General features: G+C 61.4%; 8 protein-coding genes and 1 pseudogene (2 of these 9 cut by a window edge). 8 read left to right on the forward strand and 1 reads right to left on the reverse strand.

The window, feature by feature from the left end; genetic code table 11:
• The 4 genes from RYC17_RS00260 to RYC17_RS00275 form a co-directional block, all read left to right on the forward strand.
• Nucleotides 1-5,421, forward strand: partial view of an amino acid adenylation domain-containing protein gene (locus RYC17_RS00260; protein WP_410478443.1) — the final stretch only. Its footprint begins 10,944 nt before the window's first position; the window shows 5,421 of its 16,365 coding nt (coding positions 10,945-16,365); its start codon lies beyond the left edge, outside the window; its stop codon occupies nucleotides 5,419-5,421.
• A gap of 416 nt (nucleotides 5,422-5,837) precedes the next feature.
• Complete coding sequence (sypC, locus tag RYC17_RS00265; RefSeq protein WP_316902087.1) at nucleotides 5,838-46,436, forward strand: syringopeptin non-ribosomal peptide synthetase SypC; 40,599 nt, start codon at nucleotides 5,838-5,840, stop codon at nucleotides 46,434-46,436.
• Nucleotides 46,437-46,499: 63 nt separating this feature from the next.
• Complete coding sequence (gene macA / locus RYC17_RS00270; RefSeq protein ID WP_058402957.1) at nucleotides 46,500-47,657, forward strand: macrolide transporter subunit MacA; 1,158 nt, start codon at nucleotides 46,500-46,502, stop codon at nucleotides 47,655-47,657.
• 2 nt (nucleotides 47,658-47,659) lie between these two features.
• Nucleotides 47,660-49,621: a MacB family efflux pump subunit gene (locus tag RYC17_RS00275; RefSeq protein WP_122280454.1), complete on the forward strand. Its 1,962-nt coding sequence runs from the start codon at nucleotides 47,660-47,662 to the stop codon at nucleotides 49,619-49,621.
• 151 nt (nucleotides 49,622-49,772) lie between these two features.
• Here RYC17_RS00275 and RYC17_RS00280 read toward each other — a convergent pair whose 3' ends face one another.
• Nucleotides 49,773-51,107 carry a diaminobutyrate--2-oxoglutarate transaminase family protein gene (locus RYC17_RS00280; RefSeq protein ID WP_122259896.1) on the reverse strand — a complete coding sequence of 445 codons (1,335 nt, stop codon included), beginning with the start codon at nucleotides 51,105-51,107 and terminating at the stop codon, nucleotides 49,773-49,775.
• 276 nt (nucleotides 51,108-51,383) lie between these two features.
• Between RYC17_RS00280 and RYC17_RS00285 the strand changes: the two genes are divergently transcribed.
• The 4 genes and pseudogenes from RYC17_RS00285 to RYC17_RS26820 form a co-directional block, all read left to right on the forward strand.
• Entirely contained in the window at nucleotides 51,384-52,814 is a 1,431-nt protein-coding gene (locus RYC17_RS00285; RefSeq protein ID WP_316902090.1) for an efflux transporter outer membrane subunit, read from the forward strand.
• On the forward strand, nucleotides 52,811-53,926 hold the full coding sequence (locus RYC17_RS00290) for an efflux RND transporter periplasmic adaptor subunit (RefSeq protein ID WP_316902092.1): 1,116 nt from the start codon (nucleotides 52,811-52,813) through the stop codon (nucleotides 53,924-53,926). Before RYC17_RS00285 ends, RYC17_RS00290 begins: the two co-directional genes overlap by 4 nt.
• Nucleotides 53,923-56,955 (forward strand): efflux RND transporter permease subunit, encoded by a 3,033-nt coding sequence (locus RYC17_RS00295; protein ID WP_316902094.1) that lies wholly within the window; start codon nucleotides 53,923-53,925, stop codon nucleotides 56,953-56,955. Before RYC17_RS00290 ends, RYC17_RS00295 begins: the two co-directional genes overlap by 4 nt.
• 391 nt (nucleotides 56,956-57,346) lie before the next feature.
• Nucleotides 57,347-57,671, forward strand: a pseudogene (locus RYC17_RS26820) (MCP four helix bundle domain-containing protein) (its annotated part continues 446 nt past the right edge of the window); the annotation flags it as partial.

Below are 57,671 nucleotides of genomic sequence, written 5' to 3' on the forward strand. Positions count from 1 at the left end.
GTGCCGAGTTCGCTGCCGCTGTTCAGCACCTTGCTCAACTACCGCCACAGCAACAACAGTGCGGCCTCGGCCGACACATTGTCAGCCTGGCAGGGCATTCAGACCCTGAGCATGGAAGAACGCACCAACTATCCGTTGTGCCTGAACGTCGATGACCTGGGCGATGACTTCATGCTCACCATTCAGGCCGTCCAGCAAATCAATGCCCAGCGCATCGGCGAGTACATGCAGGTTGCACTGCGCAGCCTGGTGGAAGCACTGGAACACACCCCGCAAGCAGCGCTGAACAGCCTGCCGATGCTGCCGGACGATGAACGCGAGCTGTTGCTGACGGGTTTCAATGACACTGCCCATCCTTATCCTCGCGACGTGTTGATTCACCAACTGTTCGAACAACAGGCCGCCCAGCGTCCGGGTACTTGCGCCGTACGCGGCGACAGCGGACCGCTGCTCACTTACGCCGAACTCAACCAACAGGCCAACCAGCTCGCCCATCGCCTGATCGAACTGGGTGTGGAACCGGATACGCGGGTTGCGGTCAGCCTGCGTCGAGGACCGGAAATGGTCGTGGCGCTCTTGGGTATTCTCAAGGCCGGTGGCGCCTATGTGCCGATCGATCCGGACCTGCCGAGCGCGCGTCAGGCATACATGCTCGAAGACAGCTCGCCAAGGGCGGTGCTGACCATTCTGGACCTGAGCGAAAACCTGCCGGCCATGACGCTGCCTGTACTGATTCTGGATGACCACCAGGACAGCGCTCAGCTTGCCTCAAAGCCGATCAACAACCCGGATACCGAAGCTCTGGGTCTTCAGCCGAGTCATCTGGCCTATGTGCTGTACACCTCCGGTTCCACCGGCACGCCCAAAGGCGTAATGAATGAACACCTGGGTGTGGTCAACCGCCTGCTCTGGGCCCGTGACGCCTATCAAGTGAACAGTCAGGATCGGGTACTGCAAAAGACCCCGTTCGGCTTCGACGTGTCGGTCTGGGAGTTTTTCCTGCCGCTGCTCGCCGGTGCCGAACTGGTCATGGCCCGTCCCGGAGGCCATCAGGACCCCGACTATCTGGCGCAGGTCATGAGTGACGCGGGCATTACCCTGCTGCACTTTGTGCCTTCAATGCTCGATGTATTTCTGGAACACCGCTCAACCCGCGACTTCCCGCAATTGCGTCGAGTGCTGTGCAGCGGCGAGGCTTTGCCTCGTGCGTTGCAGCGCCGCTTTGAGCAACACCTCAAGGGCGTCGAACTGCATAACCTGTATGGCCCGACCGAAGCGGCCATCGACGTTACCGCCTGGGAATGCCGCCCGACGGATCCGGGCGACAGCGTGCCTATTGGCCGTCCGATTGCCAACATTCAGATGCACGTGCTGGATGCCCTGGGCCAGCTGCAACCACTGGGCGTGGCCGGTGAACTGCACATTGGCGGCATCGGCGTAGCGCGGGGTTATTTGAACCAGCCAGAACTGAGTGCCGAGCGTTTCGTCGCTGACCCGTTTTCCAGCGACCCGCAGGCCCGCCTGTACAAAACCGGCGACGTGGGTCGCTGGCTGGCCAATGGCGCGCTGGAATACCTGGGTCGTAATGACTTCCAGGTGAAGATTCGCGGCTTGCGTATCGAGATCGGCGAAATCGAGGCCGCTCTGGCCAAACACCCGGCGGTCCATGAAGCGGTAGTTACCGCCCGCGAGGACATACCCGGTGACAAACGTCTGGTGGCCTACTACACACGGTCTGCGGGGCACACTGCTGTCGATATCGAAACCCTGCGCGGTCACCTGCAGCAACAGTTGCCTGAATACATGGTTCCGGCCATTTACGTACTGCTCGATACCATGCCACTGACGCCGAACGGCAAGCTGGATCGCAAGGCGCTACCCGCACCGGACGGTGATGCGCTGATCAGCCGTGGCTACGAGGCGCCCGAAAGCGATACCGAGATGGCCATTGCGCATATCTGGCAAGACCTGCTGCAACTGGAGCAGGTCGGCAGGCATGACCACTTCTTCGAACTGGGCGGCCACTCTCTGCTGGCCGTCAAACTGATCGAGCGCATGCGCCAGATCGATCTGATTGCCGATGTACGCGTGCTGTTCAGCCAGCCGACCCTGTCTGCCCTGGCGGCGGCGGTGGGCGGCAAGGGGGCCGTCGAGGTGCCCGCCAATCTTATTCCCACCGACTGCGAGCGCATCACTCCAGACATGCTGCCGCTGGCATCGCTGAGCCAGGACGACATCGACCGCGTGGCGTCCAGCGTGCCCGGCGGCATGGCCAACGTGCAGGACATCTATGCCCTGGCGCCGCTGCAGGAGGGGATTTTGTATCACCACCTTGCAGCGGTCGAGGGTGACCCGTACCTGCAATACGCACTATTTTCCTTCGACAATAACCAGCGTCTGCACAGTTTCGCCCAGGCACTGCAAGCTGTAATCGCGCGGCACGATATCCTCCGCACCGCCGTGCTTTGGGAGCGTCTCGAGGCTCCGGTGCAAGTGGTCTGGCGTGAAGCGCCTCTGATGCTTGATGAGCTGGTAATAGACCCGGCCGATGGCGAGGTCACCGAACAGTTGCTCAAGCGTCTCGACCCGCGTCACACGCGCCTGGACATCCGTCAGGCGCCGATGCTGCGCATCGGTTATGCCCACGACGCGGTAAATAATCGCTGGCTGGGCATGCTGTTGTTCCACCACCTGGTTGACGACGCCACGTCGCTGCGCATTCTCACCAGCGAAATCGAGGCGCACATGCTCGGCCAGCAAGCCTCGCTGCCGCCGTCCGTGCCTTATCGCAATTACGTGGCCCAGGCCAGACTCGGTGTAAGCCGCGAGGAACATGAGGCGTTTTTCCGTGACATGCTCGGTGACATCGACGAGCCCACGCTGCCATTCGGCGTGCAGGACGTGCAGGGCAACGGGCGCGGTATCGAGGAAGCATGCCAGCGGGTCGATATCGACCTGAGTCAGCGCTTGCGGGCGCAGGCTCGTCAACTCGGGGTCAGCTCCGCCAGCCTGTATCACCTGGCCTGGGCCCGTGTACTGGGCGCGGTGTCAGGCAAAGACGATGTGGTGTTCGGCACCGTGTTGCTCGGTCGTTTGCAGGGCGGTGTCGGCTCCGACCGGGCGTTGGGAATGTTCATCAACACCTTGCCGCTGCGCGTCACGCTGGGGGAGCAGGGCGTGCGCAGCGGCCTGAAAACCACTCACGCACGGCTCAGTGGCTTGGTCGCCCATGAGCACGCCTCACTGGTACTGGCCCAGCGCTGCAGCGGGGTGCCCGCGTCAACGCCACTGTTCAGTGCCTTGCTTAACTACCGGCATGTCGACGCAGAGGTCAATCAGCAGGCTTTCGACGCCTGGCAGGGCATTGAACATCTGCACAGTGAAGAACGCACCAACTATCCGTTGACCCTTTCGGTCAACGATGAAGGGGTGGGCTTCAGCCTCACGGTCCAAACCATCGCCAGTATCGATGCGCAACGGGTCTGCGCGTATATGCAGACGGCGCTGGAGAGCATGGTCAGCACACTGGAGCAGTCCAGCGAGATGCCTCTGGCAGGTTTGTCGGTTGTGCCGGCAGCAGAGCGTGAGCAACTGGTGTTCGGGCTCAACGCTACCGAGCTGGATTACCCGCAGCAGCAGACCATTCATGGCCTGTTCGAAGCGCAGGTCGAGCGCTCGCCGCAGGCTTTGGCGGTGGTGCATGGCGAACTGCGCCTGACGTATGGCGAGCTCAACGACCAGGCCAACCGCCTGGCCCATGCCTTGCGTAAACAGGGCGTTCAGCCGGATTCCCGCGTGGGGATCTGCGTAGAACGCGGGGCGGAAATGATCGTCGGCTTGCTGGCGATCCTCAAGGCGGGCGGTGGCTATGTGCCGCTGGACCCGGCTTATCCGGCCGAACGAATTACTTACATATTGCAGGACAGTGAGCCAGCGGCGGTGTTGGTCAAGGCAGCCACTCGGCATTTGCTGGCAGGCGTTTCGGTGCAGACCATCGACCTTGATGATCAGAGCGCCTGGCAACACGAATCCATACAGAACCCGGAAGTCGAGGGCCTGACCTCGGCACATCTGGCGTACCTGATCTACACCTCGGGTTCGACCGGTATGCCGAAAGGCGTGATGATCGAACACCGCAACACCGTTAACTTCCTGACCTGGGCGCACACGGCTTTCGACGGATCTGCACTGGAAAAAACGCTGTTCTCCACCTCGCTGAACTTCGACCTAGCAGTCTACGAGTGCTTTGCGCCGCTGACATCGGGTGGCAGCATCAACGTGGTGAAAAACGTTCTTGAACTGCAACACGGCGAACACGATATCGGCCTGATCAACACCGTGCCGTCAGCGCTGAAAGCGCTGCTGGAAATCAACGGGTTGCCAGGATCGGTTCACACCGTCAACGTCGCTGGCGAAGCGCTCAAGCGCAGTCTGGTCGAATCACTGTTCGAGACAACCGGCGTGCAGCGCCTTTGCAACCTGTACGGGCCGTCCGAAACCACCACTTACTCAAGCTGGGTGGCGATGGACCGCGAAGACGGCTTCGCTCCGCATATCGGCAGGCCGGTGGGCAACACCCGGTTCTATCTGCTGGACGAGCAGCAACAGCTCGTTCCGCGAGGTATGCCGGGTGAAATCTACATCGGCGGGGCAGGTGTGGCCCGTGGTTATCTGAACCGCGATGATCTGACCGCAGAACGTTTCCTGAAAGACCCGTTCAGCCAGCAGCCCGCGGCACGCATGTACCGCACGGGTGACCTTGGCCGTTATCTGCCCGATGGCAATATCGAATACCTGGGTCGTAACGATGATCAGGTGAAAATCCGTGGTTTCCGTATCGAACTGGGCGAGATCGAAACGTGTCTGGCCAAGCACCCAGGGGTACAGGAAACGGTGGTTGTCGCCCGTGAGGACGTACCAGGCGAAACCCGTCTGGTGGCGTATTTCACAGCGTCCGACCCTGCACGGCTACCGGAAAGCAGCGATCTGCGCACGTACCTGCAAGGGTTGCTGCCGGACTACATGCTCCCGGCAGCTTATATGCCGCTTGACGCGTGGCCGCTGACGCCGAACGGCAAGCTCGACCGCAAGGCCCTGCCGGCACCGGACAGCAGCGCACTTGTCTCGCGCGCTTACGAAGCCCCGGTGGGTGACGTCGAGATCAAATTGGCAGCGCTTTGGGCGGACCTGCTTAATGTCGAAAAGGTCGGACGTCATGACCATTTCTTCGAACTGGGCGGGCATTCTTTGTTGGCGGTGAGCCTGATCGAGCGCATGCGTCAGGCGGACCTCGAAGCTGACGTTAGAGTGCTGTTCGGTCATCCGACGCTTATTCAGGTGGCGGCCTCAGTGGGCAAGGTCAAGCGGCTGGAGGTGCCGGAGACGAAAATTCCGACGTTCAAGCGCAAACGCCGTATCTGAAGCCACGGCAACCACCCGACCGGTTTGCAAACGGTCGAGTGGTTGCCGTCCACCCTGAAGCCCTTCGCAACGCTTTCCCAACGCTTTCCCAACATCCCCCCTGCTTGTTCAGCCAAGCGCTCGCACATCGCTGCGTTGACGTCACCCTCAAGTCTTGTCCCAGCTTCCCACGACAGACAGTCGCCTGTGGATGCTCTAATTTTTGCGGCGTGTGGGAAGCACGGCGAATGGGAAGTTTCGTGTGTGTCATAGGATCGCAGCCCTTTATTGCTGCGGCTCCAATCATACCTGCGCCCGGATCCCGTTCTGTCTTCGAGTTTCGAAGCCCCTCCGTATTTATCGTGCGAAACACTGTTTGCGACACCGTGCCCCGGAGTCGTCAACCCTCTCCGAAATGAAAAACAGCAGGTTATTCGATGCACTTCAGCGAATTGATGGCAGTTCTTTCCACGCACCCGATCCGTCTTCAACAGGAAGAAGATGATCTGGTGATTCTCGGAGACGACGAGGGGCTGGACAGTGCCACTCTTGAAAGCCTGAGCGTGCACAAGGCAGAACTGCTGACGCTGGTAGCTCGAATGGGCGGTGACTGGCTCAGTCCGGCGTTTCGCATTACCACGGACATGCTGCCGCTGGCCAATCTGAGCCAAGAGGCGATTGACAGAATCGTCGATGCGATACCGGGCGGGGCTGGCAATGTGCAGGACATCTATCCGCTGGCGCCTCTGCAGGAAGGGATTCTCTATCATCACCTGACGGCCGGGCAGGGCGACCCGTATGTATTGCGGGCGTTGTTCGGGGCCGAGAGCCGCGAACGTCTCGACGACTTCGCCCAGGCACTGCAGGCGGTGATCGAACGCCATGACATCCTGCGCACGGCGATGGTTTGGGAAGGCCTAGACGAACCGGTGCAAGTGGTGTTGCGCGATGCGGCGCTGGCCGTGGATGAACTGACGCTGGACGTGGCTGACGGCGACATCGAAACCCAGTTGCACGAACGCTATGATTCCCGGCATTTCCGCCTCGATTTACGCCAGGCCCCGTTGATGCGCATGGTCTGTGCTGAAGATCCCGCCAACGCTCGCTGGGTCGCTATCCTGCTGTTCCACCACATTGCCATTGACCACGCCGCGCTTGAGCTGGTGAAACACGAGATGCAGGCCTTTCTGCTCGGCGAAGGCCATGCCTTGCCCGAAGCAGTGCCGTATCGCAACTACGTGGCACAGGTTCGGCTGGGTGTCGGGGCTGATGCTCATGAAGGTTTTTTCCGCGAGATGCTGGCCGACATCGACGAGCCGACGCTGCCGTTCGGCGTGCTCGAAACGCTGGGCAGCGAGCAACTGATCGAAGATGTGCACCTGCCCGTCGATGACGCATTGAGCGTGCGTCTGCGCACACAGGCCCGGCAGCTTGGGGTCAGTGCCGCGAGCCTGCATCACCTCGCCTGGGCGCGGGTGGTGGGTGCACTGTCGGGCAAATCGGATGTGGTTTTCGGCACAGTGCTGATGGGCCGGATGCAGGGCGGCGACGGTGCCGATCGGGCACTGGGCATGTTCATCAACACCTTGCCGTTGCGGGTCAAGCTGGAAGGGCACGCGGTGCGTGAAGGGGTCAGAACCACCCACGCTCGACTGACTGCCTTGCTCGGTCATGAACATGCGTCGCTGGCCCAGGCCCAGCGTTGCAGCGGCGTGGCCGCACCGGCGCCGTTGTTCAATTCGCTGCTCAATTACCGTCACAGTGCCAGCGAATCGGTGGCTTCGACCGAAGCGCTCCAGGCCTGGAATGGCTTGCAGAGCCTGGGCAGCGAGGAGCAGAGCACTTACCCGATCACTCTGTCGGTGGACGACCTGGGCCAGGGCTTCAGCCTGACGGTTCAGGCCCTGGCGCAGATCGGTGCACAGCGCATCGGCGAGTACATGTTGACGGCACTCGGCGCGCTGGTAGAGGCGCTGGAGCAGCAGCCGCAAACCCCATTGCAGCGTCTGCAAGTCCTCTCTTCAGCCGAACGCCAGCAAGTGCTGCATGACTTCAATGACACGGCACGCGACTACCCACGCAACAGCAGCCTGCAGGAACTTTTCGAACAGCAAGTGGCGGCGCAGCCTGATGCACTTGCTGCTGTACAGAATGACCAGTGCCTGACCTACCGGGAATTGAACGGTCGCGCCAACGCGTTGGCTCGTCACCTGGTCGACCTCGGCGTGCAACCGGGCGAGCGGGTGGCATTGCTGCTGGAGCGTTCCCTCGATCTGCTGGCCGGTCAGTTGGCCATTATCAAATGCGGGGCGGCATACGTGCCGCTGGACATCAACGCTCCCGCCGAGCGTCAGGCATTCATGCTGCAAGACTGCGGGGCGCGGCAAGTGTTGACGCTGGCTCGCCACGACCTGCCTGAAGGCATCCAGCGGATTGACCTTGACCTGCTGCAACTGCCAAGCGATGCGCACAACCCGGCATCATCAGCCTCCGCCGAATCGGTGGCCTACATCATGTACACCTCCGGTTCCACCGGTATGCCCAAAGGCGTATTGGTGCCGCACCGTGCTGTCAGCCGTCTGGTGATCAACAACGGTTACGCTGACTTCAATGCACAGGATCGTGTAGCGTTCGCCTCAAACCCGGCGTTCGACGCCAGCACCCTGGATGTCTGGGCGCCACTGCTCAATGGCGGCTGCGTGGTTGTGGTGGAGCAGTCGGTGTTGCTGTCTCTGGACGAGCTCCGCGCGCTGCTGTTGTCCCAGTCGGTCAGCGTGCTGTGGATGACCGCGGGCCTGTTCCATCAGTATGCCGACGGCCTGATGGAGGCCTTCGCGAAATTGCGCTACCTGATCGTCGGTGGTGATGTGCTGGACCCGGCGGTGATCGCCCGGGTATTGAAACAAGGCGCTCCGCGACACTTGCTCAACGGCTACGGCCCGACCGAAGCGACGACCTTTTCCACGACCCATGAGATCACCTCGGTCGGCAACGGCGGTATTCCTGTCGGTCGCCCGATTGGCAACAGCCAGGTTTATGTGCTCGATACCCTGCGCCAACCGGTGGCCGTGGGCGTGGGCGGGGAGCTGTATATCGGCGGGCAGGGCGTGGCCAAGGGTTACCTGAACCGTCCTGAGCTGAACGCCACACAGTTTGTCGACAATCCTTTCAGCGACGACGCTGGAGCCCTGTTGTACCGCACGGGTGACCTCGGCCGCTGGAACGCAGACGGGGTTATCGAGTATCTGGGCCGTAACGATGACCAGGTGAAAATCCGTGGTTTCCGTATCGAACTGGGTGAAATCGAAGCATGTCTGGTCGAATGCTCTGGCGTCAGGGAGGCCGTGGTGTTGGCCCGCCAGGACGAACCTGGGCAAAAGCGCCTGGTTGCATACGTGGTCGGCGAAGACAACAGCGCCTTGTCAGCGGTCGAACTGCGCCGCGAACTGGCGGCGTCGCTGGCCGAATACATGGTGCCAGGCGCCTTTATGGTGCTGGACTCGTTCCCGCTGACCGCCAACGGCAAGCTGGATCGCCGCGCCTTGCCGGCACCGGACGCTGACGCCTACGCCAGCCGTGAATTCGAGGCACCCGAGGGTGAAGTGGAAATCACCCTGGCGCGCTTGTGGTCCGAATTGCTCAACGTTGAGCGCGTCGGCCGCCACGATCACTTCTTTGAGCTCGGCGGGCATTCGCTACTGGCCGTCAGCCTGATCGAACGCATGCGTCAGGCGGGCCTGAGCGCCGATGTACGCGTGCTGTTCAGCCAGCCCACGCTGGCCGCACTGGCCGCAGCCGTCGGCGCAGGCCACGACATCAAGGTACCCGCCAACCTGATAGACAAAGGCTGCGAGCGCATCACCCCGGAGCTGTTGCCACTGGCGAATCTGACCCAGGTGCAGATCGACCAGGTGGTCGCTACCGTACCCGGCGGCGTGGCAAATGTTCAGGATATCTACGCGCTGGCACCTTTGCAGGAAGGCATTCTCTATCACCACATGGCAGCCGAGCAGGGCGACCCCTATGTGCTGCAGAGCCAGTTTGCCTTTGACGACCGCGAGTGCCTGGACGCCTTCGTTCAAGCCTTGCAGATGGTTATCGACCGGCATGACATTCTGCGTACCGGGGTGGTCTGGGACGGTCTGGACTCACCCGTGCAGGTGGTCTGGCGTGAAGCGAAATTACACCTTGAGGGGCTTGAACTTGACCCGGCGGATGGAGAGATCGGCGCGCAACTGCATAGCCGCTTCGATCCGCGTCACTACTGCCTCGATATGACTCAAGCGCCACTGATGCGCCTGGTCCATGCCGAGGACCCGCTCAACCAGCGAATTATCGCGATGCTGCTGTTCCATCATATGGCCCTGGACCATATGGCCATGGAAGTGGTGCAGCATGAAATGCAGGCCTGGCTGTTGGGCGAGGCAGAATCCTTGTCGGCGCCGGTGCCCTATCGCAATTACCTGGCTCAGGCGCGTCTGGGTGTCAGCCAGGCGGATCATGAAGTGTTTTTCCGCGACATGCTGGGCGATATCGACGAACCGACGCTGCCTTTCGGCCTGCAGGATGTGCAGGGCGATGGCCGTGATATCGAAGAAGCCGCTCTTGTAGTGGACAGCCAGTTGAACCTGCGACTGCGTGCTCAGGCCCGACAACAGGGTGTGAGTGCAGCGAGTCTGGTGCATTTGGCGTGGGCTCAGGTGCTGGGCAAGGTTTCCGATCGTCGCGATGTGGTGTTCGGTACCGTACTGCTGGGCCGTATGCAGGCCGGCGAGGGCGCTGACAGGGCGCTGGGAATGTTCATCAATACCTTGCCACTGCGGGTCGCCGTAGGCGGGCAAGGGGTACGCGCCGGGGTCAAGGCAACACACGCGCAACTTACCGCGTTGCTCGCTCACGAACATGCCTCACTGGCGTTGGCCCAGCGTTGCAGCGGTGTAGCCGCACCAACGCCACTGTTCAGCGCACTGCTCAATTACCGCCACAGCGCGGTGGGCAGCGCTGCAGAACAAACTGCCCAGGCCTGGCAGGGTATTCAAGCCCTGAACAGTGAAGAACGCACCAACTATCCATTGACCTTGAACGTCGATGACGTGGGTGACGGCTTTAAACTGACCGCGCTGGCGGCGAGCACGGTCGGTGCGCAGCGAGTGTGTGGCTACATGCACACGGCGCTGGAACAACTGGTGGACGCGCTTGAGTTAATGCCACAAGCGTCGTTGCAAAGTCTGTCGATTCTGCCAGCTGTCGAGCGTGATCACTTGCTGGTGGATTTCAATGACACCGCGCTGAATTACCCGCAGCAGCAGACTATTCACGGGCTGTTTGAAGCACAGGTCGAGCGCACCCCGCAGGCGCTGGCAGTGGTTCATGGCGAACAGTGCCTGACCTATCGCGAGCTTAACGAGCAGGCCAACCGCCTGGCCCATGCCTTGCGCAAGCAGGGCGTTAAGCCGGATTCGCGGGTCGGGATTTGTGTAGAACGCGGCGTGGAGATGGTCGTCGGCTTGCTGGCGATTCTAAAGGCGGGCGGCGGTTATGTGCCGCTTGACCCGGCGTATCCGGTAGAACGAATTGCCTACATGTTGCAGGACAGCGCACCTGCTGCCGTGCTCGCGCAGTCGGCAACTGAAGCGCTGCTGGCCGACGTTGCAGTACCTGTCATCAATCTTGAACTGAGCGATTGGCAGGACCAATCCGTCCAGAATCCGCAGGTGCCGGGGCTGACTTCGGCGCATCTTGCGTACCTGATCTACACCTCGGGCTCCACCGGTCTGCCGAAAGGCGTGATGATCGAACACCGCAACACCGTTAACTTCCTGAGTTGGGCGCACACGGCTTTTGACGGGGCAGCACTGGAAAAAACGCTGTTCTCCACTTCGCTGAACTTCGACCTCGCGGTCTACGAGTGCTTTGCGCCGTTGACGTCGGGCGGCAGCATCGAAGTCGTCAGGAACGTGCTGGAACTGCAACACGGCGACCACGATATCGGCCTGATCAACACCGTACCGTCGGCGCTTAAAGCACTGTTGGACGTTGACGGGCTGCCGACGTCGGTCCATACGGTAAACGTCGCCGGTGAAGCGCTGAAACGCAGCCTGGTAGAAAACCTGTTCGAGAAAACTGGCGTGCAGCGCCTGTGCAACCTCTACGGCCCATCTGAAACCACTACCTACTCAAGCTGGGTGGCGATGGACCGCGAAGATGGCTTCGCAGCGCACATCGGCAAGCCAGTCGGCAATACACAGTTTTACCTGCTGGACGAACAGCAACAGCCTGTGCCACTGGGCGTTGCCGGTGAAATCTACATCGGCGGTGCCGGCGTGGCGCGGGGTTATCTGAACCGTGACGACCTGACTGCCGAACGTTTCCTCAAAGACCCGTTCAGCCAAAACCCGGCGGCACGCATGTACCGCACCGGCGACCTGGGTCGCTACCTGCCAGACGGCAATATCGAGTATCTGGGCCGTAACGACGATCAGGTGAAAATCCGCGGCTTCCGTATCGAGCTGGGCGAGATCGATGCGCGTCTGGCCAAACACCCGGCCGTCCATGAAGCCGTGGTCACTGCCCGCGAAGATACTCCCGGCGACAAGCGTCTGGTGGCTTACTACACGCTGGCGGCCGGGCAGACCTCGGTGGCCATCGACAGCTTGCGCAGCCATTTGCAGGAAAAGCTGCCTGAGTACATGGTGCCGGCCATTTATGTGCGGCTTGAGGCCATGCCGCTGACCCCGAACGGCAAACTCGACCGCAAGGCTTTGCCAGCACCGGACGCCGATGCACTGATCAGCCGTGGCTACGAAGCTCCACAAGGTGAAACCGAAACGCAGATCGCGGCTATCTGGCAAGAGCTGCTGGGCGTTGCCCGGATTGGTCGTCACGACAACTTTTTCGAACTCGGCGGTCACTCGCTGCTGGCAGTCAGCCTGATCGGACGCATGCGCCAGTTGGGTCTGAGCACCGATATACGCGTGCTGTTCAGTCAGCCGACGTTATCTGCACTGGCTGCCGCAGTCGGCGGTAGCACGGACATCGTGGTGCCAGCCAATCTGATCACCGAGGATTGCCAACGCATTACGCCTGAACTACTGCCACTGGCCAACCTGACCCAGGCACAGATCGACCAGGTGGTTGCCAGCGTGCCGGGCGGCGTGGCGAATGTGCAGGACATCTACCCGTTGGCGCCGTTGCAGGAAGGCATTCTCTATCACCACATCGCCGCCGAGCAGGGCGATCCGTATGTGCTGCAAGCGCATTTCGCCTTTGATGACCGCGCGTGTCTGGATGCTTTCGTGCAGGCCTTGCAGGCGGTTATCGATCGTCACGACATTCTGCGCACCGGTGTCGTCTGGAAAGGCCAGGACTCACCCGTCCAGGTGGTCTGGCGCCACGCGCAATTGCCTCTTGAGGCGTTGCAACTCGACCCCGCAGCCGGTGATTTCGGCGCGCAACTGCACAGCCGCTTCGACCCGCGTCACCACCGCCTGGATGTCACTCAGGCACCGCTGATGCGCCTGGCCTACGCCGAAGACCCGCTGAACCAGCGGATCTGCGCGATGCTGCTGTTCCACCACATGGTCCTCGATAACATGGCGATGGCCGTGGTACAGCATGAAATGCAGGCCTGGCTGTTGGGCGAAGCTCAAAACCTGTCGACACCGGTGCCATACCGCAATTATGTGGCCCAGGCACGCCTGGGCGTCAGTCAGGCCGAGCACGAAGCGTTTTTCCGCGACATGCTCGGGGATGTGGACGAGCCGACGCTGCCATTCGGCCTGCTGGATGTGCAGGGCGATGGCCTTGATATCGAGGAAGCCAACCTGGCGCTGGCCCCTCGGTTGAACCTGAGACTGCGCGCTCAGGCCCGACAACAGGGCGTGAGCGCCGCCAGTCTGCTGCACCTGGCCTGGGCTCAGGTGTTGAGCACGGTTTCCAACAGGCAGGACGTAGTGTTCGGCACCGTGCTGATGGGCCGGATGCAGGCCGGGGAAGGCGCCGAGCGGGCCTTGGGGATGTTCATCAACACCTTGCCGCTGCGGGTTTCAGTAGGCGGAAAGAGCGTGCGTGACGGGGTCAAGGCCACCCATGAGCGTCTGACTGCCTTGCTGGGTCACGAACATGCTTCGCTGGCGCTGGCTCAGCGTTGCAGCGGCATTGCCGCACCGACGCCACTGTTCAGTTCGCTGCTCAACTATCGCCATAGTGCGCCTGGCAGCGTATCCGAGCGGGCTACCCAGGCCTGGCAGGGTATTCATACGCTGAACAGCGAAGAACGCACCAACTATCCATTGACCTTGAACGTCGATGACTCCGGTGAAGGCTTCAACCTGAACGTGCTGGTCAGCAGTACCGTGGGTGCCAAACGGGTCTGCGCTTACATGCAGACTGTGCTGGAGCATCTGGTGGATGTGCTGGAACAGTCACCGTCCTCGGCGCTCGGCAGCCTGCCGGTCCTGCCTGCTGCTGAACGTGAGCAGTTGCTGGTGGCGTTCAACGACACAGCGCTGGATTACCCGCAGCAACAGACCATTCATGGGCTGTTCGAAGCACAAGTCGAGCGCACGCCAGATGATGTGGCCGTAGTGCATGGCGAACAACATCTGACCTATCGCGAGCTTAACGAGCAGGCCAACCGCCTGGCGCATGCCTTGCGCAAGCAGGGCGTGCAGCCGGATTCGCGGGTCGGGATCTGTGTGGAACGCGGTGCGGAGATGGTCGTCGGTTTGCTGGCGATCCTCAAGGCGGGCGGCGGTTATGTGCCGCTCGACCCGGCGTATCCAGCGGAACGTATTGCTTACATGTTGCAGGACAGCGTGCCTGCCGCTGTGTTGGCGCAGTCGGCAACTGAAGCGCTGCTGACCGACGTTTCGGTGCCTGTTATCAATCTTGATCTGAACGATTGGCAGGACGAATCCGTCCAGAATCCGCAGGTGCCGGGGCTGACTTCAGCGCATCTGGCGTACCTGATCTACACCTCGGGTTCGACCGGGCTGCCAAAAGGCGTAATGATCGAACACCGCAACACCGTGAACTTCCTGAGCTGGGCACACACGGCTTTTGACGGGGCAGCACTGGAAAAAACGCTGTTCTCCACTTCGCTGAACTTCGACCTCGCGGTCTACGAGTGCTTCGCGCCGCTGACCTCGGGCGGCAGCATCGAAGTCGTCAGGAACGTGCTGGAACTGCAACACGGCGAGCACGATATCGGCCTGATCAACACCGTGCCGTCGGCGCTGACAGCACTGCTGGAAGTTAACGGCCTGCCGGAATCTGTGCACACCGTGAACGTGGCGGGTGAAGCACTGAAACGCAGCCTGGTTGAATCGCTGTTCGAGCAAACCGGCGTCCAGCGTCTGTGCAACCTCTACGGCCCCTCGGAAACCACCACCTACTCAAGCTGGGTGGCGATGGATCGCGAAGACGGCTTCGCTGCGCACATCGGCAAACCAGTGGGCAATACGCAGTTCTACCTGCTGAATGAACAGCAACAGCCCGTTCCACTGGGCGTTGCCGGTGAAATCTACATCGGCGGTGATGGCGTGGCGCGCGGTTACCTGAACCGTGACGACCTGACTGCCGAACGTTTCCTCAAAGACCCGTTCAGTCAACAGCCTGCGGCACGCATGTACCGCACCGGCGACCTCGGTCGCTACCTGCCAGACGGTAATATCGAATACCTCGGCCGTAACGACGATCAGGTGAAGATCCGTGGTTTCCGTATCGAACTGGGCGAGATCGATGCGCGTCTGGCCAAGCACCCGGCGGTCCACGAGGCTGTGGTCACTGCCCGCGAAGACATTCCCGGCGACAAGCGTCTGGTGGCTTATTACACCCTGAGCGCAGGGCAGGCTTCGGTGGACATCGATAGCCTGCGCGGCTGGCTGCAGGAGCAACTGCCGGCCCACATGATCCCGGCGGCCTATGTGCTGCTCGACGCAATGCCGCTGACCCCGAACGGTAAACTCGACCGCAAGGCCCTGCCAGCACCGGACGGTGATGCACTGATCCGTGGCGGCTACGAGGAGCCACAAGGCACAGCAGAAATCACTCTGGCGAAAATCTGGAGCGACTTGCTCAAGATCGAGCGTGTCGGTCGCCACGACCACTTCTTTGAACTGGGCGGTCATTCGCTGCTGGCAGTGAGTCTGATTGAACGTATGCGCCAGGCAGGCCTGAGCGCCAACGTGCGTACGCTGTTCAGCCAGCCGACCCTTGCGGCACTGGCGGCAGCGGCAGGCGCGGTCGACGATCTGGTTATTCCAGCCAACCGCATTCCTGCGGACTGCCAGAGAATCACTCCGGACATGCTGCCGTTGATCGACCTGAGTCAGGAGCAGATCGACCAGGTGACGGCCTGCGTGCCCGGCGGCGCAGCGAACGTGCAGGACATCTATCCGTTGGCGCCGTTGCAGGAAGGCATTCTCTACCACCACATCAGCGCCGAACGGGGCGACCCCTATGTGTTGCAGGCGCAGTTTGCCTTTGACAGCCGCGCACACGTTGACACCTTCGCCAAAGCGCTGCAAATGGTCATCGACCGCCATGACATTCTGCGCACGTCCATGCACTGGGAAAGCCTTGATGAACCGTTGCAGGTGGTCTGGCGCCAGGTCGAGCTAGGCGTCGAAGAAGTACAACTCAACCCCAGGCTGGGTGATGTAACCCGTCAGTTGCAGGAGCGCCTTGACCCACGCCAGATACGCCTGGACATCCGTCAGGCACCCTTGATGCGCATGGTGTGTGCTTTGGACACCGTTAACCAGCGCTGGGTGGCGATCTTGATGTTTCACCACATGATCCTCGACCACACCGCGCTGGATCAGGTGCAGCATGAAATGCGGGTCTGCCTGCTCGGTCAGGCCGAGCAACTTGGCGACTCCATTCCCTACCGCAATTATGTCGCTCAGGCCCGACAAAGCCTGAACGAGCAGGATCACGAGCAGTTCTTCCAGGACATGCTCGGCGACATCGACGAGCCGACGCTGCCGTTCGGCCTGCACGATGTGCAAGGCGACGGCAGCGCGCTCGATCATGCCCGTCTGCAGCTGGACGGCGCGTTGGACCAACGCTTGAGAGTTCAGGCGCGGCAACTTGGGGTCAGTGCGGCGAGCCTGATCCACCTGGCGTTCGCGCAGATGCTGGGCCGCGTCAGCGGACGTGAACACGTGGTGTTCGGCACCATCCTGATGGGCCGGATGCAGAGCGGTCGAGGTGCCGAACGAGCGCTTGGCATGTTCATCAATACCTTGCCGCTACGGATAGACCTGGGCGACCAGGGCGTGCGTGAAGGGGTCAAGGCCACGCACCGGCGCTTGACCGGCTTACTCGGGCACGAGCATGCGTCGCTGGCGCTGGCCCAGCGCTGCAGCGGCGTGGTCGCACCGACGCCGCTGTTCAGCGCCTTGCTCAATTATCGGCATAGCAACGTTGCCGTAACCGATGAGGCACTGACGGCGTGGAGTGGCATGCAGTCGTTGGGGATGGCCGATGAAGAACGCACCAACTACCCATTGACCGTCAACGTCGACGATACAGGTGAAGGTTTTCTGTTCACCTCGCTGGTCACGGCGAGCATCGGCGCGCAGCGTGTGTGTGACTATTTGCAACTGGCCGTAGAGGGGCTGATCGATGCGCTGGAACAGGCACCGCAAACCCCGCTGCATGCTATTTCAATATTGCCGCTCAGCGAGCGTAAGCAGTTGCTCGAACAGTGGAACGAGCCCGGCAACACCTATGCACACGAAACACCGATCCACCAGCAATTCGAAGCCCGCGCTACAGAACGACCAGACGCCGTGGCGCTGGTATTCGAAGAGCAGACCCTGAGCTACGGCGAACTCAACGCCCGTGCCAACCAGGTTGCCCATCGCTTGCTCGCGCTGGGTGTGCGCCCGGACGATCGCGTAGCGATCTGCGTCGAGCGTGGCCCGGCGATGATTATCGGCTTGCTGGGCATCCTCAAATCCGGTGCCGGTTATGTGCCGCTGGACCCGGCTTACCCGCTGGAGCGCCTGGCCTATACCCTCGGCGACAGCACGCCGGTCGCACTGTTGAGCCAGCAGACCGTGCAGCAAGCCTTGCCAGTGACGGAACTGCCAATCATCAGTCTTGACGATGCCGACTTGCAGGACGAATCCGTGTGCAACCCGCAGGTAGCGGTCAAGTCCAGCGACCTTGCCTATGTGATCTATACCTCCGGCTCCACCGGTCTGCCCAAGGGTGTAATGGTCGAGCACCGCAACGTTGCACGACTGTTTTCGGCCACGGAAGAGTGGTTCGGCTTCAACGAAAAGGATGTCTGGGCACTGTTCCATTCGTTCGCCTTCGACTTCTCGGTGTGGGAAATCTGGGGCGCATTGCTGCACGGCGGACGTCTGTTGATCGTGCCGCAACTGGTCAGCCGCTCGCCGGAAGACTTCTACAACCTACTGTGCAGTGCCGGGGTAACGGTGCTCAACCAGACGCCGAGCGCGTTCCGGCAACTGATTGCTGCCCAGGGCGAGAACGAGCAGGCGCATTCGCTGCGCCAGATAATTTTCGGCGGCGAAGCACTGGAAACGGCGATGCTCAAGCCGTGGTATGCCCGCAACGTGAATGCCGAGACACAACTGGTGAACATGTACGGCATCACCGAAACCACAGTGCATGTGACCTATCACCCGTTGCAGGCCGACGATGCACAGCGTATCGGCTCCAGCCCGATCGGCCGGCGCATTCCCGATTTGCAACTGTATGTCCTCGACACCCATGGCGAGCCGGTACCGGTCGGCGTGGTTGGCGAGCTGTATGTCGGCGGCGCCGGTGTGGCGCGTGGCTACCTGAACCGTGAAGCACTGACGGCCGAGCGTTTCATCGACAACCCGTTCAGTACGGCGCCGGGTGCGCGCCTGTACCGCACCGGTGACCTGGGGCGCTGGCTGGCCGATGGCAGCCTGGAATACCTGGGCCGGAATGACGAACAGGTGAAGATTCGCGGCTTCCGCATCGAGTTGGGCGAGATCGAAGCACAGCTCGCCGCGTGTGAGGGTGTACAGGATGCGCTGTTGCTGGTCCGCGAGGACGAACCGGGCGACAAGCGTCTGGTGGCCTATGTCATCGGTACCGCAGGCGTCGAACTGGACGCTACCCGATTGCGCGAGCAATTGCGCCTGTCGCTGGCCGAGTACATGTTGCCAAGCGCCTTTGTCAGCCTGGAAAGTTTCCCGCTGACGGCCAACGGCAAGCTCGACCGCAAGGCTTTGCCAGCACCCGACCGCTCGGCGGTGGCCAGTCGCGGCTATGAAGCACCTGAAAACGATACCGAGATGGCCATTGCGCGTATCTGGCAAGACCTGCTGCAACTGGAGCAGGTTGGTCGTCATGACAATTTCTTTGAGCTGGGCGGCCACTCTCTGCTGGCCGTGAAACTGATCGAGCGCATGCGCCAGATCGATCTGGTTGCCGATGTGCGCGTGCTGTTCAGCCAGCCGACCCTGTCTGCCCTGGCGGCGGCGGTGGGCGGGAAGGGTGCCGTAGAAGCCCCCGTTAACCTTATTCCCGCCGGCTGTGAGCGCATCACCCCGGACATGCTGCCGCTGGTGTCGCTGAGCCAGGACGATATCGACCGCGTGGTGGCAAGCGTGCCCGGCGGCCTGGCCAACGTGCAGGACATCTATGCCCTGGCACCGTTGCAGGAGGGGATTTTGTATCACCACCTTGCCGCAGTCGAAGGTGACCCGTACCTGCAATATGCACTGTTTGCCTTTGACAGCCTCGAGCGGCTGCACAGTTTCGCTCAGGCCCTGCAAGGCGTGATCGCGCGACACGATATCCTGCGCACCGCCGTGCTTTGGGAGCGTCTCGACGCACCCGTGCAGGTGGTCTGGCGTGAGGCAACTCTGGGCCTGGATGAGCAGGTGCTGGACCCTGCCGATGGCGACATCATCGAACAACTGCTCAAGCGCCTGGACCCTCGTCACACGCGTCTGGACATCCGTCAGGCGCCGATGCTGCGTATCGGCTATGCACAGGACGCGGCGAATAATCGCTGGCTGGGCATGCTGCTGTTCCATCACCTGGTGGACGATGCCACGTCGCTGCGCATTCTCACCAGCGAAATCGAGTCGTACATGCTCGGGCAGCAAGCCTCGCTGCCACCGTCCGTGCCTTATCGCAACTACGTGGCCCAGGCCATGCTCGGTGTCAGCCGTGAAGAGCACGAGGCGTTTTTCCACGACATGCTCGGTGACGTCGATGAACCGACGCTGCCATTCGGCCTGCAGGACGTGCAGGGCGACGGAAGCGGTATCGAGGAAGTACGCCAGGTGGTCGACATCGACCTGAGCCGCCGCCTGCGCGTGCAGGCCCGACAGCTCGGGGTCAGCTCCGCCAGCCTTTATCACCTGGCCTGGGCCCGTGTACTGGGCGCTGCATCCGGCAAGGACGATGTGGTGTTCGGCACCGTATTGCTCGGTCGTCTGCAGGGCGGTGCCGGGTCTGACCGGGCGCTGGGGATGTTCATCAACACCTTGCCGTTGCGTGTCACGCTGGGCGAGCAGGGCGTGCGCAGCGGTCTGAAAGCCACCCATGCACGACTCAGCGGGCTGCTGGCCCATGAGCACGCCTCGCTGGTACTGGCCCAACGTTGCAGTGGTGTACCCGCTTCGACGCCATTGTTCAGCTCGCTGCTCAACTTCCGCCATACCGGTGATCTCGACGCAAGTGACCAGGCGCTGGTCGCCTGGGAAGGCATTCAGGCGCTGCATGGCGAAGAACGCACCAACTACCCGCTGACCTTGTGCGTGGATGATCTGGGCGAAGGTTTCGCCCTGACCGTCATGACCGAAGGGCATATCGGTGCCAAACGTGTGTGTACCTACATGCACTGTGTGCTGGAAAATCTGGTGCAAGCACTGGAACAGACCCCGGACGCTGCGCTGGGATCGCTGAATATCCTGCCCGCGATCGAGCGCCAGCAACTGCTGGAAAGCTGGAACACTCCGCATGCCCTGCAGGCCGACGACACCCTGATTCACCGTACCTTCGAAGCCTGGGTGGTGGCGCAGCCGAATGCCGTGGCCTTGCATTACGAAGACCGCACCCTGACCTATGCCGAGCTGAACACTCGCGCCAATCAGGTGGCCCATTATCTGCTGGGCCTGGGCGTGCAGCCAGATGACCGGGTAGCGATCTGTGTCGAGCGCAGCCTGGAAATGATCGTCGGTCTGCTCGGGGTGCTCAAGGCCGGTGCGGGTTACGTGCCGATTGACCCGGCCTATCCGGCCGAGCGTATCGCCTACCAGGTGCAGGACAGCGCACCGATGGCGGTGCTGGCCGATGCTACAGGGCTGGCGCTGCTGGGCACGTTCGATGGCCCACGCGTGGATTTGCACAGTCCGGCGTTGCAGGCCCAACCGGGTCACAATCCACAGCTGACCGGGCTCAGCCCGCGCCACCTGGCGTACGTCATCTACACCTCCGGTTCGACCGGCCTGCCCAAGGGCGTAATGGTCGAGCATCGCAACGTGGCCCGTTTGTTCTCGGCCACACAGAGCTGGTTTGGTTTCAACGAGCAGGATGTCTGGGCGTTATTCCATTCATTCGCCTTCGACTTCTCGGTCTGGGAAATCTGGGGTGCGCTGTTGCACGGCGGGCGTTTGTTGATCGTGCCGCAGCTGGTCAGCCGCTCCCCGCAAGACTGCTACGCGCTGTTGTGCAGCGCCGAAGTGACGGTGCTCAACCAGACTCCGAGCGCATTCCGCCAGTTGCTCAACGCCCAGGGCGAGAGCGATCAGCGACATTCCTTGCGCCAGGTGATTTTTGGTGGCGAAGCGCTGGACACCGGGATGCTCAAGCCTTGGTACGCCAGGGTGATCAACGCCGGTACGCAATTGGTGAACATGTATGGCATCACCGAAACCACGGTGCATGTGACCTACCACCCCTTGGTGGCGGCAGATGCGCAGCGTGCGGGCGTGAGTCCTATCGGTGTGCGCATTCCCGATTTGCAGTTGTATGTGCTCGACGCGCGCCGCGAGCCGGTGCCAGTGGGTGTTGTCGGCGAGTTGTATGTCGGCGGCGCCGGTGTCGCGCGGGGTTACTTGAACCGTGAAGCGCTGACTGCCGAGCGTTTCCTGGCGAACCCGTTCAGCAAGGATCCTCAGGCGCGCCTGTACCGAACCGGCGACCTGGGTCGCTGGATGGCTGACGGCAGTCTCGATTACCTGGGCCGCAACGACGACCAGGTCAAGATCCGTGGCTTCCGTATCGAGCTGGGAGAAATTCAGGCGGTGCTGGCTGCCTGCGATACGGTCCGCGAAGCGCTGGTGCTGGTCCGCGAGGATCAACCGGGTGACAAGCGCCTGGTGGCCTATGTGATCGCCGAGCCGGGCCACGAGATCGTCGCGGCTGACTTGCGTGCGCGGTTGCTGCTGTCTCTGGCCGACTACATGGTGCCCAGTGCTTTTGTGGCACTGGACAGCTTCCCCCTGACCGCCAACGGCAAGCTCGACCAAAAGGCATTGCCTGCTCCGGATGCGCAGGCACTGGCAATGCGCGAATACGCGCCGCCAGAGGGCGATGTCGAGATCGCCATCGCGCAGATCTGGCAGTCCCTGCTGCAAGTGCCGCAGGTTGGCCGCCACGATCATTTCTTCGAGCTGGGCGGGCATTCGCTGCTGGCCGTCAAACTGATCGAGCGCATGCGCCAGATCGACCTGTCGGCTGACGTGCGCGTGCTGTTCAGCCAGCCAACCCTTGCCGCACTCGCCGCAGCGGTGGGCGGGCACACCGACGTGCAAGTGCCGGATAACCTGATCGTGCCGGACTGCGAGCGTATTACCCCGGACATGCTGCCGCTGGCTGACCTCGATCAGGCAGGGATTGATCGGGTCGTCGCCAGCGTGCCGGGCGGCCTGGCCAACATTCAGGACATCTATGCCCTGGCCCCCTTGCAGGAAGGCATTCTCTATCACCATCTGGCCGCGGATGAAGGTGACCCCTACATCTTGCAGATGCTCTTCACGTTCGATGATCGCGAGTGCCTGGCCGGTTTCGCCGCGGCCTTGCAGAGTGTGGTCGAACGTCACGACATCCTGCGTACCAGCGTAGTCTGGGAAGGGCTTGAGCAGCCGGTACAGGTGGTTTGGCGCAACGCGAAACTGAGTCTGGAAGAGGTGGCCATCGATCCCCTCGACGGTGACGTGCTGACACGACTGCGCGAGCGTTTTGACCCACGACACTATCGCCTGGACATCGGCCAGGCGCCGCTGATGCGCATCGCCTATGCCGAGGACACCACCCACCAGCGTCTGGTCGGCATGTTGCTGTTCCACCATCTGGCGCTGGATCACACTTCGCTGGAAGTGGTAGTGGAGGAAATGCAGGCCAGCCTGCAGGGTCAGATCGAGCAATTGCCGGCCCCGGTGCCTTATCGCAACCATGTGGCACAGGCGCGTCTGGGTATCAGCCAGGCTGAACACGAAGAGTTTTTCCGCGACATGCTCGGCGACATCGACGAACCAACACTGGCTTACGGCATACAGGACGTGCAGGGCGATGGCAGTGGCATCGAGGAAGTGAATCAGTTACTCGACAGCCAGCTGAGCAGCCGTATACGCAGCATTGCGCGGCAGTTGGGGGTCAGCGCTGCAAGCCTGGCCCACCTGGCATGGGCTCAGGTGGCAGGTCGGGTCTCGGGGCGCGAAGAAGTCGTGTTCGGCACCGTACTGATGGGCAGGATGCAGGGCGGCAACGGTGCCGACCGGGCTCTGGGCATGTTCATCAACACCTTGCCGTTGCGCATCAGCGTCGGCAGCCAGAGCGCTCTGGCGGCGGTCAAGGTCACTCACCAACGCCTCTCGGCACTGCTGGGGCATGAGCATGCTTCGCTGTCGCTGGCCCAGCGCTGCAGCGGCGTGCCGAGTTCGCTGCCGCTGTTCAGCACCTTGCTCAACTACCGCCACAGCAACAACGGTGCGGCCTCGGCCGACACATTGTCAGCCTGGCAGGGTATTCAGACCCTGAGCATGGAGGAACGCACCAATTATCCGTTGTGCCTGAACGTCGATGACCTGGGCGATGACTTCATGCTCACTATTCAGGCCGTCCAGCAAATCAATGCCCAGCGCATCGGCGAGTACATGCAGGTTGCACTGCGCAGCCTGGTGGAAGCACTGGAACACACCCCGCAAGCTGCGCTGAACAGCCTGCCGCTGCTGCCGGACGATGAGCGCGAGCTGTTGCTGGCGGGCTTCAATGACACTGCCCATCCTTATCCTCGCGATGTGCTGATTCACCAACTGATCGAGCAACAGGTCAACCAGCGTCCGGATGCCTGCGCCGTGCGCGGTGACAGCGGACCGCTGCTCACTTACGCCGAACTCAACCAACAGGCCAACCAGCTCGCCCATCGCCTGATCGAACTGGGCGTGGAACCGGATACGCGGGTTGCGGTCAGCCTGCGTCGAGGACCGGAAATGGTCGTGGCGCTCTTGGGTATTCTCAAGGCCGGTGGCGCCTATGTGCCGATCGATCCGGACCTGCCGAGTGCTCGCCAGGCCTATATGCTCAGCGACAGCGCCCCTCGTGCGGTGCTGACCAGCAACGATCTGCTTGCAGATCTGCCAGCCCTAAGCGTTCCGGTGCTGGCGCTCGATAACCGCGATGACCTCGCGCAACTGGCTAAGCAGCCGAGCGGCAACACGGATGCCAAGGCCCTGGGCCTGCAACCGAATCATCTGGCCTACGTGCTGTACACTTCCGGTTCCACCGGTACGCCCAAAGGCGTGATGAACGAGCACCTGGGCGTGGTCAACCGCCTGCTCTGGGCGCGCGACGCCTATCACGTGGACAGCAACGATCGGGTACTGCAAAAGACCCCGTTCGGCTTCGACGTGTCGGTCTGGGAGTTTTTCCTGCCGCTGCTGGCCGGTGCCGAACTGGTCATGGCGCGTCCCGGTGGCCATCAGGACCCCGACTATCTGGCGCAGGTCATGAGTGACGCGGGCATTACCCTGCTGCACTTTGTGCCTTCAATGCTCGATGTATTTCTGGAGCACCGCTCAACCCGCGACTTCCCGCAACTGCGCCGCGTGCTGTGCAGCGGCGAGGCCTTGCCTCGTGCGTTGCAGCGCCGCTTTGAGCAACAGCTCAAGGGCGTTGAACTGCATAACCTGTATGGCCCGACCGAAGCGGCCATCGACGTTACTGCCTGGGAATGCCGTCCGACAGATCCGGGCGACAGCGTGCCCATCGGCCGTCCGATTGCCAACATTCAGATGCATGTACTGGATGCCCTGGGCAAGCTGCAACCGCTGGGCGTGGCCGGTGAGCTGCACATTGGCGGCATCGGCGTGGCACGGGGTTACCTGAACCAGCCGCAGCTGAGTGCAGAGCGTTTCATCGCCGACCCGTTTTCCAAGGACCCGCAGGCACGCCTGTACAAAACCGGCGACGTGGGTCGCTGGCTGGCCAATGGCGCGCTGGAATACCTGGGCCGTAATGACTTCCAGGTGAAGATCCGCGGCTTGCGTATCGAAATCGGCGAAATAGAAGCCGCTCTGGCCAAACACCCGGCGGTCCATGAAGCGGTGATCACCGCTCGCGAAGACATACCCGGTGACAAACGTCTGGTGGCGTACTACACGCAGTCTGCGGGGCACACTGCTGTCGATATCGAAACCCTGCGCGGTCACCTGCAGCAGCAGTTGCCTGAATACATGGTTCCGGCCATTTACGTACTGCTCGATACCATGCCACTGACGCCGAACGGCAAGCTGGATCGCAAGGCGCTACCCACACCGGACGGTGATGCGCTGATCAGCCGTGGCTACGAAGCGCCGCAAGGCGAAATCGAGGAGCAGATCGCGGTTATCTGGCAAGACCTGCTGGGCGTCGCACAGGTCGGGCGTCACGACCACTTCTTCGAACTCGGCGGTCATTCGCTGCTGGCGGTGAGTCTGATCGGGCGTATGCGTCAGTTGGGCCTTCGAGCCGATGTACGCGTGCTGTTCAGCCAGCCGACGCTGGCAGCACTGGCCGCAGCTGTGGGCGGTGGCACCGAGATTGTGGTGCCAGCCAACCTGATCACCGAGGATTGCCAACGCATTACGCCTGAGCTGCTGCCACTGGCGGACCTGACTCAGTCGCAGATCGATCAAGTCGTGGCAACCGTGCCGGGCGGCGTGGCCAATGTGCAGGACATCTACCCGCTGGCGCCGTTGCAGGCAGGTATTCTTTATCACCATCTGGCCGCCGAAATCGGCGATCCCTATGTGTTACAGACGCAGTTCGCCTTTGCTGACGGCGAGCGTCTGAATGCCTTCGCTCAGGCTTTGCAGGCGGTCATCGACCGCCACGACATTCTGCGCACTAGCGTGGTCTGGGATGGTCTGGACTCACCTGTGCAAGTGGTCTGGCGTCAGGCCCGGTTGCACCTTGACGCACTTGAGCTTGATCCGGCAGACGGCGATATCGGTGCACAACTGCACAGCCGCTTTGACCCGCGCCATTACCGTCTGGACATCGGCCAGGCGCCGCTGATGCGCGTGGCCTATGCCGAAGACCCGCTCAACCAGCGCATCTTCGCGATGCTGCTGTTCCACCACATGGCGCTGGACCACGTAGCTCTGGAAGTGGTGAAGCATGAAATGCAGGCCTGGCTGGCGGGCGAGGCAGACAGCCTGGCAGCGTCGGTGCCTGTGCCGTATCGCAACTATGTGGCCCAGGCACGCCTGGGTGTCAGCCAGGCCGATCACGAAGCGTTTTTCCGCGACATGCTCGGCGATATCGACGAGCCGACGCTGCCGTTCGGCCTGCTGGACGTGCAGGGTGAAGGTCGTGACATCGAGGAAGCCAGCCTGGCGCTGGATCCTCAACTCAACCTGCGCCTGCGTGCTCAAGCTCGCCAACAAGGGGTGAGTGCCGCAAGTCTGGTGCACCTGGCCTGGGCTCAGGTGTTGGGCAAGGTATCAAACAAGCAGGATGTGGTCTTCGGTACCGTCCTGATGGGCCGGATGCAGGGTGGCGAAGGTACCGAGCGAGCCTTGGGGATGTTCATCAACACCTTGCCGCTGCGAGTTTCGGTAGGCGAGCAGGGCGTACGCGACGGTGTCAAGGCCACTCATAAGCGCTTGACTGCCTTGCTCGGTCACGAACATGCCTCGCTGGCGTTGGCCCAGCGTTGCAGCGGTGTTGCCGCGCCCGCGCCGCTGTTCAGCGCGCTGCTCAACTATCGCCACAGCGGGGTCGGCAGTGTGTCCGACCAGGCCATGCAGGCATGGCAGGGCATTGCGGTCCTCAGCGGCGAAGAACGCACCAACTACCCATTGACGTTGAACGTCGATGATCTGGCCGATGGGTTCAGCCTGACGGCGTTGGTGGCTTCGTCAATCGGTGCGCAACGTGTGTGCGGCTACATGCACACGGCGCTGGAAAACCTGTTGACAGCATTGGAGCAGACGCCAGAAACGCCATTGCAAGGTTTGTCGATTCTGCCAGCTGTCGAGCGTGATCAGTTGCTGGTGGATTTCAACGACACCGCGCTGGATTACCCACAGCAGCAGACCATTCACGGGCTGTTTGAAGCACAGGTCGAGCGCACGCCGGAAGCGGTGGCAGTGGTCCACGCCGAACAGCGCCTGACGTATAGCGAGCTTAACGAACAGGCCAACCGCCTGGCCCATGCCTTGCGCAAGCAGGGCGTGCAGCCGGATTCGCGGGTCGGGATCTGTGTGGAACGCGGTGTGGAGATGGTCGTCGGCTTGCTGGCGATTCTCAAGGCGGGCGGCGGTTATGTGCCGCTCGACCCGGCGTATCCGGTAGAACGAATTGCCTACATGTTGCAGGACAGTGCTCCGGCAGCAGTGCTGGCGCAAACCGCGACTCAGGGCTTGCTGGCCGACGTTTCAGTACCTGTGATCAATCTTGATCTGAGCGATTGGCAGGACCAATCCGTCCAGAATCCGCAGGTACAGGGGCTGACTTCAGCGCATCTGGCCTACCTGATCTACACCTCGGGCTCGACCGGTCTGCCGAAAGGCGTGATGATCGAACACCGCAATACTGTGAACTTCCTCAGTTGGGCGCACACGGCTTTTGACGGGGCGTCACTGGAAAAAACGCTGTTCTCCACATCATTGAACTTCGACCTCGCAGTCTATGAGTGCTTTGCGCCGCTGACCTCGGGCGGCAGCATCGAAGTGGTCAAAAACGTGCTGGAACTGCAACACGGCGAGCACAATATCGGCCTGATCAACACCGTACCGTCGGCGCTCAAGGCCTTGCTGGAGGTCGATGGCTTGCCGAAATCGGTCCATACGGTAAACGTCGCCGGTGAAGCGCTGAAACGCGCTCTGGTAGAAAACCTGTTCGAAAAAACCGGCGTGCAGCGTTTGTGCAACCTCTACGGCCCTTCGGAAACTACTACCTACTCAAGCTGGGTGGCGATGGACCGTGAAGACGGCTTCGCAGCGCACATCGGCAAGCCAGTCGGCAATACACAGTTTTACCTGCTGGACGAGCAACAGCAGCCTGTGCCACTGGGTGTTGCCGGTGAAATCTACATCGGCGGTGCCGGTGTGGCCCGTGGCTACCTGAACCGCGATGATCTGACCGCCGAACGCTTCCTCAATGACCCGTTCAGCCAAAACCCAGCGGCACGCATGTACCGTACCGGCGACTTGGGTCGTTACCTGCCAGACGGCAATATCGAATACCTCGGCCGTAACGACGATCAGGTGAAAATCCGTGGCTTCCGTATCGAGCTGGGCGAGATCGATGCACGCCTGGCCAAACACCCGGCCGTCCACGAAGCGGTAGTGAATGCCCGTGAAGATATTCCGGGTGACAAGCGTCTGGTGGCTTACTACACCCTGAGCGCAGGGCAGGCTTCGGTCGACATCGACAGCCTGCGCGGCTGGCTGCAGGAGCAATTGCCGGCCTACATGATCCCGGTGGCCTACGTGCGTCTCGATGCACTGCCACTCACCCCGAACGGCAAGCTGGACCGCAAGGCCCTGCCAGCACCTGAAGCCGATGCACTGATCAGCCGTGGTTATGAAGCCCCACAAGGTGAAACCGAAGCGCAGATCGCAGCCATCTGGCAAGACCTGCTGGGCGTCGCGCAGGTCGGCCGTCACGACAACTTCTTCGAGCTGGGCGGTCATTCGCTGCTGGCGGTGAGCCTTATCGGCCGTATGCGCCAGTTGGGTTTGAGCGCTGACGTGCGCGTGCTGTTCGGCCAGCCGACGTTATCTGACTTGGCGGCCGCAGTCGGCGGTAACACGGACATCGTGGTGCCAGCCAATCTGATTACCGAGGATTGCCAACGCATTACGCCTGAATTGCTGCCACTGGCCGACCTGACCCAGGCGCAGATCGATAAGGTGGTCGACAGCGTGCCGGGCGGCGTGACAAATGTGCAGGACATCTACCCATTAGCACCGTTGCAGGAAGGCATCCTCTATCACCACCTCAGCGCTGAGCGCGGAGATCCGTATTTGCTGCAGTCGCTGTTCGCCTTCGACAGCCAGAAGCATGTCGACGACTTTGCCCGCGCCTTGCAGTTCGTGATCCAGCGCCATGACATTCTGCGCACTGCACTGGTCTGGGAGGGGCTGGACGAACCGATGCAAGTGGTCTGGCGTCAGGCGTTGCTGATGCGCGAAAGCTTCGACCCAGATCCGCAAGGCGGCGATGTCGCGACACAGTTGCACCAGCGTTTCGACTCCCGCCGCCACCGCCTGGACATTCGTCGGGCGCCGATGATGCGTCTTGTACATGCCTGGGATGAGTCAAACCAGCGCTGGCTGGGCTGGTTACAGTTCCATCACCTGGTCATGGACCATACAACGCTGGAAGTAGTGCGCCATGAGATGCAGGCCTACCTGCTGGGGCAGGGGGCTCAACTGGGCCTGGCGGCACCATATCGCAATTATATTGCTCAGGTCCGCCTGGGCATGAGTCAGGAGGAACATGAGGTGTTCTTCCGCGACATGTTGAGCGATGTTGACGAGGCGACGCTGCCGTTTGGTTTGCAGGAGGTGCAAGGTGACGGTCATGACATCGAAGAAGGCTTTCTGCCGGTGGATCTGGAGCTCAGCCGTCGTTTGCGGGCCCAGGCCCGTCAACTGGGAGTAAGTGCCGCGAGCCTGGTCCACTTGGCCTGGGCGCAACTGTTGAGTAAGGCCTCGGGGCGTGACGACGTAGTGTTCGGCACCGTGCTGCTGGGCCGGATGCAAGGTGGCGAAGGCTCGGACCGAGCGCTGGGCGTGTTTATCAACACCTTGCCGCTACGTGTGGGCCTGGGCGACCAGGGCGTGCGTGACGGGGTCAAGGCCACGCACCGGCGCTTGACCGCATTACTCGGGCATGAACACGCGTCTCTGGCGCTGGCCCAACGTTGCAGTGGCGTGGTCGCACCGGCGCCGTTGTTCAGCGCGCTGCTCAACTATCGCCACACCAGCGTTGCCGTGACCGATGAAACGCTGACGGCCTGGAACGGCATGCAGGCAATAGCACTGGGCGATGAAGAACGCACCAACTATCCGCTGACCCTCAACGTCGATGACCGCGGCGAAGACTTCCTGTTGACCGTACAGACCATACCGCTGATCGACGGCGCCCGGATTTGCGCCTACATGCTGCAAACATTGAGCAATCTGGTCAACGCGCTGGAGCAAGCGCCGCAGACACCGTTGCACGCTATTTCGATCCTGCCGGACAGCGAGCGGCAGCAGTTGCTCGAACAGTGGAACGAACCTGGCAATACCTGTACGAGCGAGACACCGATTCATCTGCAATTTGAAGCCCGCGCAGCAGAGCGGCCGAATGCCGTGGCGCTGGTGTTCGAAGAGCAGACCCTGAGCTACGGCGAACTCAACGCCCGTGCCAACCAGGTTGCACATCGCCTGCTGGCCCTCGGCGTTCGCCCGGATGATCGAGTAGCGATCTGCGTCGAACGCGGCCCGGCGATGATCATTGGCTTGCTGGGTATTCTCAAATCCGGCGCCGGTTACGTGCCACTGGATCCGGCTTATCCGCTGGAGCGCCTGGTCTACACCCTCGGCGACAGTGCGCCGGTCGCGTTGTTGAGCCAGCAGTCGGTGCAGCAGACGTTGCCTGCCTGCGAAGTGCCGCTGATCTATCTCGACGATGCCGACCTGCAGGACGAATCCGTCTGTAATCCGCAAGTACCGGTCAAGCCCGCTGACCTTGCCTACGTCATCTATACCTCCGGCTCCACCGGTCTGCCCAAGGGCGTGATGGTCGAGCATCGCAACGTTGCACGACTGTTCTCGGCCACCGAAGACTGGTTCGGTTTCAATGAACAGGATGTCTGGGCATTGTTCCACTCGTTCGCCTTCGACTTCTCGGTCTGGGAAATCTGGGGCGCACTGCTGCACGGCGGACGTTTGTTGATCGTGCCGCAACTGGTCAGCCGCTCGCCGGAAGACTTCTACAACCTGCTGTGCAGTGCCGGGGTGACGGTGCTTAACCAGACGCCAAGTGCGTTCCGCCAGCTGATTGCTGCCCAGGCTGAAAACACTCAGGCACATTCGCTGCGCCAGGTGATTTTCGGCGGTGAAGCACTGGAAACGGCGATGCTCAAGCCGTGGTACGCCCGCAGCGCGAACGCTGGCACACAACTGGTGAACATGTACGGCATCACTGAAACCACAGTGCATGTGACCTATTACCCGTTGCAGCCCGAAGACGCCCAGCGCGTCGGTGCCAGCCCGATCGGCAAGCGCATCCCGGACCTGCGCCTTTATCTGCTCGACGCCCATGGCGAACCCGTGCCGACAGGCGTGATCGGCGAGTTGTACGTGGGCGGTGCCGGTGTTGCTCGTGGCTACCTGAACCGTGAAGCACTGACGGCAGAGCGTTTCCTCGATAACCCGTTCAGCAATGCACCGGGTGCGCGCCTGTACCGTACCGGCGACCTGGGACGCTGGCTGGCCGATGGCAGCCTGGAATACCTGGGCCGCAACGACGAACAGGTCAAGATTCGTGGTTTCCGTATCGAACTGGGCGAGGTCGAAGCGCGTCTGGCTGAATATCCGGACGTCCGCGATGCCGTGGTGCTGTGCCGTGAGGATGTGCCCGGCGACAAGCGCCTGGTGGCCTATGTCACGACGCAGCAGCCGGAAAGCCTGCTGGACATCGAAAGCCTACGCGAGCATCTGCACGGTGCATTGCCGGAGCACATGGTGCCCGCAGCCTACGTGCAACTCGATGAGTTGCCACTGACGGCCAACGGCAAGCTCGACCGCAAGGCTTTGCCGGTGCCCGACCGCTCGGCGGTGGTCAGTCGTGGCTACGCAGCACCTGAAAACGACACCGAGATGGCCATTGCGCGTATCTGGCAAGACCTGCTGCAACTGGAGCAGGTTGGTCGTCATGACAACTTCTTCGAGCTGGGCGGCCACTCACTGCTGGCCGTCAAACTGATCGAGCGCATGCGCCAGATCGATCTGGTTGCCGACGTGCGCGTGCTGTTCAGTCAGCCGACCTTGTCTGCCCTGGCAGCAGCGGTAGGCGGCAAGGGGGCACTGGAAGTACCCGCCAACCTCATTCCCGCCAACTGCGAGCGCATCACCCCGGACATGCTGCCTCTGACAGTCCTGAGTCAGAATGATATCGACCGTGTGGTGGCAAGCGTACCCGGCGGCCTGGCCAACGTGCAGGACATCTATGCTCTGGCACCGCTGCAGGAAGGTATTTTGTATCACCACCTTGCCGCGACCGAGGGAGACCCGTACCTGCAATACGCGTTGTTTGCCTTTGATAGCCTCGAGCGTCTGCACGGTTTCGCCCAGGCACTGCAAGGCGTGATCGCGCGGCACGATATCCTGCGCACCGCCGTGCTTTGGGAGCGTCTCGACTCTCCGGTGCAGGTGGTCTGGCGTGAAGCGCCCTTGGGCCTGGATGAGCTGATACTGGACCCTGCCGATGGCGATATCGCCGAACAACTGCTCGAACGTCTGGACCCTCGTCACACCCGCCTGGACATTCGTCAGGCGCCGATGTTACGCATTGGTTATGCACATGACGCAGAGAACGACCGCTGGCTGGGCATGCTGCTGTTCCATCACCTGGTGGACGACGCCACGTCGCTGCGCATTCTCACCAGCGAAATCGAGTCGTACATGCTCGGGCAGCAAGCCTCGCTGCCACCGTCCGTGCCTTACCGCAATTACGTGGCGCAGGCCATGCTCGGCGTGAGCCGCGAGGAGCACGAAGCGTTTTTCCGCGACATGCTCGGTGATATCGATGAACCGACGCTGCCGTTCGGCCTGCAGAACGTGCAGGGCGACGGGCGCGGTATCGAGGAAGCGCGCCTACAGGTCGACATGGACCTGAGCCGCCGCCTGCGCGTGCAAGCCCGTCAGTTCGGGGTCAGCTCCGCCAGCCTGTATCACCTGGCATGGGCTCGTGTTCTGGGCGCTTTGTCAGGCAAAAAGGATGTGGTGTTCGGCACCGTATTGCTCGGCCGCCTGCAAGGTGGTGCCGGGTCTGACCGGGCGCTGGGGATGTTCATCAACACCTTGCCGTTGCGTGTCACGCTGGGCGAGCAGGACGTGCGCAGCGGTCTGAAGGCTACCCACGCCAGGCTCAGTGGGCTGCTTGCCCATGAACACGCATCGCTGGTACTGGCACAGCGTTGCAGTGGCGTGTCCGCTTCGACGCCGCTGTTCAGCGCCTTGCTCAACTACCGACATATCGCCGCTGAGGTCAACCAACAGACACTGGACGCCTGGCAAGGCATCGAAAGCCTGCGCGGCGAAGAGCGCACCAACTATCCGCTGACCCTTTCAGTAAACGATGAGGGAACGGGCTTCAGTTTAACGATCCAGGCCAGTGCCAGCATCGACGCGCAACGCGTCTGCGCTTATGTGCAGACCACTCTGGAGAATGTGGTCAGCGCACTGGAGCAGTCCGGCGAGGTGCCGCTGGCAGGCTTGCCGGTTCTGTCGGCTGTCGAGCGTGATCAGTTGCTGGTGGATTTCAACGACACAGCGCTGGATTACCCGCAGCAGCAGACCATTCACGGGATGTTCGAAGCGCAGGTCGAGCGCACGCCGGAAGCGGTTGCAGTGGTCCATGGCGAACAACGCCTGACCTATCGCGAGCTTAACGAGCAAGCCAACCGCCTGGCCCATTCCTTGCGCAAGCAGGGCGTGCAGCCGGATTCTCGCGTCGGCATCTGTGTAGAGCGCGGCGTGGAGATGGTTGTAGGGTTGCTGGCGATCCTCAAGGCGGGCGGCGGTTACGTGCCGCTCGACCCGGCGTATCCGGTAGAACGAATTGCCTACATGTTGCAGGACAGCGCTCCGACCGCAGTACTGGCGCAAAACGCTACTCAGGGCTTGCTGGCCGACGTTTCAGCGCCTGTCATAAATCTTGATCTGAACGATTGGCAGGACCAATCCGTCCAGAATCCGCAGGTGCCGGGGCTGACTTCGGCGCATTTGGCCTACCTGATCTACACCTCGGGTTCCACCGGCCTGCCGAAAGGCGTGATGATCGAACACCGCAACACCGTTAACTTCCTGAGCTGGGCGCACACGGCTTTCGACGGCTCTGCGCTGGAAAAAACACTGTTCTCCACCTCGCTCAACTTCGACCTCGCAGTTTACGAGTGCTTCGCGCCGCTGACGTCGGGTGGCAGCATCAATGTGGTGAAAGATGTTCTGGAAGTGCAACACGGCGACCACGATATCGGCCTGATCAACACCGTACCGTCGGCGCTCAAGGCCTTGCTGGAAGTCGATGGACTGCCGAAATCGGTCCATACGGTCAACGTCGCAGGTGAAGCGCTCAAGCGCAGCCTGGTCGAATCGCTGTTCGAGAAGACTGGTGTGCAGCGTCTGTGCAACCTTTATGGCCCGTCCGAAACGACCACCTACTCAAGCTGGGTAGCGATGGATCGTGAAGATGGCTTCGCAGCTCACATCGGCAAACCGGTTGGCAATACCCGGTTTTACCTGCTGGACGAGCAACAGCAGCCTGTTCCGTTGGGTATTGCAGGTGAAATCTACATCGGTGGTGCCGGTGTAGCCCGGGGTTATCTGAACCGCGAAGACCTGACCGCAGAACGCTTCCTCAAGGACCCGTTCAGCGAACAGCCAGCGGCACGCATGTACCGTACCGGCGACCTGGGTCGCTACCTGCCAGACGGCAATATCGAATACCTGGGTCGTAACGATGATCAGGTGAAAATCCGCGGCTTCCGTATCGAGCTCGGCGAGATCGATGCACGCCTGGCCAAACACCCAGCCGTACACGAAGCGGTGGTCAACGCCCGCGAAGATGTTCCGGGTGACAAGCGTCTGGTGGCTTATTACACCCTGAGCGCAGGGCACGCGTCGGTGGACATCGACAGCCTGCGCGGCTGGCTGCAGGAGCAATTGCCGGCCCATATGATCCCGGTAGCCTATGTGCTGCTCGACGCACTGCCGCTGACGCCTAACGGCAAGCTGGACCGCAAGGCACTGCCAGCACCGGAAGCCGATGCACTGATCCGCCGTGGTTACGAAGCCCCCCAAGGCGAAACCGAAACCCTGCTGGCGCAAATCTGGAGCGACCTGCTCCAGGTTGAACGCGTCAGCCGTCACGACCAGTTCTTCGAGCTGGGCGGTCACTCCTTGCTGGCGATGCGCCTGATTTCGCAGATTCGTCAACAACTGGGCGTCGAACTGAGCCTGGCCGCGCTGTTTGCCCACCCGGAACTGAGCGCGCTGGCGCAGGCCATCGCCCAAGCCGGACGCAGCATCCTGCCGGATATCGTGCCGGTGGCACGCGATCAGGCCTGGCCATTGTCGTTCGGCCAGCAACGCCTGTGGTTCCTCGCCCAGATGGAAGGTGCCAGCGCGGCCTACCACATGCCTGTCGGCCTGAGCCTGCGTGGCGAGCTGGATCGCGCGGCGATGCAACGAGCGCTGGAGCGTATCGTGGCGCGCCATGAGGGCTTGCGCACTACCTTCATTCAGGGCGATGACGAACAGCCATTACAACGGATCAGCCCGGCGGATGCCGGCTTCAACCTGCAACTGCACGATCTGCAAGGGCTGGTGGATGCCAAAGAGAAGCTTCAGGCACTGGCCAGCGAAGAGTCGCTGCAAGGCTTCGATCTGGAACAGGGCCCATTGATCCGGGGCCGCCTGATTCGTATGGCCGAGGACCATCACGTCCTGCTGCTGACCATGCACCACATCGTTTCCGATGGTTGGTCGATTGGCGTGCTGACCCGTGAACTGGCCGCGCTTTATGCAGCATTCATTCAGGGCCAGGACGACCCATTGGCGCCACTGGCGCTGCAATACCTGGACTACGCGGTGTGGCAGCGTCGCTGGTTGAGCGGCGATCTGCTGCAGCAACAAAGCGACTACTGGCAGCAAAACCTGGCAGACGCTCCGGCGCTGCTGATGTTGCCCACCGACCGGGTACGTCCGGCGCAGCAGGACTATACCGGCGCAGTGCTGCCCATCGTTTTCGACGAAGACCTGACTCGCGGCCTGAAGGCATTGAGCCAACGTCACGGCAGCACACTGTTCATGACCGTCATGGCCGCCTGGGCTGCGCTGCTGGGGCGTCTGTCCGGTCAGGACGACGTGGTCATCGGCACGCCAGTGGCCAACCGCACACGCAGTGAGACCGAAGGGTTGGTAGGCCTGTTCGTCAATACCCTGGCCATCCGCGTCGACCTCAGTGACAAGCCCACGGCAAAGACTCTGCTGGCGCAGGTCAAGACCAGCACGCTAGGCGCCCAGGACCATCAGGACCTGCCGTTCGAGCAAGTGGTGGAAGTGATCAAGCCGGTGCGCAGCCTGTCGCACAGCCCGGTGTTCCAGGCCATGCTCAGCTGGCAGGACATGGGCGGCGGGGATTTCGCCCTCGGCGATCTGCAACTGGAAAACCTGAGCGCGGAACATACGCTGTCCAAGTTTGATCTCTCGCTGGACATCGGCGAAGCCCAGGGTCTGCTGTTCGGTTCACTTGAGTACGCCACCGCGTTGTTCGATGAGAGCACCATCGCCCGTTATCTGGGCTACCTGCAGCGTTTGCTACACGCCATGGTCGCCGATGACAGTCAGGTACTGGAGCATGTGCCACTGCTCGATACGGTGGAGCGCAAGCGTCTGCTGGTCGACCTTAACGCTACCGACGTGCCGTACCCGCAAGACTGCACGATTCATCAGCTGTTCGAAGAAAAGGTCAAGGCGCAGCCCGACGCCATCGCCGTGGCTTTCCAGGCGCAGCGCTTGAGCTATGCCGAATTGAACCGTCAGGCCAACCGTCTGGCTCATCACCTGATCAGCCTGGGCATCGGTCCGGATGATCGTGTGGCGATCTGCGTCGAACGTGGAGTAAAAATGATCGTCGGCCTGCTCGGTGTGCTCAAAGCCGGTGCCGCCTATGTACCCCTGGACCCGGCTTACCCGGCCGAGCGCCTGGCGTACATGATCAACGACAGCCAGCCGGCGGCGTTGCTCACCCAGCGCGGCTTGCAGGAGCGTTTGCCCGCACTGTCCATGCCGCTGGTATTGCTCGACGACGAGCATTGCCAGGGCTTCATCGAGTGCGATGACAACCCGGTCGTAGCGACTCTCGGCGTGCGTAACCTGGCCTATGTGATCTACACCTCGGGCTCCACCGGCAATCCGAAAGGGGTAATGATCGAACACCGTGGCCTGGTCAACTACAGCGTCGATGCTGCACGCTTGTTTGGCCTGTCCCCAACCGACACTGTGCTGCAACAAAACACCCTTAACTTCGACCTGTCGGTGGAGGAGATCTTCCCGGCACTGTTGGCCGGTGCCACCCTGGCGCCGAGCCGCGAGATCTTCGGCAGTGAGGGCATTGAAAATCACGGCATCTACCCGACCGTTCTGCACTTGACCGCCGCGCATTGGCACACGCTGGTGGCCGAATGGCACAACCAGCCTCAGGCTGCTGAACAACGCCTTGCCGAGGTGCGCCTGATCAACGTCACAGGTGACGCATTGTCGGCGCAGAAACTCAAGCTCTGGGATGAGGTGCGCCCGGCGCATACCCGCCTGATCAACACCTATGGCCCGACCGAAGCGACAGTGTCCTGCACTGCGGCTTACGTCAGTCACGACGCAGCGGCTGGCAGCGAAGGCAGCGGTAACGCGACCATCGGCAAGCCGATGGCCAACACCCGCATTTACCTGCTCGATGCCAATCAGCAGCCCGTGCCATACGGCGTGGCCGGTGAGATTTTCATCGGTGGCGACGGCGTGGCACGCGGTTACCTGAACCTTGAAGAGGTCAACGCCGAACGCTTCCTCGCGGATCCGTTCAGCAATAGCCCTGATGCCAGGATGTACAAGACCGGCGACCTGGCACGCTACATGGCTGACGGTCGTATCGAGTACCTGGGTCGTAACGACTTCCAGGTCAAAGTGCGCGGTTTCCGTATCGAGCTGGGCGAAATCGAAGCCCGTCTCGGTAATTGCAAAGGGGTCAAGGAAGCGGTAGTGATCGCTCGGGAAGACAATCCCGGTGAAAAACGTCTCGTGGCCTACGTGATCGCCCAGCCACAAGTGAACCTGGACGCCGCCAGCCTGCGCGCCGAACTGGCACCGCAACTGGCCGAGTACATGCTGCCGAGTGCTTTCGTGCTGCTTGATGCACTGCCGCTGACACCGAATCGCAAACTCGATCGCAAAGCCTTGCCGGCGCCGGCGGACAACGCCTTTGCCAGTCGCGAACATGTCGCACCGCAAGGCACCAGCGAAAAAGCCTTGGCGCAGATCTGGCAGAACCTGCTCAACCTGGAAGCAGTAGGGCGCCATGACCACTTCTTCGAACTGGGCGGGCACTCGCTGCTGGCGATGCGTCTGATTTCCCAGGTGCGTCAGCGCATGGGCGTCGAGCTGAGCCTGGCGGACATCTTCGCCCAGCCGGAACTCGCGCCGCTGGCTCAGGTAGTGGCGCACGCGGCCGGCAGCAGCCAGCAGCCCATCGTGCCGGTGTCCCGCGACCAGTCCTTGCCGCTGTCGTTTGCCCAGCAACGCCTGTGGTTCCTGGCGCAGCTGGACGGCGGCAGCGCGGCTTATCACATTCCAGCCGGTCTGCGTCTGCGCGGCAGCCTCGATAAAGTCGCCCTGAAACGGGCGCTGGACCGTATCGTCGCGCGTCACGAGGCGTTGCGTACGACCTTTGTGCAGGAACAGGATCAGGATCCGCTGCAGCGCATCGCCCCGGCCGATGTCGGCTTGAGCCTGCAATTGCAAGTGCTGAGCGGGCAGGATGATGCGGAACAACAACTGCTCGCCATTGCCGCAGAAGAGGCCGAACAGGGCTTTGATCTGCTCAATGGCCCGCTGGTGCGCGGACGCCTGGTATGCCTGGCCGATGACGACCATGTGTTGCTGGTGACCATGCACCATATCGTCTCCGACGGCTGGTCCGCGGGGGTGTTGACCCGTGAGCTGGGCGTGCTCTATGCAGCGTTCAGCGAGGGCGCCGAGGATCCGTTGCCAGCGTTGCCGGTGCAATACGCCGACTACGCGCTGTGGCAGCGCAACTGGCTGAGCGGTGACGTGCTGCAACAACAGCGTCAGTACTGGCAGCAGACTCTGGGCGGTGCGCCAGCCTTGCTGACCTTGCCAAGCGACAGGCCACGTCCTGCGCAACAGGACTACAGCGGTCAACTGCTCGGGCTGGTGCTCGATGCCGATCTGACCCGTGGCCTCAAGGCGCTGAGCCAGCGGCATGGCAGCAGCCTGTTCATGACGGTCATGGCCGCATGGGCTGCGCTGCTGGGACGTTTGTCCGGTCAGGACGACGTGGTCATCGGTACGCCGGTGGCCAACCGCATGCGCGCCGAAGTGGAGGACCTGATCGGGTTCTTCGTCAACACCCTGGCCGTACGCGTCGACCTCTCGGGTACGCCGAGCGTGCAAAGCCTGTTGCAGCAGGTCAAACAGCAGACGCTGGCCGCCCAGGCGAATCAGGACCTGCCGTTCGAACAGGTGGTTGAGGTGGTTCGCCCACAACGCAGCCTGTCCCACAGTCCGATTTTCCAGGCCATGTTGTCCTGGCAGAACAATGAAGCGTCCGATCTGGCGCTTGGCGACATGAGCCTGCAGGGCGTCGCGGTGGCTGGCCATACGGCCAAGTTCGACCTGACGCTGGACATGACCGAGGTCGGCGATCAATTGATCGGCACGCTAGAGTACGCCACGGCGTTGTTCGACGAGAGCACCATGCAGCGCTACATGGGCTACTTCCAGCGCTTGCTGGAAGCGATGGTCGCCGACGACCGCCAGTTGCTGGAGCAGGTGTCGTTGCTCGATACGGTGGAACGCCAGCATTTGCTGGTCGACCTTAATGCTACCGATGTGCCTTACCCGCAGCACAGCACCATCCACCAGCTGTTCGAAGAAAAGGCTCAGACACAGCCCGACGCCATCGCCGTGGTTTTTGAGGCGCAGCGCCTGAGCTATGCCGAGTTGAACCGTCAGGCCAACCGTCTGGCTCATCACTTGATCGGCATGGGCATCGGCCCGGACTATCGGGTGGCGATCTGCGTAGAACGTGGCGTGGAAATGATGATCGGTCTGCTCGGTGTGCTCAAAGCCGGTGCCGCCTATGTACCGCTGGATCCGGCGTATCCGGCCGAGCGCCTGGCCTACATGATCAACGACAGCCAGCCAACGGCATTGCTGACCCAGCGTGATCTGCAGAAACGCTTGCCGCCCCTGACCTTGCCACTGGTGCTGCTCGACGATGATCAGCGCACAACCTTTACCGAGCGTGACGACAACCCGGTGGTGGAAGCCCTCGGCGTGCGCAACCTGGCCTATGTGATCTACACCTCCGGTTCCACCGGTAATCCGAAGGGGGTGATGATCGAACACCGTGGCCTGGTCAACTACAGCGTCGATGCGGCGCGTCTGTTTGCCCTGTCCCGAACCGACACCGTGCTGCAACAGAACACCCTGAACTTCGACCTCTCGGTGGAGGAAATCTTCCCGGCCTTGCTGGCCGGCGCCACTCTGGCACCGAGCCGCGAGATATTCGGCAGCGAAGGGGCTGAAACTCACGGCATTCATCCGACTGTCCTGCACCTGACTGCTGCGCATTGGCATACGCTGGTGGCCGAATGGCACAACCAGCCGCAGGCTGCTGCGCAACGTCTGGCTGAGGTGCGCCTGATCAACGTCACGGGTGACGCACTGTCGGCACAGAAACTCAAGCTCTGGGATGAGGTGCGCCCGGCGCACACTCGCCTGATCAATACCTATGGCCCGACCGAAGCGACAGTGTCTTGCACCGCGGCTTACGTCAGCCATGACGCAGTGGTCGGTAGCGAAGGCAGTGGCAACGCAACCATCGGCAAACCGATGGCCAATACCCGTATCTACCTGCTCGATGCCCATCAGCAGCCAGTGCCATACGGCGTGGCTGGTGAGATCTTCATCGGTGGTGATGGCGTTGCGCGGGGCTACCTGAACCTTGCCGAGGTCAACGCCGAGCGTTTCCTCGCGGATCCGTTCAGCAACAGCCCTGACGCGAGGATGTACAAAACCGGCGACCTGGCACGCTACATGGCCGACGGCCGTATCGAGTACCTGGGCCGTAACGACTTCCAGGTCAAGGTGCGTGGTTTCCGTATAGAACTGGGCGAAATCGAAGCCCACCTGGGTAATTGCGCCGGGGTCAAGGAAGCGGTGGTGATCGCTCGGGAGGACAATCCGGGAGATAAACGTCTGGTGGCCTACGTAGTCGCACAGCCGGATATGCACCTTACGGCCGCCAGCCTGCGTACCGAACTGGCACCGCAACTGGCTGAATACATGCTGCCGAGTGCATTCGTGATCCTCGACGCCTTGCCGCTGACACCGAACCGCAAGCTTGACCGCAATGCCTTGCCGGCTCCGCAGGCCGATGCCTTTGCCAGCCGCGAACATGTGGAACCGCAAGGTGACACCGAGGTGGCGCTGGCGCATATCTGGCAAAACCTGCTCGATCTGGAACAGGTAGGCCGTCATGACCAGTTCTTCGAGCTGGGCGGGCACTCGCTGCTGGCGATGCGTCTGATTTCCCAGGTGCGCCAGCAACTGAGCGTCGAGCTGGGCCTGGCGGATATCTTCGCCCAACCTGAACTCGCCGCCATGGCACGGATACTCGCCGAAGCCAAAGGCAGCGTTCAGCCGCCGATCGTGCCGGTGCCTCGCGATCAGAACTTGCCGTTGTCGTTTTCCCAGCAGCGTCTGTGGTTCCTGGCACAGCTGGAAGGCGGCAGCGCGGCTTACCACATTCCGGCAGGGCTGCGTCTGCGTGGCACTCTGGATAACCCTGCGCTGAAGAGGGCGCTGGACCGTATCATCGCCCGCCACGAAGTGCTGCGGACGACCTTTGTGCAGGAGCAGGACCAGGATCCGGTGCAGCGCATCGCCCCGGCTGATATCGGTTTCAGCCTGCAACTGCAGGTGCTGACCGGGCAGGCGAATGCTGAAGAGCAACTGCTCGCCATCACCGCTGAAGAGGCCAACGAAGGCTTCGATCTGCTCAACGGCCCGCTGGTAAGGGGACGTCTGGTGAGCATGGCCGACGACGATCATGTGTTGCTGGTGACGATGCACCATATCGTCTCCGACGGCTGGTCCGCGGATATCCTGACCCGTGAGCTGAGTGTGCTCTATGCCGCGTTCAGTGCCGGTGCCGAAGATCCGTTGCCCGCCTTGCCGGTGCAATACGCCGACTATGCCGTGTGGCAGCGCAACTGGCTGAGCGGCGATGTGCTGCAGCAACAGCGTCAGTACTGGCAGCAGACCTTGGGCGGTGCACCAGCCTTGCTGACCTTGCCGACCGACCGGCCACGCCCGGCACAACAGGACTACAGCGGCAACATTCGCGGCCTGGTGCTCGATGCGGAGCTGACCCGGGGCCTCAAAGGCCTGAGCCAACGGCATGGCAGCACCCTGTTCATGACTGTGATGGTCGCATGGGCCTCGCTGTTGGGGCGTCTGGCCGGTCAGGACGATGTGGTGATCGGTACGCCGGTGGCCAACCGCCTGCGTGCCGAAGTGGAGGACCTGATCGGGTTCTTCGTCAACACCCTGGCGATACGCATCGATCTCTCTGGCACACCAAGCGTCGAAGCGTTGATGCAGCAGGTCAAGCGGCAGACGCTGGCAGCGCAGACTCATCAGGACCTGCCGTTCGAACAGGTGGTCGAGGTGGTTCGCCCGCAACGCAGCCTGTCCTACAGCCCGATCTTCCAGGCCATGTTGTCGTGGCAGAACAACGAAACATCCGATCTGTCGCTGGGCAACATGAACCTGCAAGGCGTGGCGGTAAACGACCACACGGCCAAGTTCGATCTGGTGCTGGACATGACCGAGGTCGGCGATCAATTGATCGGTACGCTGGAATACGCCACGGCGCTTTTCGACGAAAGCACCATGGACCGTTACCTGGGCTATTTCCAGCGCTTGCTGGAAGCCATGGTCGCCAATGAGCAACGCATACTGGAACACGTGCCGTTGGTGGACGCGGCCGAGCGTCAGCATCTGTTGAGCAGTCTTAATGCAACCGACCGAGCTTACCCTCAGGGTCAGTTGATGCATCGCCTTTTCGAGGCGCATGCAGCGTCTCGACCTCAGGCGCTTGCGGCCCGTCAGGGTGAGCAGACGCTGACCTACGCCGAAGTCGACAGCCGCGCCAACGCCCTGGCTCAGCAACTGCGCCAACGCGGCGTGGCAGCGGGAACCCGAGTGGCGATCCTGCTGGATCGCTCGGTGGAGCTGCTGACCAGTATGCTGGCCACCCTCAAATGCGGCGCTGCTTACCTGGCGCTGGATCGCCTGGCCCCCGAAGAGCGTGTGCGCTTCATGCTCGAGGACAGCGAAGCAACCCTGTTGCTGAGCCGTAGCGACCTGAACGCACCTGACATGACGCCAAGACTGGATCTGGACACACTGGATCTATCAGCGGCTAACGATGGCCCAGTCGCGCTCGCGGATGAAGTCGCAGGGCAGACCCCGGCGTGCATCATCTACACCTCCGGCTCCACCGGCATGCCCAAGGGCGTGATCGTGACCCACAACGGCATTGTGCGGCTGGTGCGGGACAACTACGGCTTCCGGGCCGATGACCGCGTGGCGTTTTCCTCCAACCCGGCATTCGACGCCAGTAGTCCGGAGATCTGGGGTGCCTTGCTCAATGGTGGCCAGTCGGTAATTGTCGAGCCTTCCGTGTTGCTTGAGCCAGCAGACTTTGCCGCCTTGCTCAAACGCCACGAAGTGACAGTGATGTTCAGTTCGACCGCCTTGTTCAACCTGTATGCCGGGTTGATTCCCGAGGCTCTAGCAGGCTTGCGCATGCTGGAGTGCGGTGGCGAACGGGCGGATCCGGCGTCGTTCCGCCGGGTACGGGAGCACTCGTCTCAAGTGCGATTGTTCAACGGCTACGGCCCGACCGAGGGCACCACGTGCGCCACTCGTTACGAAGTGTTTGATGTGCAGCCGGGAGCCCTGAGCCTGCCGATCGGCAAACCCAACGCCAACGTGCGCATCTATCTGCTCGACGCGTGCGGCGAGCCGGTGCCGATGGGCAGCGTCGGCGAGATCTACATCGGCGGGGTCGGGGTCGCGCTTGGCTACCTGAATCGCCCGGAACTGACCGCCGAACGCTTCAGCGACGATCCGTTCAGTCAGCAGGCGGGGGCGCGGCTCTACCGCACCGGCGACCTGGCGCGCTGGTTGCCGGACGGTAACCTCGAATACCTGGCGCGTAACGATGGTCAGGTGAAGGTCCGCGGCTTCCGCGTCGAACTTGGTGAGGTCGAAAGCAGCCTGCATGGGTGCGATGGCGTGCGCAACTCCGTTGTGGTGGCACGCGAAGACAGCCCGGGCGACACGCGTCTGGTGGCTTACTACACCGTGCATGCGGGCGCTGAAGCACCCGAAGTGGAGGCCCTGCGTGCACAGCTGAGCGCCGGCTTGCCGGAATACATGGTACCGAGCGTATTCATCTGCCTGCCCGACTTGCCGCTGACGCTCAATGGCAAGGTGGATGTCCACGCACTGCCAGCACCGACAGCGGATCAGTTCGCGAGCAGTGCCTTCGAAGCCCCGGCAGGCGAGCTGGAGATTCGTCTGGCGAAAGCCTGGACGGAGGTACTCGAGGTGCAGCAGGTGGGACGTCATGACAGCTTCTTCAGTCTCGGCGGTCACTCGCTGATGGCGGTACGACTGGTCAGCCAATTGGTGCAGAGTGGCTTGTCGGTGTCCCTGGCCGACGTGTTCCAGCACGCCAGCGTCGCGGCCTTGGCAAGTCTGCTGGGCAGCCGCAGCGAAGAGGTTGCACCGAAGCTTCATGAGCAACTGGTGCCGGTGCGTACCACAGGTAGCCAGCGTCCGTTGTTCCTGGTCCACGAGTTCACCGGCCAGGACGCGCATTTCCCGGCGCTGGCGGTACACATCGACAGCGAGATTCCGGTCTACGGGTTGAGCGGCATCCCGCTCGGTCAGGAACAGTTGCTGACCATGGAATGCCTGGCAACGCGCTTGTTGAATGTGATGCGCAGTGTTCAGCCGCATGGGCCTTATCGTCTGGCGGGCTGGTCGTTCGGAGGGCTTCTGGCCTACGAAATCGCTATCCAGCTGGAAGGCATGGACGAGGAGGTGGAGTTTATCGGCATGCTCGACACCTACATGCCGCGCCTGGTGGATCAGGGTCGCGAGCGTTGGGACCTGCAGACCGCCCACCGTCAGCACCTGCTGGAACACTGCGAGCAGTTCTGGAAAGCCCGAGGCGAATGCGCGCAGGCTCTGGAAGCCCTGGAGCGAGTGCGTGCAAACCGGCAGGCCTTTGATTTCGCCGGGCTCCTGCAGCACTGCCGTGAGCAGGGTGCGCTGCCGCCGGAGCTGGACATCTACACGAACGAGGGTCTTTGCCAGTACCTCGACCGAGAGGTGGCTCACGGTCATGCGCAGGCCAATTACACGGTTTACCCCAACAGCGTGCCGCTGCACCTGTTCACTGCCAGTGAGTGGGAACCCAACTCGCAGAAACACAGCGGTTACCTGGGTTGGGATAGCGTCCTGCCGGTCAGTCAGTTGCGCAGTATCAAGGTCGCTGGCGATCACTTGAGCATGATGAAGGCGCCGCATATCGAGGGCCTGGGTCAGGCGATCAGCCAAGCGTTGGCTGATCTGCCCAATCGGCCACGAGGGGCTGACAGCGCCCACCGGCCGTTGTTGACGATTCAGGGTGGACGTCGCGATCACGCGCCAGTGTTCTGTGTACCGGGGGCAGGGGACAGTGTGACTGGCTTCATCAGCCTGGCCGATGCTCTGGGGCCGCACTGGCCGATCCACGGGCTGCAACCACGCGGGCTGGATGGCCGCACGGTGCCTTACAGCCTGGTGGAAACCGCCGCCGAAGCGTATCTGCAAGCACTCGACAGCACTCACCCCGAGGGGCCGGTGCATCTGCTCGGTCATTCGTTCGGCGGCTGGGTGGCCTTTGAAATGGCTCAGCGCCTGACGGCAAGCGGCAGGGAGGTGGCTTCGCTGACACTGATCGACAGTGAGTCGCCGGGCGGCAACGGCGTGGTGGGCAAACCTTACACCGCGATAGGCGTACTGGAACGTTTGATCGAAACCATGGAGCTGGCTGCGGGCAAGCCGTTGGGCATCGATCGTACGGCCTTCCGGGCCCAGGACGATGTCGGCCAGATGCGTTTGTTGCATGCCGGGATGGTGCGGGCAGGGATGTTGCCGCAGCGTTCGTCGCCGGACGCGATGCGTGGGCCTGCACGGGCTTTCGGTACGGCGTTGCGCACACGTTATCAACCGTCGCAGATCTACACCGGGCCGGTGCGTCTGGTGCTGGCCGATGACCCGGTGCTGGATGCGGCGGGCAATCAGCGCGAACAACAGGCGATGGTCAGCGGCTGGCGCCGGTGTGCCCCGGATCTCACTGTCTGGCGTGGGCCGGGCAACCATTTCACCATTCTCAAGGCGCAGCATGTACAGCATCTGGCGAACTGGTGGCTACCCCGTCAATAACATCGTTTCTTCAAGCCCGGCGGTTGATCGCCGGGCCAATCCTCAACACATTCGTGGCTTTCTATGAAAAAGTTGAAGTTTCGCAAAGTGCTCATTGTTGTTGTGCTGTTGGTTCTGGCAGCAGGTATTGCCTACGGCATCCAATCCCCGGAAAAGGCACCGGAGTATCTGACCGCCAAGGTCGAACGCACCGATATCGAAAACTCGGTGCTGGCCAGCGGAGTGCTGCAAGGCATCAAGCAGGTTGATGTCGGCGCGCAGGTTTCAGGCCAGCTCAAGTCACTGAAGGTCAACCTGGGTGACAAGGTCAAACAAGGTCAGTGGCTGGCGGAAATCGATCCTGTGGTGCTGCAGAACACCCTGCGCCAGTCGCAGGTCAACGAACAGAACCTGATCGCCCAGAAGGACGCGGCTGCCGCGCAGCTCAAGGACGCCAAAGCCATTTACCAACGCTACAAGCAACTGCGTGCGGATGACGCGATCTCGCAAAAGGACTTCGATACGGCGCAATCAGACTTCGAAGTCCGGAGTGCCAACCTTCGCTCGCTGGAAGCACAGGTGCGCGACGCAGGAATCCAGATCGAGACCGCCAGGATCAATCTGGGCTACACCCGCATCGTCGCACCGATCAGCGGTGACGTGGTGGGTATCGTGACCCAGGAAGGCCAGACCGTGATCGCCAGCCAACTGACGCCGGTGATCCTCAAGCTGGCAGACCTGGACACCATGACCGTCAAGGCGCAGGTCTCCGAGGCCGACGTGATTCATATCACCCCAGGCCAAGAGGTGTATTTCACCATCCTCGGCGATGCCGAAAAACGCTATTACGCCAAACTGAAAGGCACGGAACCGGCGCCGCAAAACTTTCTTGACGCGCAGTCCAGCAACGCCGGCAAGCCAAACAGTGCGGTGTTCTATAACGCATTGTTCGACGTCCCCAACCCTGATCACCGTCTGCGTATTTCGATGACCGCCCAGGTGCATATCGTGCGTGAAAAGGCCAAGGACGTACTGACTGTGCCTGTTGCAGCTTTGGGCGACAAGAACGGCGACGGCACCTTCCCGGTGCGCGTGATGGACAATCAGGGCCAGGCCCAGAGCCGTAACGTGCAGACCGGCATCAACAACAACGTGCGGGTCGAGATCAAGAGCGGCCTTGCCGAGGGCGACCAGGTGGTGATCGGTGAACCATCGGCCACACCAGCGACAGCGGGGGCCTGACCATGAGTCGAGCTCTTCTGGAACTCAAGGGGATAACCCGTCGTTTTGTCGCTGGCGAGAAGGACTTCATCGCGCTTAATGACATCAACCTCACGATCAATGCTGGCGAACTGGTTGCCATTACCGGGGCATCGGGTTCCGGCAAGTCAACGCTGATGAACGTGCTGGGTTGTCTGGATCACGCCAACAGCGGCAGTTACAAGGTCGACGGGCGTGAAACCGGGACGCTGACCGATGATGAGCTGGCAGAGCTGCGCCGCGATCACTTCGGTTTCATTTTTCAACGTTATCACCTGTTGCCGCACCTGCCGGCGATACAGAATGTCGAAATGCCTGCCATCTACGCAGGCACCGGCAAGGGCGTGCGCGTAGAGCGCGCGCAGAAGCTGCTTGAGCGGCTGGGCCTGCCCGGGCATCTGGAGCATCGGCCAAGCCAGCTTTCAGGCGGCCAGCAACAGCGGGTCAGTATTGCCAGGGCCTTGATGAACGGCGGCGAGATCATTCTGGCCGACGAACCTACCGGGGCCCTCGACAGCGTCAGCGGCAAGGAGGTGATGAACATCCTCCTGGAGCTCAACAGCGCCGGGCACACAGTGATTCTGGTGACCCACGATGAGAAGGTTGCAGCGCACGCCGAGCGCATCATCGAGATGCGTGACGGCGAGATCATCGCCGACCGGGTAAACCCTGACCGTCCGATCATCAACGAAAAAACCACCGAGCGCCTGCCCACCAAGCCCAGCCAGGGCAACCGGCTGATGGCGAACCTCGGCCTGTTCCAGGAGGCCTTCGTCATGGCCTGGGTGGCGCTGATCTCGCACCGCATGCGCACGCTGCTGACCATGCTCGGGATCATCATCGGCATTACCTCGGTGGTGTCGATCGTTGCGATCGGCGAAGGGGCCAAGCGCTATGTGCTCAAGGACATTGAGGCCATCGGCAGCAACACCATCGAGGTGTTCCCAGGCAGTGACTTTGGCGACACCAAGTCAATGGATATCCAGACCCTGGCGCTGTCCGATGTGGCGGCGTTGAGCAGTGAGTACTACATCGACAGCGCCACACCGAATATCGGCCGCAACCTGCTGGTGCGCTACCGCAACATCGACGTATCGGCGACGGTGAGCGGGGTCAGCCCGAGTTACTTCCAGGTGCGTGGCACCAAAATGGGCTTGGGGGTGGGGTTCAACAAGGATGACGCCAGGCGGCAAGCGCAAGTGGTGGTGATCGATTACAACACACGGATTCGCCTGTTCGGCCCCAAGGTCGACCCGCTGGGCCAGGTGATCCTGGTGGGCAACCTGCCCTGTACAGTAATCGGCGTGACGGAGAACAAGAAGAACATTTTCGACACCAGCAAGAACCTTAATATCTGGATGCCCTACGAAACCGCCTCTGGCCGCCTGCTGGGTCAGACCTACCTGGACGGCATCACCGTGCGGGTCAAGGACGGGCAGCCGAGCAAGGTGGTCGAGGACAACGTCAACAAACTGCTGCAAAAGCGTCACGGGACCAAGGACTTTTTCACCTACAACCTCGACAGCGTGATGCAAACGGTGCAGAAGACCAGCCAGTCGCTGGCCCTGTTGCTGTCGTTGATCGCGGTGATCTCGCTGGCGGTCGGCGGTATCGGGGTGATGAACATCATGCTGGTGTCGGTCACGGAGCGGACACGCGAGATCGGCATTCGCATGGCAGTCGGGGCACGCCAGTCGGATATCCGTCAGCAGTTTCTGGTGGAGGCGGTGATGGTTTGCCTGATTGGCGGGGTCATCGGCATCGGCCTGTCGTTCGTGATCGGCTATGTGTTTTCACTGCTGGTCAAGGAATGGCAGATGGTGTTCTCCGTGGGCTCGATTGTCACTGCGTTCATCTGCTCGACATTGATCGGCATCGTGTTCGGCTTCGTACCCGCACGCAACGCGGCACAGCTCGATCCGATCGAGGCGCTGGCACGGGATTGACGAGAGGATTGCAGGACAGGGATGTTCTGCATGACGATATCGACGGCCCGCTGACGTGGGCAGTGTGGAAGGGATCCTGCTCACGAGAGGCTGATGCAGCCGACGGCTATCTGTCGCTGTATCAGCCTCTCGAGCAGGCTGTTGCGAGGACTCAGCCTACCGCGCTGACGCTGGAAACCCGTGCTGCGCTGCTGCTCATCAGGGCCTGTTCGAAGCGGTCGAGGACCATGCCCACTTCCGATTCGGTGATATTCAACGGTGGCAGGAAGCGCACGACTGCGCTGTTGCGTCCACCTGTCTCGATGATCATGCCGTTGTTGAAGCACTCCAGCTTGATCGCCCGCGCACGTGCGCCATCGCCAACCCCTGGACGTGATCCTGTAGCCGGTTTGACGATTTCTACCCCGAGCATCAAGCCACGGCCACGGACATCGCCGATAAACGGGAACTGTCGAGCGATGTTCTCCAGCCCGCTGTGCAACTGCTCACCGCGCAGCACAGCATTGCCGACCAGATCGTGCTCCTTGATATGACGCATGGTCGCAGCCCCGGCCACCATCGCCACCTGATTGCCACGAAACGTCCCTGCGTGCATGCCTGGGCCCCATGTATCGAGGTGCTCGGCATAGACGATCACTGACATCGGGTAGCCGCCACCGATGGCCTTGGACAGCACCAGAATATCCGGCGTTATCCCGGAATGTTCGATAGCAAACAGGTTGCCGGTACGTCCGAGTCCGGTTTGCACTTCGTCGACAATCAGCAGGATTCCCAACTCGCGAGTGATATCACGCACAGCGCGCAGCCATTCTGCCGACGCCGCAATGCAGCCGCCTTCGCCCTGAACCACTTCGACCACCACCGCAGCGGGTTTGGACACACCGCTTTCCGGGTCGCTGAGTACCGTGCGGATGTACTCGATGGAGAGGCGGTCGGTGTTTTCGCCGTCGGTGCCGAACGGGCAGCGGAAACGATAGGGGAAGGGCAGGAAGTGGGTGCCTTGGGCCAGCAGCCCGGCCTTGGGGTTGAGGTTGCCCATGGCCGACAATGCGCCAGCGGTCATGCCGTGATAACCACCGTGAAAGGACATCAGCGGCGAGCGCTGGGTGTAATGGCGGGCCAGCTTGATTGCGGCTTCGACCGCGTCAGAACCGCTGGGGCCGCAGAACAGAATTTTGCTGTTGTCGCGCATTCTGGCGGGCAACGTCGCGAACAGCTCTTCGACGAAGGCGTGCTTGGCCGGTGTGGCCAGGTCAAGGGCCTGCTGCAGATGATCACTGTTGAGGAATTCGATCACCGCCTCGCGGACCACCGGCGGGTTATGACCCAGTGCCAGCGTGCCAGCGTTCGACAGGCAGTCGAGGTACTCCTGGCCGTTGGCGTCCTTGACCCGCATGCCCTTGCCACTGACAAACAGCTGCTGGAAGGTCGCTGCGTAGGTGCGCGCATTCGACTCCAGTTTCTTGAGATTACTTAACTCTTCCATAGTCGATCCCTTGTTGGCACAGGTACGGATTCATTGCTACTCGGTTCGAGCAGGGCCCGATTCTGTAAGAACCTCAGGGGGATCGCCAACTTATCGCCGTGGGACTGTCCCCGTATTCCACGACATACATACCGCGGCCTCCAGCGTTAAATGCATGCTACGAAAGGGATTTGTGGCGCAGCAGGAAACCTCGCGACAACGCTCCTGATCGTCCGGATTCCTGCCCCGTTGCTTCTTTTCTCCAGACACCACTGTTCCGGAATTTTCGAGAGCTTTATGTCTATTGGCAAACCTGCTGGCCGATTCCTGTTGTCGATGTTTGTGGTGTCACTGCTCAGCGGCTGCACGCTAGGGCCGGACTACCAGTTACCTGCGGTGGCGGTTGCCGGCAAGTGGCATGCGCCGCTGCCCCATGACGCGTCGATGGTGGGGCTGCAGGATTGGTGGCAACAGTTCGATGACCCTGCACTGGCAACCCTGTTGCGTCTGGCGCAAGCAGACAGCCCGTCTCTCGATCAGGCTCTGGCGCGCATCGCCCAGGCACGCGCGACGCTGGACGGCAGCTTTGCCGACAGGCTGCCACAAGTGAGCGGCGGCGCGAGCAAGTCACGCGCTGGCATCAGGCAGAGCGGGGCGCGCCAGAGCGGTACGACTTCCGGGGCAACCCTCGATGCGTCCTGGGAATTGGACCTGTTCGGCAAATTACGACGCACCGACGAAGCTTCGCGCAATCTGCTCGAAGCACGTGTCAATGACTGGCATGACGCTCGTGTGTCGCTGGCGGCCGAGGTCGGTGATGACTTCGTGCAGTACCGCGGCTGCCAGATGCTGGTGAACGCTTACCGTGATCAGGCGCAATCCCAGGAACAGACCGCACGTCTGACTCGTGTGTCGTTTCAGGCCGGGTTTACCGCAGCCGCTGATTCATCGTTGAGCGACGCCAGTGCGGCGGCCAGTAATGCGACCCTCATCAAACAACAAAGCGAGTGCGACGTGCTGCTCAAAAGCCTGGTGGCCCTGACCGGTAGCGACGAGGAGCAGGTGCGGGAAGTGCTCGGCCATAACCCCGCGCGACTGCCGCAGCCTGCGTCGCTGGATGTACGGGAAATACCCGCCGACCTGGTGCGCCAGCGCCCGGATCTGGCGTCCAGCGAACGTGAACTGGCCGCAGCGAATGCGAAGATTGGCGCTGCTCAGGCGGATCGTCTGCCCAGCCTGAGTCTGATCGGCTCGTTCGAGGTGGGGACCACCACTGGAGTATTCAGCCGTAACTGGAGCCTCGGCCCGCAACTGACTGTTCCGCTGTTCGACGCAGGCAAGCGCCGGGCGGCAGTGGACTCGGCACGGGCAGATTATGACGCGGCGCTGGCGACCTATCGGCAGACCTTGCGCACGTCGGTGATGGAAGTTGAGCAGGCACTGGTGCGTCTGGACGCGGCGCGGCGTTCGCAAGCCAGTACGCAGCGGGCCAGCGACGGTTATGAAGCGTCGTTCGAGGCCACAGACCGCAACTGGCAGGCCGGTAACGCCAGCCTGCTGGACCGCGAAGTGGCGCGACGCTCGGCCCTTTCGGCGCAAATCGAACTGATCACCGTGCAACAAAATCAAGTGCGCTACTGGATTGCCCTGTACAAGGCCCTGGGCGGTGGATGGCAGGACAGTCGCGAAGGTTTGGCCAGTGAGACAGCGAAGCGGGGCGGCGTATGACGAAGATACGCATGTATGGGCTGTTGACGCTGGTGGTGTTGGGCGTTTCAGGCTGGCTATTGTTTGGCCGTGCAGAGCCGACCCCGACCCCGGCTGCTGCTGCTGCTGCTGCGCCGTCAACCAGCCTTACCGTCGAGGCGGTTCAACCGCGCCACGAAGAATGGCCACAGGAACGGGTGGCCAGCGGTGCGCTCGCGCCGTGGCAGGAAGCTGTTATCAGTGCCGAAACCGGAAGCTTGCGGATCGCCAGCCTGAAGGCTGATATCGGCGATCAGGTGAAGAAAGGCCAGGTCTTGGCGACCCTGGCCGATGACAGCGTGCTGGCCGAGGAAAACAAGCAGAAGTCAGCGGCAGCCCAGGCCACGGCGCAATTGCAGGAAGCCCGCTCCAATGCGCGACGTGCGGCGTTGGTCGGACAGAGCGGGGCCTTGTCCGAGCAGCAACTGGAAGAATACCGGGTCAAGGTGCAGACCGCTGAAGCCAACCTGGCCTCGGCAAATGCCGACCTGCGCAGTATCCGGATCAAACTCACGCAGACACGCATTGTCGCGGTGGATGACGGGGTCATATCCGGGCGCAAGGCCTTGCTCGGCGATGTGGTGTCGGCGGGCAGCGAAATGTTCAGGATGATCCGGGATGGCCGCATCGAGTGGCAGGCAGAACTGGATGCACAGCAACTGCCAGGTGTGCAGGTCGGACAGCTCGCTCGCGTGACGTTGCCAGGCGGTATTCAGGTCGAAGGTCGCGTGCGGCTGGTCTCGCCAATACTCGACAGCAAGACCAGCAGGGCGCTGGTCTATGTTTCCCTGCCCACTGGGTCGATGGCGCGCGCCGGCATGTACGCCAGCGGTCGCATCGAACTGCCATCCACTGCAGCGCTGACTGTCTCGGATACCAGTGTGATCCTGCGTGACGGACGCTCTTATGTGTTCGTGCTGGGCAAGGATATGCATGTCAGCCAACAAGTCGTAGAGGTCGGGCGGCGGCGTGGATCGGCGCTGGAAATCCTCGGAGGTCTGACAGAACAGGCACAGATCGTCCGTAGCGGTGGGGCGTTTCTCAATGACGGGGCCAGCGTGACGCTGGTCAACGCCGAGGCGCGCACGCAATGAATATCTCCGCGCTGTCGATTCGTTACCCGGTTCCGGCGGTCATGCTGTTTTTACTGCTGACCCTGTTTGGTGCCCTTGGATTCGATCGTCTCGGTATCCAGGACTTTCCCGACACCGATCTGCCCGCAGTGGTCATCAGTGCCTCACTGGAAGGGGCCGCCCCCGAGCAACTGGAAACCGAAGTCGCGCGCAAGCTCGAAGACAAGCTGACCTCGCTACGCTTGCTCAAGCATGTCAGCACGCAAATTGCCGAAGGCAGCGTCATCATCAATGTGATATTCGACATTGACAAGGATGGCAATGAAGCGCTCAACGAGGTGCGCAATGCGGTGGACAGCGCTGCCGCCGAGTTGCCAGCCAACCTCGACACGCCATCGGTAACCCGCCTGACCACCAATACCACGGCGTTGCTGACCTATGTGGTCGATGCGCCACGCATGGACGAAGAAGCGTTGTCCTGGTTTGTCGACAATGAGCTGAGCAAAAAGCTTCTGACCGTGCGTGGTGTCGCGAACATCGGCCGCGTGGGCGGTGTGGACCGCGAAGTTCAGGTGGACCTTGATCCCGCGCTGATGGCCGGTCTGGGCCTGAGCGTGACAGACATTGCGGATCGTTTGCGGACGATGCAGAAAGACAATTCCGGCGGTCAGGGCGATCTGGGCAGCGGTCAGCAGGCGCTGCGTGTGCTCGGCGGCATTGACGACCCGGCGGCGCTGGGCGCTATACGCATTCCCGTCAGCGAAGGGCGAATGCTCGCTGTGCAGCAGTTGGCCACCGTGCGTGATACCCATGCCCAGCGCACCACCCTGGCGTATCGCGACGGCAAACCGGTGATTGGCTTTCAGGTCATGCGCTCTCTGGGTTTTTCCGACGTCGGAGTGACCAGGGATGTGCGCCAGGCAGTCAGTGAGTTCGCCAGGCAACACCCTGATGTGCGTATTGAAGAAGCGAGTAATGCCGTCGACCCGGTGATGGAAAACTATCGCGGCTCCATGATGCTGCTATACGAAGGAATGTTGCTGGCGGTGTTAGTGGTCTGGTGGTTCCTGCGTGACTGGCGGGCGACGATTATCGTGGCCACAGCACTGCCTTTGTCGATTATCCCGACATTTGGCGTGATGTATTTTGCCGGTTTTAGCCTCAATACAGTTTCGTTGCTGGCGCTGGCCCTGGTGATCGGCGTTCTGGTCGATGATGCAATTGTTGAGGTCGAAAACATTGCGCGACACCTGCGTATGGGCAAAACCCCGCGTCAGGCAGCGATTGAGGCGTCCGACGAGATCGGCCTTGCGGTATTGGCAACCACTGTGACTCTGGTCGCGGTGTTCCTGCCAACCGCTTTCATGGGCGGGGTTTCCGGCAAACTGTTTCGCCAATTCGGTGTGACTGCCAGCGCTGCGTTGATGTTTTCGTTGTTGGTCGCCCGTTTGTTGACGCCAATGATGGCGGCGTATTTTCTCAAGGCTCGCGCGCATGGTGAGCACGACAGCGGTTTGATGAGACGTTACCTGAGCTGGATTCACACCAGCCTGAGCCGCCGCAAGACCACCATGGCCATTGTCGGTGTCTTGTTCATAGGCTCGCTGGCACTTATTCCCTTGCTGCCGACCAGCTTCTTGCCTGCGCAGGATATTGCCAGCAGCACCGTCAGCCTGGAGTTGCCGCCCGGCAGCAGCTTGGCCCAGACCGGCGAGATTGCCTTGCAGGCTGAGAAGCGTTTACGCGAGATTCCAGAAGTGGCCCACGTTTTCATCGCGGCGGGCAGCGGCGATGCGGGCAGTGCGGGTGATCGCAAGGCGGCGCTGACCGTCGATCTGCTACCACGTAACCAGCGCACACTGAAACAGTCCCAGGTGGAAGCGAGCATGCGTGAAAGTCTGCGCAGTTTGCCCGGTGTGCGGGTAAATGTCGGTGGTGACGCCAGCGGCGAGCGGCTGGACATCGTCCTCGCCAGCGATGATGGTGATTTGCTGGAGCGTACCGCCGCAGCTCTTGAACCGCAGCTGCGCCAGATAAAAGGCGTCGGCAACATCACCTCCAGTGCTGCGGTGCAAAGGCCGGAAATCCAGATGCGCCCGGATGTTGTCCGCGCGGCAGAGCTTGGCGTCAGTAGCCAGGACATCGCCGACACACTGCGCATGGCCACCTACGGCGAATACAGCTCGTCCCTGGGCAAGATCAATCTGTCCCAGCGCCAGGTCAATGTGCGGGTGCGTATGCAGCCGCAAGTACGCACCGACCTGCAGAGTCTCGCTCAGTTACGGGTCACGGGGCGTGATGGCCAGATCGCGCTGGCGTCTCTGGGAGAAATCAGCATGGGCAGCGGCCCCGCGCAGATTAATCGTATCGATCGCTTGCGCAATATCACTCTTTCCATCGAGCTCAATGGGCGCAATCTGGGCGAAGTGATGGAGCAGGCCAGGCAGGCGCCGGTCATGCAGAACCTGCCAGCGCAAGTGAAACTGGTAGAGCAGGGCGAGTTGCAGTTGATGAGCGAGCTGTTTGGCAACTTCAGCCTGGCGATGGCCGTCGGCGTGTTCTGTATCTACGCGGTGCTGGTTCTGCTGTTCCATGATTTCATGCAGCCGCTGACCATCCTCTCGGCACTGCCTTTATCGCTCGGCGGCGCACTGTTGGCACTGTTGATAGGCGGGATGAGCTTTTCCATGGCATCGGTCATCGGTTTGCTGATGCTGATGGGGATCGTGACCAAGAACTCGATCCTGTTGGTGGAGTACGCGATCATGGCTCGTCGTGAGCCAGCCGTGAGCCGTTATGAGGCGTTGATCGACGCCTGCCACAAACGTGCCCGGCCAATTCTGATGACCACTATTGCAATGGGTGCGGGCATGTTGCCGACAGCATTGGGATGGGGCGGAGAATCAGGTTTCCGTCAACCGATGGCGGTGGTCGTTATCGGCGGACTGTTGGCCTCAACCGTACTAAGCCTGTTGGTAGTGCCCGTTATCTTTACTTATATCGATGATGGCCATGAGACACTTAAAGGATGGTTTCGCAGGCCTCGATAAAACCGTGTAATCCGCTATCGTCGCAGGCTCGCTGACGTGGGCCAACGCCTTGGAATACCTGGCATGCCGAGACGTTTTCCTCCCTGGGTTCTACTTGGCAAACCCTGCGCAGCAGTGCCCGTTTTTTATTTAGTCACCATCTTTTTATCCAGTAACACCGCAGTGTCTATTCATAAAATCCGGTTCATGCCGATAACGACAGGGATCGCGAAAAGTCAGGATGCAGTGAACAAGCAGGTCCTGCTCTGGCACAGAAATTGGATGATTACTTCTGTAGTCCGAAAAATCGCTTATCGCAAAAGTGCGCAAAACCCACGTTCAACTACTCGCCTCTAGTGCAGTAGGGCTCTCGGACAGAAGTGCCCCCTTACTTAACGATGATGGATAATCAATGAACCTGATAAATCGCACCAGTTTCGCTAAAAAACTCATGGCCGCGTTCATCGTTTGCGCCATGATCACCTTGGCTGTGGGTGGTTTGGGTATGCTCGGTATCAACCGGCTCTCCGACGCCCTTGAGCTGACGTTCTCGAATAATCTGGTTTCAGTGGCCAACACTAACGAGACGATGACCGCCCTGACCACTCATAACCGCGGGCTTTACCGTTTGCTCGATGCCAAGGACAAGGCCACGGCGGAGAAAATGCGCCAAAGTATCAATGCCGAGCTGGAGCGTGCGCAGAAAGTCTATGCCATCTACCGCGCCACCCCATTGG

It is taken from the genome of Pseudomonas syringae group sp. J248-6 (assembly GCF_032586995.1).
Taxonomy (GTDB): domain Bacteria; phylum Pseudomonadota; class Gammaproteobacteria; order Pseudomonadales; family Pseudomonadaceae; genus Aquipseudomonas; species Aquipseudomonas amygdali.

Coding starts and splice junctions, on each gene's coding strand:
- sypC (WP_316902087.1), top strand. CDS start 5,838: ATGCACTTCAGCGAATTGATGGCAGTTCTTTCCACGCACCCGATCCGT.
- macA (WP_058402957.1), top strand. CDS start 46,500: ATGAAAAAGTTGAAGTTTCGCAAAGTGCTCATTGTTGTTGTGCTGTTG.
- RYC17_RS00275 (WP_122280454.1), top strand. CDS start 47,660: ATGAGTCGAGCTCTTCTGGAACTCAAGGGGATAACCCGTCGTTTTGTC.
- RYC17_RS00280 (WP_122259896.1), bottom strand. CDS start 51,107: ATGGAAGAGTTAAGTAATCTCAAGAAACTGGAGTCGAATGCGCGCACC.
- RYC17_RS00285 (WP_316902090.1), top strand. CDS start 51,384: ATGTCTATTGGCAAACCTGCTGGCCGATTCCTGTTGTCGATGTTTGTG.
- RYC17_RS00290 (WP_316902092.1), top strand. CDS start 52,811: ATGACGAAGATACGCATGTATGGGCTGTTGACGCTGGTGGTGTTGGGC.
- RYC17_RS00295 (WP_316902094.1), top strand. CDS start 53,923: ATGAATATCTCCGCGCTGTCGATTCGTTACCCGGTTCCGGCGGTCATG.